This is a genomic window from Altererythrobacter sp. CAU 1778, from assembly GCF_054482795.1.
In genome coordinates this window covers 89351-144637 of the sequence record NZ_JBTLRP010000001.1, presented here as the reverse complement: position 1 = coordinate 144637, position 55287 = coordinate 89351, and the positions used below count along the sequence as shown (strand labels likewise).

Annotated in this window: 37 protein-coding genes and 1 pseudogene; 27 read left to right on the top strand and 11 right to left on the bottom strand. The window is 64.9% G+C overall.

All coding sequences use genetic code 11. The features are described 5' to 3' along the window. The 9 genes and pseudogenes from ACXYN8_RS00660 to ACXYN8_RS00620 all read left to right on the top strand — a co-directional run. Positions 1–234: pseudogene (locus ACXYN8_RS00660) on the top strand (hypothetical protein); the annotation flags it as partial. Further along, entirely contained in the window at positions 231–608 is a 378-nt protein-coding gene (gene fliO, locus ACXYN8_RS00655; protein ID WP_458887338.1) for a flagellar biosynthetic protein FliO, read from the top strand. The pseudogene ACXYN8_RS00660 and the gene fliO, both read left to right, overlap by 4 nt. Then, a complete protein-coding gene (locus tag ACXYN8_RS00650) occupies positions 605–1519 on the top strand; it encodes a FliM/FliN family flagellar motor switch protein (RefSeq protein ID WP_458887337.1) in 915 nt (304 codons plus the stop codon). The genes fliO and ACXYN8_RS00650 overlap by 4 nt, the downstream gene beginning before the upstream one ends. After that, complete coding sequence (gene sctR, locus ACXYN8_RS00645) at positions 1519–2217, top strand: type III secretion system export apparatus subunit SctR (RefSeq protein WP_458887336.1); 699 nt, start codon at positions 1519–1521, stop codon at positions 2215–2217. The genes ACXYN8_RS00650 and sctR overlap by 1 nt, the downstream gene beginning before the upstream one ends. A 7-nt stretch (positions 2218–2224) precedes the next feature. After that, positions 2225–2485, top strand: a complete 261-nt coding sequence (gene sctS / locus ACXYN8_RS00640; protein ID WP_458887335.1) for a type III secretion system export apparatus subunit SctS — start codon at positions 2225–2227, stop codon at positions 2483–2485. Continuing rightward, positions 2482–3303: a type III secretion system export apparatus subunit SctT gene (gene sctT / locus ACXYN8_RS00635; RefSeq protein ID WP_458887334.1), complete on the top strand. Its 822-nt coding sequence runs from the start codon at positions 2482–2484 to the stop codon at positions 3301–3303. Before sctS ends, sctT begins: the two co-directional genes overlap by 4 nt. Next, positions 3300–3656 carry a LuxR C-terminal-related transcriptional regulator gene (locus ACXYN8_RS00630; RefSeq protein ID WP_458887333.1) on the top strand — a complete coding sequence of 119 codons (357 nt, stop codon included), beginning with the start codon at positions 3300–3302 and terminating at the stop codon, positions 3654–3656. The genes sctT and ACXYN8_RS00630 overlap by 4 nt, the downstream gene beginning before the upstream one ends. Positions 3657–3748: 92 nt before the next feature. Then, positions 3749–5026 (top strand): DNA/RNA non-specific endonuclease, encoded by a 1278-nt coding sequence (locus tag ACXYN8_RS00625; protein ID WP_458887332.1) that lies wholly within the window; start codon positions 3749–3751, stop codon positions 5024–5026. Beyond that, on the top strand, positions 5027–5335 hold the full coding sequence (locus ACXYN8_RS00620; RefSeq protein ID WP_458887331.1) for an immunity protein YezG family protein: 309 nt from the start codon (positions 5027–5029) through the stop codon (positions 5333–5335). It begins immediately after the preceding gene. A 15-nt stretch (positions 5336–5350) separates the two neighbouring features. On the opposite strand, the gene ACXYN8_RS00615 is transcribed toward ACXYN8_RS00620, so the two are convergent. Next, the gene (locus tag ACXYN8_RS00615; RefSeq protein ID WP_458887330.1) at positions 5351–5893 is read right to left on the bottom strand and encodes an acyloxyacyl hydrolase; all 543 of its coding nucleotides are present in this window, start codon (positions 5891–5893) and stop codon (positions 5351–5353) included. A gap of 129 nt (positions 5894–6022) precedes the next feature. Here ACXYN8_RS00615 and ACXYN8_RS00610 point away from each other — a divergent pair, with 129 nt between their 5' ends. From ACXYN8_RS00610 to ACXYN8_RS00590, 5 genes are all read left to right on the top strand, one after another. Next, on the top strand, positions 6023–7435 hold the full coding sequence (locus ACXYN8_RS00610) for an MATE family efflux transporter (protein WP_458887329.1): 1413 nt from the start codon (positions 6023–6025) through the stop codon (positions 7433–7435). A gap of 147 nt (positions 7436–7582) precedes the next feature. Then, on the top strand, positions 7583–7870 hold the full coding sequence (gene groES / locus ACXYN8_RS00605) for a co-chaperone GroES (RefSeq protein ID WP_458887328.1): 288 nt from the start codon (positions 7583–7585) through the stop codon (positions 7868–7870). A 71-nt stretch (positions 7871–7941) separates the two neighbouring features. Further along, on the top strand, positions 7942–9588 hold the full coding sequence (gene groL, locus ACXYN8_RS00600) for a chaperonin GroEL (RefSeq protein ID WP_458887327.1): 1647 nt from the start codon (positions 7942–7944) through the stop codon (positions 9586–9588). 184 nt (positions 9589–9772) lie between these two features. Then, complete coding sequence (locus ACXYN8_RS00595) at positions 9773–10360, top strand: biliverdin-producing heme oxygenase (protein WP_458887326.1); 588 nt, start codon at positions 9773–9775, stop codon at positions 10358–10360. Then, on the top strand, positions 10357–12924 hold the full coding sequence (locus tag ACXYN8_RS00590; protein WP_458887325.1) for an HWE histidine kinase domain-containing protein: 2568 nt from the start codon (positions 10357–10359) through the stop codon (positions 12922–12924). Before ACXYN8_RS00595 ends, ACXYN8_RS00590 begins: the two co-directional genes overlap by 4 nt. Here ACXYN8_RS00590 and ACXYN8_RS00585 read toward each other — a convergent pair. Further along, positions 12921–15149 (bottom strand): DUF305 domain-containing protein, encoded by a 2229-nt coding sequence (locus ACXYN8_RS00585; protein ID WP_458887324.1) that lies wholly within the window; start codon positions 15147–15149, stop codon positions 12921–12923. The genes ACXYN8_RS00590 and ACXYN8_RS00585 overlap by 4 nt on opposite strands. A 173-nt stretch (positions 15150–15322) precedes the next feature. On the opposite strand from ACXYN8_RS00585, the gene ACXYN8_RS00580 reads away from it, so the two are divergent. Continuing rightward, entirely contained in the window at positions 15323–15730 is a 408-nt protein-coding gene (locus ACXYN8_RS00580; protein ID WP_458887323.1) for a baeRF12 domain-containing protein, read from the top strand. Between the two features lie 133 nt (positions 15731–15863). Then, positions 15864–16913, top strand: coding sequence for a serine hydrolase (locus ACXYN8_RS00575; protein ID WP_458887322.1), 1050 nt, complete (start codon positions 15864–15866; stop codon positions 16911–16913). Here ACXYN8_RS00575 and ACXYN8_RS00570 read toward each other — a convergent pair. Next, the gene (locus tag ACXYN8_RS00570; protein ID WP_458887321.1) at positions 16877–17284 is read right to left on the bottom strand and encodes a hypothetical protein; all 408 of its coding nucleotides are present in this window, start codon (positions 17282–17284) and stop codon (positions 16877–16879) included. The two genes, ACXYN8_RS00575 and ACXYN8_RS00570, sit on opposite strands and share 37 nt — an antisense overlap. 299 nt (positions 17285–17583) lie before the next feature. On the opposite strand from ACXYN8_RS00570, the gene polA reads away from it, so the two are divergent. Genes polA through ACXYN8_RS00555 form a run of 3 tightly spaced genes read left to right on the top strand, consistent with a single transcriptional unit; the run spans position 17584 to position 22857 of the window. After that, on the top strand, positions 17584–20460 hold the full coding sequence (gene polA, locus ACXYN8_RS00565; RefSeq protein WP_458887320.1) for a DNA polymerase I: 2877 nt from the start codon (positions 17584–17586) through the stop codon (positions 20458–20460). Then, positions 20447–21730, top strand: a complete 1284-nt coding sequence (locus ACXYN8_RS00560) for a sensor histidine kinase (protein ID WP_458887319.1) — start codon at positions 20447–20449, stop codon at positions 21728–21730. Before polA ends, ACXYN8_RS00560 begins: the two co-directional genes overlap by 14 nt. A 47-nt stretch (positions 21731–21777) precedes the next feature. Next, complete coding sequence (locus ACXYN8_RS00555; protein ID WP_458887318.1) at positions 21778–22857, top strand: mechanosensitive ion channel family protein; 1080 nt, start codon at positions 21778–21780, stop codon at positions 22855–22857. 17 nt (positions 22858–22874) lie between these two features. On the opposite strand, the gene ACXYN8_RS00550 is transcribed toward ACXYN8_RS00555, so the two are convergent. Beyond that, positions 22875–25238 carry a CDC48 family AAA ATPase gene (locus ACXYN8_RS00550; RefSeq protein ID WP_458887317.1) on the bottom strand — a complete coding sequence of 788 codons (2364 nt, stop codon included), beginning with the start codon at positions 25236–25238 and terminating at the stop codon, positions 22875–22877. 261 nt (positions 25239–25499) lie between these two features. Further along, positions 25500–25922 (bottom strand): hypothetical protein, encoded by a 423-nt coding sequence (locus tag ACXYN8_RS00545; protein WP_458887316.1) that lies wholly within the window; start codon positions 25920–25922, stop codon positions 25500–25502. Between the two features lie 96 nt (positions 25923–26018). On the opposite strand from ACXYN8_RS00545, the gene ACXYN8_RS00540 reads away from it, so the two are divergent. The 5 genes from ACXYN8_RS00540 to ACXYN8_RS00520 are packed head-to-tail and all read left to right on the top strand — an operon-like array spanning position 26019 to position 30165. Further along, a complete protein-coding gene (locus ACXYN8_RS00540; protein WP_458887315.1) occupies positions 26019–26741 on the top strand; it encodes a CoA transferase subunit A in 723 nt (240 codons plus the stop codon). Then, a complete protein-coding gene (locus ACXYN8_RS00535; protein ID WP_458887314.1) occupies positions 26738–27661 on the top strand; it encodes a 5'-nucleotidase, lipoprotein e(P4) family in 924 nt (307 codons plus the stop codon). Before ACXYN8_RS00540 ends, ACXYN8_RS00535 begins: the two co-directional genes overlap by 4 nt. Before the next feature lies 1 nt (position 27662). Further along, a complete protein-coding gene (locus ACXYN8_RS00530) occupies positions 27663–28328 on the top strand; it encodes a CoA transferase subunit B (protein ID WP_458887313.1) in 666 nt (221 codons plus the stop codon). Beyond that, entirely contained in the window at positions 28325–29011 is a 687-nt protein-coding gene (locus ACXYN8_RS00525; protein ID WP_458887312.1) for a glutathione S-transferase family protein, read from the top strand. Before ACXYN8_RS00530 ends, ACXYN8_RS00525 begins: the two co-directional genes overlap by 4 nt. Next, complete coding sequence (locus ACXYN8_RS00520; protein WP_458887311.1) at positions 29008–30165, top strand: CaiB/BaiF CoA transferase family protein; 1158 nt, start codon at positions 29008–29010, stop codon at positions 30163–30165. The genes ACXYN8_RS00525 and ACXYN8_RS00520 overlap by 4 nt, the downstream gene beginning before the upstream one ends. A 3-nt stretch (positions 30166–30168) precedes the next feature. Here the strand turns inward: ACXYN8_RS00520 and metK are convergent, their stop codons facing one another. The 6 genes from metK to hisS form a co-directional block, all read right to left on the bottom strand. Continuing rightward, positions 30169–31377 carry a methionine adenosyltransferase gene (gene metK, locus ACXYN8_RS00515; RefSeq protein ID WP_458887310.1) on the bottom strand — a complete coding sequence of 403 codons (1209 nt, stop codon included), beginning with the start codon at positions 31375–31377 and terminating at the stop codon, positions 30169–30171. Positions 31378–31415: 38 nt separating this feature from the next. After that, on the bottom strand, positions 31416–33017 hold the full coding sequence (gene lnt / locus ACXYN8_RS00510; protein ID WP_458887309.1) for an apolipoprotein N-acyltransferase: 1602 nt from the start codon (positions 33015–33017) through the stop codon (positions 31416–31418). Positions 33018–33042: 25 nt separating this feature from the next. Next, entirely contained in the window at positions 33043–33714 is a 672-nt protein-coding gene (locus ACXYN8_RS00505; RefSeq protein WP_458887308.1) for a DUF4167 domain-containing protein, read from the bottom strand. A 252-nt stretch (positions 33715–33966) separates the two neighbouring features. Further along, positions 33967–34791 carry a peptide chain release factor N(5)-glutamine methyltransferase gene (prmC, locus tag ACXYN8_RS00500; RefSeq protein WP_458887307.1) on the bottom strand — a complete coding sequence of 275 codons (825 nt, stop codon included), beginning with the start codon at positions 34789–34791 and terminating at the stop codon, positions 33967–33969. After that, positions 34788–35855 carry a peptide chain release factor 1 gene (gene prfA / locus ACXYN8_RS00495; RefSeq protein WP_458887306.1) on the bottom strand — a complete coding sequence of 356 codons (1068 nt, stop codon included), beginning with the start codon at positions 35853–35855 and terminating at the stop codon, positions 34788–34790. Before prfA ends, prmC begins: the two co-directional genes overlap by 4 nt. Further along, positions 35852–37243, bottom strand: a complete 1392-nt coding sequence (hisS, locus tag ACXYN8_RS00490; protein WP_458887305.1) for a histidine--tRNA ligase — start codon at positions 37241–37243, stop codon at positions 35852–35854. Before hisS ends, prfA begins: the two co-directional genes overlap by 4 nt. 96 nt (positions 37244–37339) lie before the next feature. On the opposite strand from hisS, the gene ACXYN8_RS00485 reads away from it, so the two are divergent. The 3 genes from ACXYN8_RS00485 to ACXYN8_RS00475 form a co-directional block, all read left to right on the top strand. Continuing rightward, the gene (locus ACXYN8_RS00485; RefSeq protein ID WP_458887304.1) at positions 37340–39286 is read left to right on the top strand and encodes a M61 family metallopeptidase; all 1947 of its coding nucleotides are present in this window, start codon (positions 37340–37342) and stop codon (positions 39284–39286) included. Between the two features lie 147 nt (positions 39287–39433). After that, a complete protein-coding gene (gene ppa, locus ACXYN8_RS00480) occupies positions 39434–39964 on the top strand; it encodes an inorganic diphosphatase (RefSeq protein ID WP_458887303.1) in 531 nt (176 codons plus the stop codon). Between the two features lie 386 nt (positions 39965–40350). Then, positions 40351–55287: Ig-like domain-containing protein (locus ACXYN8_RS00475; protein ID WP_458887302.1), on the top strand; the 14937-nt coding region annotated here is incomplete at its 3' end.

Genomic DNA, 55287 nt, shown 5'->3' with positions numbered 1-55287 from the left:
CGCGCCCTGTGGGCGCGCGGCGAGGTGGGTGAGATCGTGCCGGAGGAACTGTTCGATGCGATCGCGGAAGTCATATTGTGGGCGAAACGTGCGCGCGATGGCCACGCGCCGATGCTTTGCGATCTGCAACGCGAGCGCGAAGAAAATGGCGACGCCCGGAATGCGGCCAGCCGCGCCCAGACCAACGCACCCAACCAACAAGGGCTCCAACACGAAAGGATATCCGCCGCATGAGCGCCGGAACCGTCTTATCGTCCATCTTCGCTATCATACTGTCACTCGCTTTCGTGCTGGCCCTCGCATTCGGCGCGATCTGGCTCTTGCGAAAGTTTCAGGACGGCAGCTTTGGCAAGATCAGGCCGGGCGAGGGGGGGCGCACGCTGCGTTTCGAGCGGGCGCTCCCCATCGGTCCGCGCGAGCGGCTGGTGATCGTCGAACTGGACGGCGAACACCTCCTGCTCGGCGTTACTGCCAGCACTATCACGCAGTTGCGAAGCTGGCCGAAGGACGAGGCAACATCCTTTGATCAGACGGAGGATGCGCCAGCGGCGCCCCCCGAATCCCGCCAGCGGTTCCGCCTGCCCATGGCGCGGAGCGAGCCTTCGTGACGGCGGCGCAGGCCGGTATCGCAAGCGCCCTGCCGGACATCGCACCGGAACAGGCCGGTTTCGCCCACGCCGTCGCGCGGGTCTTGCGCGATCACGGCCTAGAGGTCGCGATCCGTTCGGTGCAGGGATCGGAAGGCGGTTGGTACCTCGGACCGAATTTCGCCTTCCGACCTGCACGGGCAAATGCCGCACCGGTCGGGGCCGACGGCCAAAGGCTGCAACAGGCGCTCGAAGCTCACAGAGAATTGCTCGATATGGTGGAGGCGGCCACCGGACTTGCGGTCGAGTTTAACGACTACGGTGCTTTGGAGGAGGACTGTGCAGCGACGGTTCTGTCCCGCTCCGATGAGCTCGCCGGCGAACTAGTCGCGCTGGTCTCTTGTCCGTGCGCTCCCTTCGCGAGGGCGAAGTCGCCCTTGTCGCTCGAATGCATCGCGGCGCAGCTTTCCATGGAAGACGCGGCGAATACCGGCCCCGGCGACATCGTGATTCTCTCGGCAGGACCATGGCCGTTGCGGCAGTCGTCGGGCGACGCGGGCGCCGCGCGCCTGGGCTTCGATCCATTGAGCGGGCGGGTAGCGCCTTTCCCACAACCAAATTCAACAGCAGCCGGAGAGCATTCGATGGCCGAACGCCAAGGAAATGAAAGTTTCACCGTGCCGGTCGGGATATCCCTGCCCGATACGGTGGTATCGGCGGCAGATCTCGACACACTGGCGCAGGGCGGGACGATCGAACTCGGCGCGGTCAGCGAAGGTCTGAATGTGACGCTCTCCGTCGGAGGGCGCACGCTGGGGCGCGGCGAGCTGATCAGGCTGGGCGACAGGTTCGCCGTGCTGATCGAAGATCCGGCCGAGACGGGCAGCACCCAGACTCCGAGCGACGATCCGCATATCGAGGACGACGTCTGATGGAACTCGGTTCGTTTACGCCCGGCTCGGCGTTATTCACCGTCATCATCATCGCGCTGGCCCCGTTCTTCGCCGTGATGGTCACCAGCTTCACGAAGATCGTGGTTGTGCTCTCCATAGTCCGCAATGCGCTTGGACTTCAGCAGACGCCGCCGAACGTCGTGCTGAACGGCCTTGCGCTGATCCTGACGGTATACGTGATGTATCCCACCTTGCAGGATATGTCGGCGGCAGCGGGGATCGGAGACGGAGCGGTGGCGACGATGCCGGGCGACACGCCGGAATTGCCGCCGGAGATTTCCGATACGGGCGAAATCCTGACAACCGCGGATCGGGTCAAGGAGCCGCTGCGCGATTTCTTGGTGAGGAACAGCGATGCCGGCGACCGGGCGTTCTTCCTCGCCACGCAGCGCCGTATCAGCGGGCCAGACCGGGCCAGCGCGCTAAGCGACACCGATTTCGTCATCGTCGTGCCCGCCTTCGCCGTGCGCGAGCTCAAGATCGCCTTCCAGATCGGCTTCCTGATATTCTTGCCTTTCCTGATCATTGATCTCGTCATCTCCAACATATTGCTGGCGCTGGGCATGATGATGCTCAGCCCAGTCACCATATCCCTGCCGTTCAAGATATTACTGTTCGTGCTGATCGACGGCTGGGTGAAATTGAGCCACGGGCTCGTCCTGTCGTACGCGATGTAGCGCCCCGATGGATCCGACCGACATCACGATTGAGGCGCTGTGGCTTGTGCTGCTGCTCTCGGCACCGCCGATCATCGCGGCCTCGCTGGTCGGCTTGCTGGTCGCGGTGATCCAGGCGGCGACGCAGATTCAGGAACAGACTCTCCAGTTCACGCTCAAGTTCTTCGCCATCGTGCTGACGCTGTTCATCACGGCCTCGCTCGTCGCGGGCAGCCTCTATGCCTTCGGCGACCAGATCTTCTCCAACTTTCCGCGGATGGTCGGATGACCGTGGCCGCGGCTATCGGGGATTCGCTCGTCTCGGCAGCGCCCTGGACGGAGCAGGCCCTGCTGGTCGGCGCGGCATCGGCGCGCTTCGCCTTTGCTTTCCTGATGATGCCGCTGTTTTCGCCGCAGCTGGTGCCGCCGCTGGTGCGGAACTCGCTGATCGTGACCTTCGGGCTCGTCGCGCTGTCCTTGCCGGTGGGGTTCCAGCCCGATGTGCTGAGCGCCGGGGACTGGCTGTGGCTGCTGGCGCGCGAGGCAGCGGCGGGCGCGATCATCGGGTTGTTCTACGCCACCTTCCTCTGGGCAATGGCGTCTGCCGGGGAGATCATCGACAGCAAGACCGGAGCGACCATCGCCCAGATCGTCGATCCGCTGAGCGGCAATACGCAGTCGCTGTCCGCCACGCTGCTTGGCCGCTTCGCGCAGGTCACATTCGTGTCGGCAGGGGGTCTGACGCTCCTGGTGGGCACGGTGATGGTGAGCTACGCCGTATGGCCGATGGGGCCGGGCGGCGTAGCGCTGGACATGCGGGCCGTCACACTGTTCGAAGGGGAATTCGGGCGGTTCTTCATGATCGCCTTCGTGCTTGCCACCCCGGCGCTGCTGGTGCTCTACGTTATCGACCTCGGCCTCGGCCTGCTCAATCGTTTCGCGCAGAACTTCAACGTCTTCATGCTTTCCCTCCCGATCAAGAGCCTTGCTGCGCTGTTCATCGTGGTGTTGATCCTACCGCTGCTCGGCCGCATGGTGATCACCGATCTGACGTCGCGCGATGCAGTTTCGCAGGGTATGCTGGAACGTGTGGGCGAGCCCGGATGACCGACCCCGCACCATCGGACGACGCAGATCTGGCTGTACTCATCGCGCGGATGCGCGAAATGGCTGCGAGAGACCCGGCACGGCAGCGTCAGGTCACCGTTGGCGAATTCCTGGTCGATGGCGCGCGGGTGCCACTGTCCTTCGTCGAGAGCCTCCAGCAACTCACGCGCATGGAAGCCGCCGCCTTCCGCTTCGCCGGCTGGGGCCGATCCAATGCCGATATCGCGACGTTGCTTGCGATCAGCGAGGGCACGGCGCGAACGCATCTCAACAGCACGGTCCGCAAGCTGGATCTGGACGGCATGCGCGAGCTGGTGGCGCTGGGCGGGCTGCTGTTCCACTCGCTGGATTGAGCCGCGGCAAAGAGCGCGGCCTATACGTTCTGCAGATACCGGTCATTACGGCGGAGGCTTAGCGTGCCTGCCGAAGCATCCGGAGAACGCCCGTGATCGAAGGCTCGACGTCAAGCTCGCCAGTTCGCCAGTCCCCGGCTGCGACCGAGCGATCCTATACGACGCCTGCCGCGACGGCTTCCACATTACTCGCCCGCCACCGCGCGGGCGGATTCGATGCATCGGGCCTGCAGCGCGATGCCGCTTTGCTGCGCGCGCAACTGCCTGGACAGGCGCAGGCGGTTGAGGCGCAGATCGCCGCCAGGCTTACGCCGAGGGAGGCAGGCGAATACGCCCGTGCGTGGGATACGGCACAGGTCTGCACCGTCCCCGCCGGCCTTGTCCCGCAGCAGGCGCCGGCGAACGATCCGGGTGGCCCCTCCACTGCGACAGTGGTCGCCGATCTGACGCAGATGACGCTCGATCTGGTGGGGATCGTCGAGCCAACGCCGTTCGCGGACGGGAGCAATGCTCTGATCTCGCTTGGCCGCATGGGCGGTGCCCTGTGGAACCGCGAGTGGGGAGAGGCCGGCGGACACCTGCTCAACGGCACGCTTTCTGCGGCCGGCGTCATTCCCTATCTCGGCGATGCGGCAAAGGCGGGCAAGATCGGCAAATGGGCGCAGACCGTGGCCGATGCCGTGACGATGGCCGCCCGCAACCCGGCCGCCCGTGGCGCGCTGGAGGCACCGTTGCGCGAAATTCGCGATCTCCTGGACAAGATCCCTCAAGGCGCGATCGATGCGATGCCGGGCAGTGCGCGCGAATCGCTCGAGCGGATGAGGACGCAGCTCGACGAATTCTTCGATCCACCCCCCGCCCCGCGCGCCATCGACACGCGCCCACAGATCCAGATCGACGGCGGCAGTCCCGGCAACTGGTCGCGCGAGCTCAATGCGCCGAACCTCCGCGCCAATGCCGACTACCAGGTCAATGGTTACACCTATCGCACCAATGCAGACGGCCAGGTCGAAGCCGTCTCTGGCCGGCTCGATCTTTCGACGGCAGAACGCAATGGCTACCAGCAACGCGTCGCAGGCAGGGACGACAGGCTGGAGAGCGATCAAGGCGGTCATTTGATCGCCAGCATATTCAGCGGGCCAGGCGAGCGCGTAAATCTGGTACCGATGGATGGAAACCTGAACATGGGCCGATGGCGGTCCATGGAAGATACAATGGCCGCTGCGCTGCGCGAAGGTCGCAGCGTTGATGTGAACATCACTGTCCGCTATCCGGAAGGCAGTGCCCGACCCAACGCATTCCGTGTCGAATATACGATCGACGGGAACACGCAGGTCGAAACATTTCGCAATCGGCCCGGAGGCAATTGAGTGAACCAGACCGCGCTTTACCAGACGCTAGCGCAGGCGCTGATGGTAACTTGCCCCGATGGCTTCGAGGAAGCCCGCATCGATGCGGAAATTGATTCCGACTGGTCGAAGAAAGCCTACAGCTGCAAGGTCGATGGCGAATGGTCGCAGGGCCGCTCAATTCCGGCAGAAACCGATTTCGATGTCGACGATGCGCTCTACGAACTGCGCGACCTCATGCAGCAAGATGGCAGGGCTGCCTGGACCAGCTGCCGGTTCACGCTGAAGCCCGACGGCACCTTCAATCTCGACGTTACATATCCGGATTGACGCCGCGGGCAGGGGCTAGAGGCCGTAGGTCAGCCGTACGCCCATCATGTCGATGCCGGGGTTCTGTTCGCTGTTGAACAGCTGCGCGTGGCTGATGTGGACCCAGCTCGCCTCGATATCGAGCCGCTCGGTCAGCTTCGTGCCGATAGCGATTTCGGGCTCGAACAGCACGCGGCTGCCGAGATCGGTGCGGGTCCGCGTCTCCGGATCGAAGCGCTCGCTCGGTCCGTCGTGGACCACCACGCCAAGGCCGGGCCGGACGTAGAAGCGCTCGCTGCCGATTTTCCAGCTGAGCCCGCCCCCGGCAAAGCTGGTGTCGCCCGCCGTGTTGATCGAGGCGAGAACGTAAGGCTGCGGTTTGCCGAGGAAGTTCAGCGCCTCCTGCTTCTCCCATCGATAGCCGAGCTCGATGTCCGCCCCCGCCTCCTCGACAGCGAAGGTGAAGGGCGTTTCCACTTCGTGAAAATAAGCTCCGGCAAAAACTTCCTGCGCCTGTGCCGGCGCAGCAAGCGTCAGCGCGCCGAGCGTGGCGGCAATGGCGAGCGTGGTTCTTGTCATCTGGCGGACCCCTGTTGCTATGCCCGCGCCTTGGCTGTTGCCAGCTTGCCGCAAGCTTAAGAGAAAATCCGGCGACGTCCGGCTCGGCGCTGTCCCGCCACCACCCTCGCCACTATCCGGGGCGGCTTTATGACGCAGACAGACGCCTTTCCGAAGCCCGGCGCGCATCCATGGAGGACCGAGATACGGGCCACCTTCGCGCTCGCCTGGCCGCTGGCGTTGGCGAATCTTCTGCAAATGCTGGTCTTCGCGCTCGACGTCATCTTCATCGCGCGGCTGGGGGAGCGTCCGCTGGCAGCCAGTTCGCTCGCAATGGCGCTGTTCGGCACCGCCATGTGGATGTTTATCGGCGCGACCGGGATGGTCTCTGCTCTGATCGCGGCGGCGCTGGGCGAAGGGCGCGGTGTGGTCCGCAAGGTCCGCCGGGCAACGCGCATGGCGCTGTGGCTTTCAGTGCTGTGCGGGCTGCTGGTGATGGTGATGTGCTGGTTCGGAGAATCGATCCTGCTTGCGACCGGGCAGGAAACGGACATCGCCGCAATGGCCGGGCGATATCTCCGGATCCTGATGTGGGCGACCATTCCCGCCATCGCTGCCAATGTGTTGCGCAGCTATGTCTCGTCGCTCGGCCGCCCTTACATCGCCACGCTCGTCCTCACCATGCAGATCGGGGTGGCGGCGGCGACCAACTACATCTTCATCTTCGGCAAGCTTGGTGTCCCGGCCATGGGCATCGAGGGCGCGGCGATCGCCAGTGTCATCACCGCGGTCTTCACCCTGTTCGCCTACGTCGCGCTGATCGCGCGCTATCCCGACCTGTCGCGCTATCGCATCTTCGGGCGGCTGTGGGTGTTCGACCCCGTTGCCTTTCGCACGCTTGCCGTGACCGGCGCGCCCGTTGCGCTGACCATTCTGGCGGAAGCCGGTCTGTTTAATTCCGCCGCCTTGATGATGGGGCTGTTCGGCACCTCGCAGCTCGCCGGACACACACTCGCCCTCCAGATCGCCGCGCTTGCCTTCCAGGTCCCGTTCGGCGTGGGACAGGCGGCGACCATCCGCGTGGGCTATTTTTTCGGCGCGCGCGACCGTGAAGGGATGGGTCGTGCAGGGTGGACCGGGATTGCCATGGGCGTCGGCTTCATGGCGCTGACCGCCAGCATCATGGTGTTCGCCCCGCACGCGGTGCTGCGGATCTATATCGACCCTTTCGCGCCGGAGAACGCCGCAATGGTGGCCTATGCCATCCCGTTCCTGCTGGTTGCCGCAGCGTTCCAGCTGTTCGACGGTTTGCAGGCGGTGGCGGCGGGCGCATTGCGCGGATTGCAGGACACCCGCACGCCGATGTTCATTGCGATCGTCAGCTTCTGGGTGCCGGGCCTGGGTGCGATGTGGTGGCTGGGACTCAACACGCCGCTGGAGGGCATCGGGCTGTGGATCGGGCTGCTGGTCGCGCTGGTCTGCGTGGCCTTCGCGCTGACGTGGCGGTGGCAGCGGCGCGATGCGCTGGGCCTGACGACAAGGCTGCCGGCTCAGCCCGCCTGACCGCGCCAACGCCCCGGCGGAAGCGAAAGATTTTTCGCCGCCGCCCCGTTGACTCCGTCAGGGCGCAACCCCAAATGCGGCGCGCTGGCACTCTCCCATCGGGAGTGCCAACGACGTTTCAATCTCTCAACCGAAAGAGGTCCAACTATGGCATTCCGTCCGTTGCACGACCGCGTTCTGGTCCGTCGCATCGAAGCCGACGAAAAGACCGCCGGCGGCATCATCATTCCCGACAGCGCCAAGGAAAAGCCGAGCGAAGGCGAAATCGTCGCCGTGGGCACCGGCTCGAAGGCCGAAGACGGCACCGTCACCCCGCTCGACGTCAAGGCAGGCGACAAGGTCCTGTTCGGCAAGTGGTCGGGCACCGAGGTGAAGGTCGACGGCGAAGACCTGCTCATCATGAAGGAAAGCGACCTGCTGGGCGTGATCGACTGATCCACGCTTCCAATCCGCACAAGACCCCGGCTTTCGCCGGGGATCGATAGAACTTCTCAGGAGAAAACATCATGGCAGCCAAGGACGTAAAGTTCGGCCGCGACGCGCGCGAGCGCATCCTCAAGGGCGTCGACACGCTCGCCAATGCCGTCAAGGTCACGCTCGGCCCCAAGGGCCGCAACGTCGTGATCGACAAGAGCTTCGGTGCCCCGCGCATCACCAAGGACGGCGTCACCGTCGCCAAGGAAATCGAGCTCAAGGACAAGTACGAGAACATGGGCGCGCAGATGCTGCGCGAAGTCGCATCGAAGGCGAACGACGCCGCCGGTGACGGCACCACCACTGCGACCGTGCTGGCTCAGGCCATCGTTCGCGAAGGCATGAAGTCGGTCGCTGCAGGCATCAACCCGATGGACCTGAAGCGCGGCATCGACATCGCCGTGACCCGCGTGGTCGAGAACCTGAAGTCGCGTTCGAAGGACGTGTCCGGTTCGCAGGAAATCGCCCAGGTCGGCATCATTTCCGCCAATGGCGACCGTGAAGTCGGCGAGAAGATCGCCGAAGCCATGGAAAAGGTCGGCAAGGAAGGCGTGATCACCGTGGAAGAGGCCAAGGGCCTCGAATTCGAACTCGATGTCGTCGAAGGCATGCAGTTCGACCGCGGCTACCTGTCGCCCTACTTCGTCACCAACCCCGACAAGATGACCGTGGAACTGGAAAATCCCTATATCCTGATCCACGAGAAGAAGCTGTCGAACCTGCAGTCCATGCTGCCGATCCTCGAAGCCGTGGTGCAGAGCGGTCGTCCGCTGCTGATCATCGCTGAAGACATCGAAGGCGAAGCGCTGGCGACCCTGGTGGTCAACAAGCTGCGCGGCGGCCTGAAGGTCGCAGCCGTGAAGGCTCCGGGCTTCGGCGATCGTCGCAAGGCAATGCTGCAGGACATCTCGATCCTGACGCAGGGCGAGATGATTTCCGAAGACCTCGGCATCAAGCTCGAGAACGTCACTGTCGGAATGCTCGGTGAAGCCAAGAAGATCACCATCGACAAGGACAACACGACCATCGTCGATGGCGCAGGCGCCCAGGAAGACATCAAGGCACGGGTCGAACAGATCCGCGCCCAGATCGAAACCACCAGCAGCGACTACGACAAGGAAAAGCTGCAGGAACGGCTCGCGAAGCTGGCCGGCGGCGTGGCCGTGATCAAGGTCGGCGGTGCTTCGGAAGTCGAAGTGAAGGAACGCAAGGACCGCGTCGACGACGCTCTCCACGCAACCCGCGCTGCTGTCGAAGAAGGCATCGTTCCGGGCGGCGGTACTGCGCTGCTCTACGCCACCAAGGCTCTCGAAGGGCTGAAGGGCGAGAACGACGACCAGACGCGCGGCATCGACATTATCCGCCAGGCGATCATGGCGCCGGTGCGCCAGATCGCGCAGAACGCCGGCTTCGACGGTGCGGTGGTTTCGGGCAACCTGCTGCGTGAAGACAACGAAGCGCAGGGCTTCAACGCGGCCACCGACGTGTACGAAGACCTGGCTGCTGCCGGCGTCATCGACCCGACTAAGGTCGTGCGCACCGCGCTTCAAGATGCGGCCTCGGTCGCCGGTCTGTTGATCACCACCGAAGCGGCGATCAGCGAAATGCCGGAAGACAAGCCGGCTGCGCCGATGCCCGACATGGGCGGCATGGGCGGTATGGGCGGCATGGGCTTCTAAGCCAGCCACCCTGCGCCATTGCGCTGAAACATCAGGCCCGGCAGGAGCGATCCTGCCGGGCCTTTTGCTTACCGTCCGAGGGCGGAGAAATATTTGAAACTTCCGGCACTTTCGCCGAAAGTGCGCGTTATTCCCAATTGCGCTTTTTCTTGGAAGGGGTCTCTTGCGCGCATCCGGTTCCAGCATGGCTGCCACGGCAGGACGCCGCCCCGCGCGAGCAGGGCGTTCGGCCGCCCCGGACATCCGCATGGAACTGCGCCGCAGTACCGCACAGGAACATCTCGCGACCGAGGAAGCTTTCGCCGTCTTCGATCTGTCGCAGGTCAGACATTACAGCCTGTTCCTGCAGGCCCATGCCATGGCCCACCGCGCGATCGAGCCCAGTTTTCGTGGCCGCGGTTTCGCTGGCTGGGCGTCACGTACCGACCTGATTGCAGCCGATCTGACCGCCCTTCAGGCGCCGCGGTCCGCCGCCGCTGTCGAGCCATTGGCGTTCGACAACGACGCCGAGGTCTGGGGCGCGCAATATGTCATCGAGGGCTCGCGCCTCGGCGGGGTGGTGCTCGATCGGCAGGTGCCTGCCGATCTGCCGCGTGCCTATCTCTCTTCCCAGGGCGAAGCGGCCCGCGAATGGCGGCGCTTCTGCGATGCCCTGACCGTCGAGGCCGCTGACCAATCCGCCGACTTCGTGGAACAGGCGCTTGTCGGTGCCCGCAAAAGCTTCGCCGCGTTCCGCGCGACTGCCGAACTCCTGACGCCGAGAATCCCGTGAACGAAACACTCCCCATCGATGCCAAGATTACGCTGACCAATTGCGATCGCGAGCCGATCCAGACGCCAGGCGGCATTCAGCCACTCGGCTTCCTGCTGGCGATGAGCGCCGACTGGCTGATCCAGCGCGCCGCCAATACGGAGAAGTATCTCGGCAAGCAGCCGCACGACCTGCTCGGCACCTCGCTCGGCAACGTGTTCTGCGCGGACGCGATCACGACGCTTCGTGCCCATATCGCCATGCTGCGCGGCACAGACGCGGTCGAGCGCATCCTTGGCCTCGCGCTGAATGAGGAGGGCGAAAAGTTCGACGTCGCGGTGCATTTCTCAGGCAATTCGGTAATCATCGAATGCGAGCCTGCGACCGACGATCAGCTCGAAGCGTCCGCCGCCACCCGGACGGCGCTGGCGCGGCTGAGCCAGTGCAAGGATTCCGACGCCCTGCTGAGCGAAGCGGCGCGCCAGTTCCGCGGCCTTCTGGGCTACAGCCGGGTGATGATCTACCGCTTCGCCGGCGACGAAAGCGGCGAAGTGGTGGCGCAATCGGTCGCGCGCGGGACCGACAGCTTCCTCGGCCTGCATTTCCCGGCCACCGATATTCCGCAGCAGGCACGCAAGCTTTACGTCCGCAACACCTTCCGCATCATCGCCGACGCCCATGCCGATCCGGTGCCGATCGAACCGGTGGGAGAGATGCCGCCGCTCGATCTGTCGATGGCGCTCTACCGGGCGGTGTCGCCGGTCCACCTCGAATACCTTCGCAACATGGGCGTGGTCAGTTCGCTGTCGGTCTCGATCATCGTCGAAGGGCGGTTCTGGGGCCTCATCGCGTGTCACCATGACCGGCCGAAGGTCCCGAGCTTTGCGGAACGCAGCGCGGCGGAGCTGTTCGGCCAGATCTTCTCGCTCCAGCTCGAGAGCAAGCTGCGCGCCGAGGTGTCCGAATACGAAGACGCGGCGCAGCACGTCTCCAACCGCTTGATGAGTGCGGCGGCGCAGGACGAAAGCCGTCTGACCGACGCCGAATGGCTGCATGACCTGATGCCCAGCGCCATCCGCTGCGACGGCGTGGGCGTTTATGTCGACGACAGCGTCTCCCTCGACGGGCTGACGCCGGGGCACGACAATTTCTGCGAGCTGATCCGCGCGCTCAATCGCGCCGATGCACAGACGATCCACCACGGCGACCGCATTTCTGCCTTCGCGCCCAATATCGATCCGGAAAGTTCGCCGGTCGCCGGCTTTCTCGCCATCCCGATCTCGCGCCGTCCGCGCGACTACATGGTGCTGTTCCGCAAGGAGCAGATCGAGACGGTGCGCTGGGCCGGGCAGCAGGCCAAGCACGTCGAACAGACGCCCGACGGGCTCAAGCTAAGCCCACGCAACAGCTTCGACGAGTGGCGCGAAATCGTCAGCGGCCGGAGCGAACCTTTTACCCGTGCCGAAGTCCGCGTTGCCGAAAGGTTGCGAACCACGCTGCTCGAAGTGGTCCTGCGCCTGACCGAAGCGGCAAGCGAGGAACGGCGCCGCGCGGGCGAACAACAGAAGCTGCTGATCGCGGAACTGAACCACCGCGTCCGCAATATCCTGGCGCTGATCCGCGCGCTGATGAGCCAGTCGCGACGCGAGGGCGGATCGATTGCCGAAGTCATCGACACGCTCGAAAAGCGGGTCAAGGCGCTCGCCAGCGCGCACGACATGCTCACGGCCAAGAACTGGTCCCCGGCGAGCCTGCGCGGCCTGCTGGAAACAGAGGTCGAAGCCTATATCGGGCCCAATGTGAAGGCGGGCGGCGACCGCATGAGCATGGACGGTCCCGACGTTGCGATTGCACCCGAAGCCATCCCGATAATGGCGCTGGTGATCCATGAAATGGCGACCAATGCCGCCAAGTACGGTGCGCTGAGCGACAGTGGCACGCTCGAACTGGCATGGCATATGTCGGAGATCGGCGATCTGGTGTTCGACTGGCGCGAGCGTGGCGGCCCCGCCGTCCAGCGCCCCACGCGCCAGGGTTTCGGCACCACCGTAATCAACAATTCGATCCCGCACGAACTCGGCGGCGAAGCGGAAATCCATTACCGCACTAGCGGGGTGGAAGCGCGCTTCACCATTCCTGCGCGCCATGTCGCCTTTGCGGAGGCCGCACCGGAAACGCCTGTCGCCAGACCCGAAGCCGCGGTTGCGCCGGAAGCGGCTTCGCTCGACGGAATGCACATGCTGCTGGTCGAGGACAGCATGCTGATCGCCTTCGACGCGGAGGACAAGATTCGCGACATGGGGGCTGGCGAAGTCACGCTCGCAGCGAGCGTCTCAGCGGCTTGCGAGGCGATCAAGGAAGGCGGCATCCAGATCGCGATGCTGGACTTCAACCTCGGCAAGGAAACGAGTTCCCCGATCGCACGCGAGTGCACCGACCGGGGCATCCCGTTCTTCTTCGCCACCGGCTATGGCGGCGACGAAGCCATTCCATCGGAGTTTGCCGGCGTCCCCGTGGTCGTGAAGCCTTACACTTCCGACCAGATCGAGGACGCCATTCTCAAGTTGCTCGGAAAGGGAGGCTAGCCTCCCTTCCGGCTCGCTTCGGCGCGGGCGACGACTTCGGCGGGCCAGGTGACCTGCGTCTGCGTCTGCGGGTTGAACAGATTGCCCTGATACTGCGCCGCCTCGGCAGCGGCGATCTCGTCCGCGGTCAGAAACTCGCTCGGCTCCAGTGCCAGCACGTCCAGCCCGCGCGCGATCTCGGTCGCGTAGATGCGGCCGTTGTACCAGTAAGCGCTCCAGTACCCGCCCAGCACCATCTGGTCGGCGTCGACCGGCCCACGGTCGAAATAGGCGATTTCGTGAATGTTGGCCGGGTCGGTGAAGTCGATCACGCTGATCCCGCCCTGATACCACGCCTGCACGAAGATATCGCGTCCCGGCACCGGGATGATCGAGCCGTTGTGCGCGACGCAGTTCTCCTTGTCGCTCTGCGGTGCAGGCAGCTTGAAGGTGCCGTTGGCAACCAGCTTGCGTCCCTCGATCGCATAGAAGGCGTCGGCGCCCCAGTTCATCGGATCGCCCGCCTGGCAGCGCGGACGACCGCCGCCACCCCATTCGTCGGTGAACAGCACCTTGGTGCCGTCATTGTTGAAAGTGGCCGAGTGCCAGTAGGCGAATCCCTTGTCCGTAACGTCGTCGATCCGGACCGGCTTTCGCGGGTTCGAGATGTCGAGGATGATGCCATTGCCCGAACACGCGCCCGCCGCCAGCTTCTTCGCGGGGAAGACGGTGATGTCGTGGCACATGTCGGTCCGGTAGGTGTCCTGCGTCCCTTCACCGTGGTCGCCGCCACGCCACAAGCCCGCGATCTGGCCTTCCGCCGCGAACACGCGGGGGCGATCGACGATGCGCGCGGCCGCCGGGTTCTTCACCGGGATTTCGATCACGTCGATGCTGAACAACGCGGTCTCGTCACCCGCAGTGTCGAAGCAGCCCGCCAGTTCCTCGTTGTCGCGCACGTAGGACGTGCCGGAATTGTAGAGCACGATGCTGCGTTCGTCCGCGCTGACGATGGAGTGCGTGTGGCTGCCGCGGCAGGTCTGGACGATGCCGACCTGTTTGGGCTGCGTGATGTCGGAGATGTCGAAGATGCGAATGCCGCGGAAGCGGTCCTCGCTCACCTTCCCCTCCACGCCCTGAAGTCCGCAATCGATGCGCGCGCGGCTGTCCTGCACGCTCATCACTAGCAGGTTGCCGACGATCGAGACGTCGCCCTGCCCGCCGGGGCAGACGGTCGAGCTGACGAGGGCAGGCACGCCATCCTCCCCCAGCCGGTACGCGTTGAAGCCGTGGTAGTTGCCGGTGACGAGAATATCGCCGGAAAACGCCATGTCGGTCTGGGCGAAGGACAGCAGCGAGCCGCGCTCCCCGAACTGCGGTTTAGCCTCTTCCTCCTCCGCGTCTTCGGCCTCGGCGGCGGGCGACTTCGGGGCCTCGGCTTCCTCGTCCTCGTCCTTCTTCGTCTTGAGCGGTTGCAGGCCACCGGGATTTTCCGGATCGAAGAACCCGTCCGGCTTGGGCATGGCCGTGACCAGCCGCATGTTGCTGATCGCCTGCCCCGCATCGCGGAAGCCCGCCGCCAGCGTCGCGCGCGGATCGGACGAGAGACCGGCGAGGAGCGTGTTCATCCGCTCGATCTCGGCCTTTTGTTCGGTCACGACGTCGTTGGTGAATTCGAACATCACCGGGTCGTAGGCCGTGCCCGGATTGCGGTGCAGTTCGTCCACCATGTCGAGCGCGCCCTGATGGTGCGCGATCATCATTTGCAGGAACATCCGGTCGAACGCCGTTCCACTGGCCGCTGCCAGTGCAGCCATCTGCTCCGGGCTCGCCATGCCCTTCATCATGGTGTGCGCCCCGTGCGCCCCGTGCGACATCGGCATGGTCAGCGGTTCGGAGCGCGCCTCGAGCCATTCGCGCATGAACTTCATCTCGTCCGCCTGGCTCGCCTCGATCCGGCCGCCAGCCTTCACCACGTCCTCGTTATTGGTGCGCGAGGCTATCAGCGCCGCCATCTCCACGGCCTGGCTGTGGTGAGTGATCATGTGCTGCATGAATGCGGCATCGGCCGGGGCGTAGGACGTATCTGCGAGCCTCGTCGCCTGTTCGGCGGTCAGCACCTTGCTGGGCTGGCCCGGAGCGCCCGGTTGCACGATAGGTGCGCCCTGCGCCAGGGCTGCGGGTGCGGCCCCTGCCAGCAGCGCGGCCAGCGCGGCGCGCGCGAAAAATCTCGTCGAAGTCCCCATGGAAGAAGCGTCCCTGTCGTGTCGTTTCGTTGACGCCATTCGCCAGCAATGTCGCTTCGCCGTCAAGTGCCGTTGGTCGATGCCCATGCGTCGCTCGTCCCGCACTTCGCGCGGTCTCGAAACAAGCGCGTGATCCGTGCGTTGAGCGGGCAGAACCACAAGAGAGGAGACCGATGGAACTTCCCCACCAGACCACTGTCGCTGTCGTCGACGGCCACAACTTCGCCCTTTTCGAGAACGCCGGATCGTCCGCAGAGCCGCGCCTCAAGCCGCTCGAACGGGTCGATGTCGACGGTACCAATTTCAGCGCAGGCGTGCGCCATCAGGATGAGGTCGGCCAGAAGCTGGGCCGAACCGACCTGGACGAACTCGCACACGCCGCCGCCGCTGCGGAATGGCTCAACAAGGCCGCCATCGGTGGCAAGATCAGCAAGCTGTTCGTGGTGGCCGATCCCAAGTCGCTGGGCGAGATGCGCCGCCACTATCACACCAAGCTGCATGATGCGCTGGTCGGCGAACTCGATCGTACCATGACGTCAGAACCCCCTGAGCAGATCGCGAAGGTTATCGCCTCGGCATAGGAATCCGCCGCCCGCGCGCAATCGTGCGGGCGGCTGACATCGCAAACGAACCGGTCCGTCGTAATTTTGTTGCGATGACCGGAACAAATGTCATTAAGCTTTTGCAAATGCAGCTTGGTGTAATTTGCGAAACATGTCGAAAAATATGATCAATCGCGCGATTGTGGGCCTGGCTACCGGGCTCGCACTTCTTGCCACGCCCGCACTTGCTGAAACCGGCGCCGAACAGCGCCAGAATTTCGAGGCGAGTTTTGACACTGTGCTCGGCACGGAAGTCCGTGCGCCGCAAGTGTATCGTGCGGATTACGACAGCAATTTCGAACGCCTGATCGCGGGCCTTGCCGATGGCTCCAAGGGCCGGATCGGCGTGGCGGCGATGGACCTCACCACCGGACAGAGCATATCGATTCTGGGCGATCAACGCTTTCCGATGGCCAGCACGAGCAAGATCGCGATTGCCGCGACCTTTCTAGAGGGTGTGGATCAGGGCCGCTGGAGCCTGACGAGCGAATTCCCCCTCATGGTGCCGCAAAGCTCGTCGGCGTTCTCCACCCGTGTCGCCCCGGTTAAACCCGGAGCCTATCTTTCGGCCAGCACGCTGCTCGACATAATGATCACGCGGAGCAACAATCAGGCGACCGACGCCTTGCTGAAGGTCGTCGGGGGTCCGCAGGCGGTCAACGACTGGGCGCGCCGCGCGGGCATTACCGACTTCACCCTGTCGCGCGATATCGCCACTCTGGTGCGCGACGATGGAGAAATCGACCCGGCCCGGCAGATCGATCTGCGCGACAGCGCGACGCCCCAGGCAATGGTGCAGATGCTCGCCGGATTGCATGAGGGCAAATGGCTCAGCCGTTCGAGCCGCAATCTCATCATCAACACGATGGAACGCACGCGCACCGGCAAGCGCCGCATCCGCGGACTGATGCCCGCCGACGTGACCGTTGCGAACAAGACCGGCTCGTTGAACAACACGTCGAGCGACATCGGCTTCATCACCGGCCCGGACGGTCACACGATCGCGGTGGCGATCTACGTGACCGGGCAGGGCGCGCGGCCCAATCGCGAATCGCGCATCGCGAGCATCGCGCGCGGACTTTACGACGGTTACCAGACGCAGATCCGGCACATGGCCAATGCGCGCTATTCGCGACCGGGAACGGTCGGCTCCGCGAACTGACGTTGGTGCCGGGCTGAACGCTGGCCCAGCTTCGTCTTTTCAGGACAAACAAAAAGGGCGGCACCCGAAGGTACCGCCCTTTTCGTTGTTTCGCGAAAGCGAAGATCAGTCAGCCTGAGCTTCTGCTTCGGTTTCGTTTTCGACGTCAGCTTCGACTTCAGCAGCAGCTTCGTCGGTTGCAGCAGCAGCGTCAGCAGCAGCAGCGTCAACGGCTTCGCCGGTTTCGACAGCAGCGCCTTCAACGGCTTCGCCAGCGGCGTCAGCGTTTGCAGCGGCGTCGGCCATGGCCGAATCAGCGGTAGCTTCAGCGGCGTCCTGGGTGCCTTCCGAGCAAGCGGCGAGCGACAGAGCCGAAACGGCAGCGGCAGCAAGAATGATCTTACGCATAATATGATGTTCCTTTGAACAGCGAGTAATCCGTCCGGACACTCGCCCGGAGGACAAGGCCGGATCCGCACGGGGCGGCTCCAGCGATGTGAGATGGCAAATAGAGGCAGGAATGTGGCAGCGCAAGGCGAAAAGTGGCGGTCCGTCCCCACAATCGCCTCAAGTGCCGGTATTTGCGGCAATCTTTCCGCAATGAGGCAATTGCGGCGTCTGGCTGATTGCCGGCGTGCGTGGCGTCGAATCCGGCTGACCCGCCCCCAATCCGCTGCTAGATGCGGCGGATATGGCCGACATCGATACCAAGAAGAAGCAGCACCTCTACCTCGTCGACGGTTCTGCCTACATCTTCCGCGCCTATCACCGGCTGCCGCCGTTGACGAACCCCGAAGGCACACCGGTGGGCGCGGTATATGGCTATACCACCATGCTGTGGAAGCTGGCCGACGATCTCGACAAGGCCGATGGCCCGACGCACCTCGCAGTCGTGCTCGACAAGTCGAGCCAGTCGTTCCGCAACGAACTGTATTCCGAATACAAGGCCCACCGCCCCGACCCACCCGAAGATCTGGTCCCTCAGTTTCCGCTGATCCGCGACGCCACCCGCGCCTTCTCTCTGCCGATGATCGAGGAGCCTGACGTCGAGGCGGACGACATGATCGCCAGCTACGCCAAGGCCGCCATCCGCAAGGGCTGGGACGTCACCATAGTCTCCTCCGACAAGGATCTGATGCAGCTCATCGGGCAATGCGCCGACGAGGATCTGGAACCGGGCGTGACCACCGGCGGCTGCATCGACATGCTCGACACCATGAAGGATGCGCGCATCGGGCGCGATGAAGTCGTCGAGAAATTCGGCGTACCGCCCGAACTTCTTGGCGATGTCCTGGCGCTGATGGGCGACAGCGTCGACAATATTCCCGGCATTTACGGCATCGGCCCCAAGACGGCGAGCAAGCTGATCTCGGACAATGGCTCGCTCACGGCCGCGCTCGACGCAGCGCCGGAGATGAAGACGAGCAAGCTGAAGGAACGCCTGCTGGAGGGCCGCGAGATGGCCGAACTCAGCCGCGTGCTGGTGACTTTGAAAGAGGACTGCCCGCTCCCCATCGCGCTCGACGACATGGTGCTCGACGGCATTCCGCCCGAGCCGCTGGCCGGGTTCCTCGAGTCGCACGGTTTTCACTCGCTGCTCAAGCGACTGGGCGCAGGCGCCGGCAGCCCCAATCGGGCGACCAATCTCAATCCCGTCAAGCAGACGCAGGCGAGCGCCGAGGCTGCAGGCAATCGCCAGCTACTGCCCGAAATGCCAGCCGTCGATCGTTCGGCCTACGAATGCGTGCAGACCATGGAGCGTCTGCGTCACTGGATCGACCGCGCCTTCGCTGCGCGGATGGTTGCCGTAGATACCGAGACCAGCAGCCTCGACGCCATGCGGGCAGAACTATCGGGCATCAGCCTCGCGCTCGGCCCCAATGACGCATGCTACATTCCGCTGGGCCACGGCGGCAGCGACATGTTCGCCGAAACGCCGGAGCAGGTCGACCGCAGTGCCGCCGCGGATGCGCTGCGCCCGCTGCTCGAAAGCGATGCCGTCCTGAAGGTCGGCCACAACATCAAGTACGACATCAATATCCTCGCGCGGTGCGCCAATATCCACCTCGCCCCGGTGGACGACACGATGATCGTCAGCTTCGATCTCGACGCGGGCCGTCAGCTCGAAGGCATCGGCGGCGGGCACGGCATGGACGAATTGTCGCAGCGCCACCTTTCGCACACCACGCTGACCTTCAAGGACATCTGCGGCAGCGGCAAGAAACAGATCCCGTTCGGCGAAGTGCCGCTCGACAAGGCGACCGAATACGCCGCGGAGGACGCCGACGTCACCTGGCGCCTGCACAAGCACCTTCACCCGCGTCTGGCGCTGGAAGGCGGGACCAAGGTTTACGAGCGCGTCGATCGCCCGCTGATCCCTGTCGTCGCCGCGATGGAGCGCAACGGCATCAAGGTCGACCGTGCTGCCCTCGCCCGCCTGTCCGAGCAATTTGCCGAAACCACCACGCGCATCGAGAAGGAAATTCACGCGCTTGCGGGCAGTGAATTCACCATCGGGAGCCCAAAACAGCTCGGCGACGTCCTGTTCGACACGCTCGGTTACAAGGGCGGCAAGAAGGGCAAGAGCGGCCAGTATTCGACCGACCAGTCGATCCTCGAACGCCTTGCGGGCGAAGGCGCGCCGATTGCCAACAAGGTGCTGGAATGGCGCCAGCTGACCAAGCTGCGGACCACTTACACCGACGCGCTGCAGGCCGCGATCAATCCCGACACAGGCCGCGTCCATACCAGCTACAGCCTCGTCGGCGCACAGACCGGCCGCCTGTCATCGACCGACCCCAACCTGCAGAACATCCCCATCCGCACGGAAATCGGCCGCGAAATCCGCAAGGCCTTCGTGCCGGAGGACGGCAATGTCCTGCTCGCCGCCGACTACAGCCAGATCGAGCTGCGCCTCGCCGCGCACATGGCCGATGTGCCGCAGCTGAAGGAAGCTTTCGCCAGCGGCGAAGACATCCATTCGCGCACCGCGACGGAGATGTTCGGCACGGTCGACCGCGACACCCGCGCGCGGGCCAAGACGGTGAACTTCGCCATTCTCTACGGTATCAGCCGCTGGGGCCTCGCCGGACGTCTCGGCATCGAGGCGGACGAGGCGCAGGATATCATCGACACCTATTTCAAGCGTTTCCCGGGCATCCAGCAATATATCGTCCGCACGATGGAGCAGGTGCGCGAGCGCGGCTATTCGGAAACGCTGTTCGGTCGCAAGACGTGGTTTCCGCGCATCACCTCCAAGAACCCGAACGAGCGCGCGGGCAGCGAACGCGCCGCCATCAATGCGCCGATCCAGGGGACCAGCGCCGACATCATCAAGCGGGCGATGGTGCGCATGATGCCTGCGCTGGAAGACGCGGGCCTCGGACGCGTGCGGATGCTGTTGCAGGTCCACGACGAACTCGTGTTCGAACTGCCCGAAGGCGATGTCGCTGCCGCCAGCCCGGTGATCGAGCGCGTGATGGCGGAGGCTGCCCTTCCCGCGGTCAAGCTCGACGTGCCGCTCGGCATCGAGATCGGCCATGGTAGCAGCTGGGATGCCGCGCATTAGCGTCTGGCGAAACCTCTCGCGGTTCGTGCCGCTGGTGCTGATCGCCGCTGTGCTGATCGGCGCGGTGCTGCTGATCATGCGAACGGTCGAGCACGAGCGCAACGAACGCCAGCAGGTCGAAGCGACCAACCTTATGCTGGCCGAGCTGCGCAATCTGGGCCGTGCGGTGATCAATGCCGAAACCGGCCAGCGCGGCTACTTCATCACGCTCGACCGCCGCTATCTGGAACCTTACCTCATCGGCAAGGAGCAGTTCGAGCCGACGCTGCGCCGCCTGCGCGAAGTGCACGGCCAGACAATGACGGCGCGGCAGGCCGAGCTGCTCGACGAGATCGAAACCGCGGGCCGTCGCAAGTTCTCCGAGATGGAAGACAACGTCGCGCTTATCAGTGACGGCAAGATCATCGACGCCCAGACGCAGATATTGAGCAATGACGGGCAGCGCAGCATGGCGCAGTTGCGCACGACAATGGCCGAAATGGAGCGTATCGAGCTCGCCATCCTGAAGGATGCCGCAGCCGAAACCGCCGCTGCCGAAGCCCGCGTCCTGCCCCTGCTTGCGCTGCTTCTCGCCATGCTGCTCGCCGCGATCGCGTTCGGCTACTTCCAGATTCGGCGCACCGCGCGGGCAGAGGCAGAGGCCGCGAACACCCGCCAGCTTTCCGAAGCGCGCGATCGCGCCGACCTGCTGGCGCGCGAACTCAATCACCGGGTCAAGAACCTGTTCGCCGTGATCCTCGCCATCGTTCAGCTGAGCGGTCGCGGCAATCCGCAAGCGCAGCCTGTGGTCACGAGCATTTCCGACCGGATCAAGGCGCTGCTGAAGGCGCATGAAGTGACGCAGGGCTCCGACGGGGCCGAGCACGCCGACCTTCGCAGCCTGATCGAAACCACCATCGCGCCCTACCGCGGCACGGACTGCACCGCCGAACTGTCCGGGCCGCAGGTGACGCTCAGCGCGCGGCAGGCCACCCCGCTCGGTCTGGCGCTGCACGAAATGACGACCAACGCCGTCAAGTACGGCGCCTGGTCGAACAACGGCGAGATCGCGATCGCCTGGCGGGTAAGTTCGGCCCGCGATGGAGAGGCGCTGGCGCTGACCTGGCGCGAACTCGTGGATGGCGGCGTCGCCCAGCCCGCAGGCAGCGGGTTCGGCAGCCGGCTGATGGACACCTCCGCGCGCCAGCTCAGCGGCACGGTGGAGCGCAGCTTCACGGACGAAGGCGTCGAAATCGTCATCTCCTTCCCGCTCGATCCGGGCGCGGTCTGACCGACGGGCCGCTTGAAGGCGGACCGGACGCACGATAGGGCGCGCCAATGTCGGAACGCTACAATCCCGCCAACTGGAGCCTCGACTGGGAAGAGGTAACGGTCGCCGCCGTGGCAGTCGTCCTCGCCGTGATCGCGGCCTGGCTGCTGCACCGCCTGCTCTTCGCGCTCATTCACCGGGTCACCCGATCAACCGAGACGCAGGTCGACGAGATCATCATCAGGCAGGTCAGGAAGCCTGCGAAATGGGCTTTCATCGCCATCGGAGTGACATTGGTCGCGCAGAGCGTGCCGGAGCTGAAAAGCGCGTGGGAGCCGCTCGCCCAGTTCGTGCGCCCGGCCCTGCTGGGCTGGATCGCCTACACACTGGTGAAGGCCTTCACCGCCGCGATGGAAATCCGGCTGGAGGCGTCGGACGACCCGGTCGCCGTGCGCAGCCGCCGCACGCGCATCTCCGTGCTGTCGCGTACCGCGACCATTGCCATCGTAATCATTACCATCGGGCTCATGCTGCTGGGCATTCCGGCCGTGCGCGATATCGGCACGACGCTGCTCGCTTCCGCGGGTCTTGCCGCACTGGCGGTCGGCGCAGCCGCGCAACCCGCGCTCAAATCGCTGATCGCCGGCCTGCAGGTGGCGATCACGGAGCCGTTCCGCATCGGCGACCTCGTCAAGGTCGATGGCGAGGCAGGCCGGATCGAGGAGGTGCGGATGAGCTTCGTCACCGTGCGCACCTGGGACGAGCGGGTGATCGTCGTGCCGACCAGCCGATTCCTCGACCAGAGTTTCGAGAACTGGTCGCGCAAGAGCGAGAAGCTGACTGGACCGGTGATGCTTCACCTCGACCCGGCGGCCGACATCCGGCCGATCCGCGCGGAGTTCGAACGATACACCAAGGCGCACGAACTCTACGATGGACGCAATCTCGCGCTCGTGATGACCGAGACCTGGCCCGAAAGCATCGAGCTGCGCCTGTCGATGAGCGCCGACACCATCGGCGACCTCTTCGCGCTGCGCTGCGACGTGCGCGAACACATGCTGGCCTGGCTGCGCGACGAAATGCCCGACGCGCTGATACGTCACCGGCTGGAAGTGCCGCACGGTCACCCCAAGGCAGGAGAGCCCTGAGGCGGCAGCGCCCGGCGCTACTCGATACCGCCGGGCACTTCCTGCGTCCCCTCGTCCGGGGCGCTGCCGTGCTTCCTGTCCCGCGTGGGTTCGAGCATGCCTTCGTGCAGGAAGCCGATGGGATTGACCTGCGCCGCCCGCTTCTTCAGCTCGCCGCGCATCTTCTTGTATTCTTCTTCCATCTGCGCGGTGACAGTGGCGCGCGAATCCTTCAGCGCCTCGTCGAAATCGGTCTTCGTGACCAGATCGACGTCGCCGCCCACGCGCCGCAGGGCATTGAGACCTGCGCGGCGAACGACGTCCTCCAGATCGGCACCTGTGAAGCGGTCGGTCTTGGCAGCGACCGCCGCCAGATCGACATCGCCGGCCAGCGGCATCTGGCTGGCATGGATTTTCAGGATGTGTTCGCGGCCCGGCTTATCGGGGGTGCCGACGTAGACGAGTTCGTCGAAACGGCCGGGGCGTAGTAGCGCCGGGTCCACCAGCGCGGGACGGTTGGTCGCACCGATGACCACGATCGACTGCATTTCCTCCAGCCCGTCCATTTCGGCGAGGATCGTGTTGACCACCCGCGCAGTCACCTGCGGTTCGTTGCCGCTGCTGCCGCGCGCCGGGACGAGGCTGTCGATCTCGTCGATGAACACAACGCACGGCGCAACCTGCCTTGCGCGGGAAAACAGCTTGGCGATCTGCTGTTCGCTTTCACCGTACCACTTGCTCAGCAGGTCCGAGCTTTTCATGGAGATGAAGTTCGCTTCGGCTTCCTTCGCCACGGCCTTCGCCAGCAGGGTCTTGCCCGTGCCCGGGGGGCCATACAGCAGGAAACCCTTGGCCGGACGGATGCCGAGGCGGCGGAAGGCTTCCGGGTTCTTCATCGGCAGCTCCACGCCTTCGCGCAGCTTTTCCTGCGCGTCGCCGAGGCCGCCGATATCGTCCCACCCGACCTTGGGCGCCTGCACCATCACCTCGCGCATGGCGGAAGGCTGGACGCGCTTGAGCGCTTCCATGAAATCCTCTCGCGTGACGCAGAGTTCGTCGAGCACTTCCGGCGGGATCGTCCGCTCGTCGAGGTCAAGCTTCGGCATTATCCGCCGCACCGCCTCGATCGCGGCCTCGCGGGTCAGCGCGGCAAGGTCGGCGCCGACGAAGCCGTGCGTGGTGCGTGCGAGTTCCGCGAGATCCACCCGGTCGCCCAACGGCATCCCGCGCGTGTGGATGGCCAGGATTTCGCGCCGGCCGCTTTCGTCCGGTACGCCGATGATGATTTCGCGATCGAAGCGACCCGGACGCCGCAGCGCCTCGTCGATCGCATCGGGGCGGTTGGTCGCGGCGATGACGACGAGGTTCGTGCGCGAATCGAGCCCGTCCATCAGCGTCAGCAGCTGGGCGACCAGCCGCTTCTCAGCCTCGCCCGGCGTGCTGTCGCGCTTGGGCGCGATGGAATCGATCTCGTCGATGAAGATGATCGAAGGGGCCGAGCGGCTCGCCTCCTCGAACACTTCGCGCAGCCGCTTCTCGCTCTCACCATAGCCGGAGCCCATGATTTCCGGGCCGTTGATGGTGAAGAAGTTGGCATCGCTTTCGTTGGCGACGGCCTGCGCCAGCCGCGTCTTGCCGGTCCCCGGCGGGCCGTGCAGCAGCACGCCCTTGGGCGGATCGACGCCAAGGCGCGTGAACAGTTCGGGATAGCGCAGGGGCAGCTCAACCATCTCGCGCAGGGCGTCGATGGTTTCCTGCATCCCGCCGACGTCGTCGTAATTCACGACAGCGCGAGCATCTCGCGGTTCCTCGAACTCGGCGCGCAGTTCGACTTCCGTGTCCTCGTCGATGTGGACGACGCCCTTGGGGCTGGTCGACACGACGGTGAGCCTAATCTGGGTCAGCGCGTAAGCGGGCTGGTTGAACATCCGCGCCACTTCGGGCGGCATGTTCTGCACCGGCTGCTGGCCGGTCGTTGCGACAAGATCGCCTGCGAGCAACGGCTTGCGGAAGAAATTGCGCTTCAACGCCTGCGGCGGGCCTTGCAGGCGCATCTCGCGCTGGGCGGGTGCGAAGACGACGCGCTTGGCGGGCTGCGATTCGACTGCGCGGACCTGCACGTGCTCGCCCGATCCGGCTTCCGCATTGCCTCGCTGGAGGCCGTCGAGGCGAATGACGTCGAGCGCCTGGTCTTCTTCGTAAGCCGGAACAGCCATGGCGACCGTGGTGCGCTTGCCGGTGATCTCCACCGTGTCGCCTTCGGTTATGCCGAGCGCCTGAAAGGCCGAGCGCGGCATCCGCGCGATCCCGCGGCCGCTTTCCTCACCCTTGGCCGCCGCGACCTGCAGGCGGACGCTGGTGCCCTCGCCCTGATCCGCCGGTTTTGCCGCTGCGTCTGCCATGCCTTCTCCTGTCCTCGGAACACCGAATTGCCAAGGGCAAGCTAGGAAGCCCCCCGCCGGTTTGCAAACGGGCAGCCCCGGGAATCGTGCCAGCCGAGCATCGTGGCAACGGGCAAAGAAAAAGCCCGGCCGTTGCCGGCCGGGCTGGAAAGTTTTGGGAGAGGATGCCTGAAAGGCCCGCCCTATGTGCAGTTGCAGCATTTATTGTGCAAGTGCGAAAAGGTCGGGTCAGATTGCAAAAAACGCAACCGGCTGAAATCGTTAGCGTTCCCGCGGCTGCGGTTCCGTGATGAGTCGCGCACAGCCGCGATGGGGCTGCAATTCGAGTTCCGCTCCGCGCTCCAGCACCGCCGTATGAGAAAACGGCAGCCCCGACATATCGTCCTCGCACGCGCCTTCGCGAACCGTCAGGCGGAATCGCGACTCGGGCGCACCGGGGTCGAGCTGGCCGGAAAAGCTTGCTCCGCCCGAGACTTGCTCGCGCGAAACCCGGAACGACCGGCCATCGAGTTCCTCCGGCGATTTAAGTTCCATCGTCACACCCTTGCTGGTCAGCGTCAGGAATGGCTCGTTGAAATGCGCAACGTAGTCGCGCTGTGCTTGCGCGGTCACGGTCGCACAGCCGGCGAGTGGCAGCAGCGCCAGCACAAGGCAGTCGCGATGGCTCAGGAGGCGTTTCGACATGGCCACGTCATACACCATCGCGCCGACGGGTGACAGACGCGCGGCGAGACGATAGGGCTTGCCCGATATCGCAGATGCGAACGACCCGGAGGATTGATGCAGAAACTCTACCCCGATGCCGCCGCCGCTCTCGACGGATTGCTCGAAGATGGCCTGCTGATCGCCTGTGGCGGCTTCGGCTTGTGCGGCATTCCGGAACGCCTGCTCGACGCGGTGCGCGATTCGGGGGTCAAGGACCTGACCTTCGCCAGCAACAATGCCGGAATCGACAACGAAGGCATCGGCAAGCTGCTGCGGACGAGGCAGGTCAGCAAGATGATCTCCTCCTACGTGGGTGAGAACAAGGAGTTCGAACGGCAGTTTCTGGCGGGCGAGCTCGAGGTCGAATTCTGCCCCCAGGGTACGCTGGCGGAACGGATGCGCGCGGGCGGCGCGGGCATTCCCGGCTTCTATACCAAGACCGGCGTCGGCACCCAGGTGGCCGAAGGCAAGGAAGTGAAGCGCTTCGTGGGCCGTGACGGACAGGAAGAGGACTTCATTCTCGAACGCGGCATCTTTGCCGACCTTGCGCTGGTCAAGGCGTGGAAGGCGGACGAGACCGGCAATATCGTCTTCCGCAAGACCGCGCGCAATTTTAACGTGCCAGCCGCGACCTGCGGCAAGGTCTGCGTGGTCGAGGTTGAGGAGGTCGTGCCCGCGGGCAGCCTCGATCCCGACAGCATCCATCTGCCTGGCGTCTATGTCCAGCGCATGATCGTGGGCGCGCCCTACGACAAGAAGATAGAGTTCGTGACGACCCGCTCGCGGGAAACGGCATGATGCGCGCGTCTGCCACGCTCTGCGCGGCCGCGCTGCTGGCCGGCTGCGTCATGGTAAACGATTACGGCGACCCGCCTGCACCGGCGATCGCCTCGTCCGCCGCCCTCACCGGAGACAGCGCCGCGCCCGATACCATGCGCTGGCTCTACGGCAGCGGCGAAGCGGCAGCGGCCTCGGTCCAGACATGGCGGCAGCTGGCGGATTATACGGTCGCGGTTTCGCGCCAGCGCAAGGTGCCGCAATCGGTGCCGCTGGGCTTGCCGGAAGCCGCGGGCGGCATCGCCACCCCGTCCTGCGTAGACGAGGACGGCAGGACAAAACCTTTCGCCGCGGTGTTCGACGTCGACGAGACCGTGCTGCTCAACACCGGTTACGAATATTGGCAGGCCTATTCCGCATCTTCCTATGACAGCGCGAAATGGCGCGAGTGGGAACAAGGCGGCGCGGGCATCGCCCAGCCCGTTCCCGGTGCGGTCACAGGCCTTAGGCGGCTGCGCGAAGCGGGCATCGCGGTCATCTTCAACACCAACCGCAATTCCGACAGTGCCGCGCCGACTGCTGCCGCGATAGAGGCCGCCGGGCTCGGTCCGGCTGTTCACAAGGAAAATCTCTTCCTGCGCGGCGACGATGACATGGGCAGCCGCAAGGATGGCCGCCGCGCCACCATCGCGAGCAAATATTGCGTCATCGCGCTGGCGGGGGACAACCTTGGCGACTTCGCCGACGTGTTCAATGCCGACGAAGATGCCGTGCAGCAGCGCCGGGCCATGGCCGCGCGCGGCGCCTATGCGCAGCTGTGGGGCAACGGCTGGTTCCTTCTGCCGAACCCGGTCTACGGCGCGTGGCAGAAGGGAAGCGTTAACGAGGTCTTCCCGCCAGAAACGCGCTGGACCCCCGCAACCTCAGACCAAGGCGAGTGAGATGAGCGAAACCGATACAAAGCAGGGCTGGACCCGCGACGAAATGGCCGCCCGCGCCGCGCGCGAGCTGGAGGACGGCTTCTACGTCAACCTCGGCATCGGCATCCCGACGCTGGTCGCCAATCACATTCCCGACGACATGTTCGTCACGCTGCAGAGCGAGAACGGGATGCTCGGCATCGGGCCGTTCCCCTATGCGGGCGAGGAAGACCCGGACCTGATCAACGCGGGCAAGCAGACCATCAGCGAACTGCCGCACAGCGCCTATTTCGACAGCGCCTTCAGCTTCGGCATGATCCGCGGCGGGCACATCGACCTGACCGTGCTGGGCGCGATGGAAGTCAGCCAGGGCGGCGACATCGCGAACTGGATGATCCCCGGCAAGATGATCAAGGGCATGGGCGGCGCGATGGACCTCGTCGCCGGGGTCAAGAAGATCATCGTCGTGATGGACCACTGCGCGAGGGACGGCAGCCCGAAATTCATCCCCGATTGCACCCTGCCGCTGACCGGCACCGATGTCGTAGACATGATCATCACCGATCTCGCCGTGTTCCAGCGGCCCGACCATGACAGCCCGTTCCGGCTGGTCGAACTTGCCCCCGGCGTCAGCGCAGATGATGTCGCGGCGAAGACCACCGCGCATTACGAGGTTGCCCTGTCTTGAGCGGGTACACCCTCGTCACGGCCAACCGGAACTATTCCAGCTGGTCGCTGCGCCCCTGGGTGCTGATGAAGGCGCTCTCCATTCCGTTCAGCGACCGGATCGAGCCCTTTACCAAACCGGTCAACTGGGACGAGTTCCGCGCTTTTTCGCCCACCGGCCAAGTCCCGGTACTGATCGACGGCGAGCGCACGGTGTGGGATTCCCTCGGCATCGCGCTGTATCTGGCGGAACGGCACGAGGGCGTGTGGCCTGCTGACGAGGCGGCGCGCGCTTTCGCGCAATGCGCCGTCGCTGAAATGCACGGCGGCTTCTCCGCGCTCCGCAACGATTGCACCATGAACGTTGGCGTGCGCGTAACGCCGGGGGAACACAGCCCGGCCTTGGCTCGCGATGTCACCCGCATCCGCGAACTATTCGAGCAGGGGCTGGAGCAGTTCGGCGGACCGTGGCTGGCAGGTAAACAGTTCACTGCGCTCGATGCCTTCTACGCGCCGGTCGCCTATCGCATCCGCACTTACGGCCTCGATGTCGGCAAGGGGCAGGCCTGGGTGGACCATATTCTCGCACACCCGGCCATGCAGCAGTGGGAAGAGGAGGCGCTGGCCGAAAGCTGGCGCGAAGCCTCCCATGAAGAAGAGCTCGCCGCTTGCGGCCGCATCACGGCGGACTATCGCACCCGATGATCGCGTGGCTGGACGAGCCACGCAATTCCCGCGCTCCGCTTGCCGGTTTGAAGGTGTTGGAACTTGCCCGTGTGCTGGCAGGCCCCTGGGCCGGGCAAACGCTGGCCGACCTCGGTGCCGACGTGATCAAGGTCGAGAGCCCGGACGGCGACGGCACAAGGCTGTGGGGTCCGCCGTTTTTCACGCGGGAGGATGCTGCCGGAGAAACCGTGCGCGAGGCTGCCTATTTCCACGGCTGCAATCGCGGCAAGCGCGGGATGGTCGCCGACTTCAACGAAGCAGGCGACCTTGCTGCCGTGCGCGAACTGGCGCGCGAGGCGGACGTGGTAATCGAGAACTTCAAGCCCGGCACGCTGGCACGCTTCGGCCTCGACCACGCCAATCTCTCAGCGGACAACCTCGCTCTCGTCACCTGTTCGATCAGCGGCTTCGGCCAGACCGGCCCGCGCCGCGACGAGCCGGGTTACGACTTCGTGGTGCAGGCGATGAGCGGGTTCATGGCACTGACCGGCGAACCCGACGGCGCGCCGATGAAGCACGGCATGTCGATCAGCGACCTGTTCTGCGGCTTATACGCGACCATCGCGATCCAGTCCGCGCTGGCAATGCGGATCTGCACGGGGACCGGACAGCACATCGACATGTCGCTGTTCGATTGCTCGGTCGCGCTGCTCGCCCATCAGGCGCAGAGTTTCTACGCCAATGGCGAAAATCCGCCGCGCATGGGCAACTCTCACGCGCAGGTAAGCGCCTACGGAGTCTTTCCGACGAAGGACGGGCCGGTGGTGCTCGCACCCGCCAACGACGGCTTGTTCCGCAAGTTGCTGATCGTGCTCGAACGGCCCGATCTTCTCGAAGACTCCCGCTTCGCCACCAATGAAGGCCGGATAGCCCACCGCGCGGTAATCGACGGGATCATTGCCGGGGAAACCGTCAGCTGGGCGCGCGAAGCTCTGCTCGCCGCCTGTGCCGACGCCGGCATCCCGGCAGGCCCGATCCACCAAGTGGAAGAGGCGCTTGCCGATCCGCAGACACTGGCACGGGGGCTACAGGTGGAGGTCGGCGGAATGCGCTCGCTCCGCAGCCCGATCGTCTTTTCCGATGCCGAACTGGCGCTCGACCTCCCGCCACCACTGCTTGGCGGCGACGACTGACGATCAGCCGAGAGCGGCCTTGAGGTCGTCCACCAGATCGGTGCGTTCCCACGGGAAGTGATCGCCCTTCGCGTTGCGACCGAAGTGGCCGTAGGCAGCGCTGGCACGGTAGATCGGCTTGTTGAGGCCGAGATGCGTGCGAATGCCGCGCGGGGTCAGCCCGCCGAGCTTGTCGATGCTGCGAATGGCGTTCTCCAGCGCGTCGTCCGCGACGGTGCCGGTGCCATGCGTGTCGACATAGAGCGACAGCGGCGCGGACACACCGATGGCGTAGCTGAGCTGGATGGTGCAGCGCGTGGCAAGACCCGCCGCGACGATGTTCTTGGCCAGGTAGCGGCTGATATATGCCGCGCTGCGATCGACCTTCGTGGGATCCTTGCCGCTGAACGCGCCGCCGCCGTGCGGGGCCGCGCCGCCATAGGTGTCGACGATGATCTTGCGACCCGTCAGCCCGGCGTCACCGTCTGGCCCGCCGATCACGAAGCTGCCCGTCGGGTTGATGTGCCAGGCGGTTTCGTCCGACAGGAAGCCGTCTGGAAGAATGTCGGCGACCACGCCCTTGACGTAGCTCTTGAGCGTCGCCTCTTCCTCGCCCTTGTCGTAGCCTTCGGCGTGCTGGGTGGAAACCACCACGGCAGTGCAGGCTACTGGCTTGCCGTTGCGATAGCGCAGCGTCACCTGGCTCTTGGCGTCGGGTTCGAGGAACGGCGCAGCGCCCGATTTGCGGTCCTGTGCCATGCGGTGCAGGATCTTGTGGCTGTAATCGAGCGGGGCGGGCATCAGATCGTCGGTTTCGTCGCAGGCGAAACCGAACATGATGCCCTGGTCGCCCGCGCCTTCGTCCTTGTTGCCGCTGGCATCGACGCCCTGCGCGATGTGCGCGCTCTGGCCGTGCAGATGGTTCTCGAAGGTCAGCGTTTCCCAGTGGAAGCCGTCCTGCTCGTAACCGATTTCGCGCACGGTGTCGCGGACGACCTGTTCGATCTCTTCGAGTGCGCCATCGACCCAGTCACCGTTCTCGAACACGCCCTTGCAACGGATCTCACCGGCGAGCACCACGCGCTGCGTCGTCGTCAGCGTTTCGCAGGCGACGCGCGCTTCGGGATCCTTGGAGAGGAACAGGTCGACCACGGCGTCGGAAATCTGGTCGGAGACCTTGTCCGGGTGGCCCTCGGACACGCTTTCGGAAGTGAACAGGTAATCGGAACGCATATCAATCCTTCCCGCTGGCGGGTTCTATAGGTGCAATTTCAGGAAATTGTCGTGTGCTTTGCGCGGCGCATAGCAATGAGCGCCAGCAGGATAAAGAGCCCCGCCCAGCCGAGCGGCAGAAAGTTGCCGAGGCGGGCGAACAAGGTCGGCGCGGCCGCTGGCGGAATGCGGCCTTCCATGATTCCTGCGCGATGCATCGGCAGATAGTCGCGCACCACGCCGCGCGCGTCGATGACTGCGCTGATACCGGTCGTGGTGGCGCGCAGCACCGGCAAGCCTTCCTCCACCGCGCGCATACGCGCCTGCGCGAGATGCTGCGGCGGGCCGAACGCGCCGAACCAGCCATCGTTCGACGGGTTGAAGATGAAGTCCGGGCGATCGCCTGCATCAGCGACCTGACCAGAAAAGATGATCTCGTAACAAATCTGTACGCCGGTGCGCCGCCCTTCGCCAAGGTCAAGCGTCGCCGCGCCGGGGCCGGGCCAGAAGTCGATCGCACCCGGCACCAGCCGCGACAGGCCGAGCGGCTCCAGCACCGGGCGCAGCGGCAGATACTCGCCGTAGGGAACGAGATGCGCCTTCGCGTAACTGCCGACGAGATCGCCCTGCCCGGTGATCGCCGTAACCGTGTTGCGCGCACCTGCCGCGCGACCATTCTCGATCTCCAGATCGACTGCGCCGGTGAGCAGGGTGGAGTTGTTGCCGATCAGCTGCCCGATGCGGCGACGGGCGTAGAGCGGGTCGCCGCGCGCGGTCATCTGCGTGTAGTAACGCTGCGGATAGCCTTCGCGCAGGTAATCCGGCACGCCGGATTCCGGCCACAGCACAAGGCGCTCCCGCCCTTCGGCTACGGACTTGCCGGAACGGGTGAGTTCGGCGGTGCGGATGAAATTGCTCTCGAACATCGCGGGATCGTTGAGCACTTCCTGCCGGATGTCGGGCTGGACGAGGAGGAAGTCCTGCACGCCCTCCTCAGCCGATCCGATCGGCGGGGCGAGCATGGCCAGCGTCACTGCGGCCGCTCCGGCACCGGCGAACAACCAGCGGCGCTCGTGCGCCATCATCCAGAGCGCGCCCGACAGCAGCACCGCGACACCCGACAGTGCGTAGGTGCCCATCCACGGCGCGATCAAGGCGAGGCCGGGACGCCCGAAATCGCCGAGCAGCACCATGCCGAAGGGGTTCCACGAATAGCCAGTGAAGACCCACGAGCGCAGCCATTCGGCGACGATCCAGCAGCCGGCGAAAGCAAGCACCAGCGACCAGCGCCGTTCGCCGCGTGCCAACGCCGCAGCGCCAGCGGCTGCTATGGCCGGATATACCGCGAGATAGATAGCCAGCAGGGGCACCGCCGCCCAGCCGAGGATAGCGGGCATGTTCGCCTGATAGGTGAAGGCAGTCGCAATCCAGTTGTTGCCGAGCGTGAAATGCGCCCAGCCGAATATCCAGCCAAGCGCGAAGGCGTGGCGCCAGCCCGTCGAAGCGGACAGCAAGGCAACGAAGCCTGCCATCGCCAGCAGCGCAATCGGCCACAGGCCGAGCGGCTGGAAACCCGTCGCGGACAGCAGACCGAGCAGGAGGGCAGCGAGGCGCGGGTGCGCCCGGCCAGTGTCAGTCAGGCGATGAAGCACAGCCGCCATTGTCGCGGAAACCCCGCGCGGGGGCTTATTCGGCCGCCTCTAGTGCGCCTTCGCCGCTATCTTCGACCTTGGGCTTGCGCGGAGCACGGCGGCGGGGCTTGGGACTGCTTCCCTCGTCACCTTCGCTCGCGATCGAGGGCGGAAGCGCCGACGGGTCGAGACCGTTGCCGCCCGAATCCTCGCCGCCATCGTCCTTCCGTACGCGGGGTTTGCGTGCCCGCGGCTTGCGCGTTTCGCGAACGAAGGGGTTTTCGCCATCTTCGTCGTTGTCGTCGCTGTCGGAGCCGCGATTGTCGTCGCCGTCGTCGTCGTTGTTCTGGCGGCGATTGCGCGATTTCTTGGGCGCGCGCTGCTGCTGCGGCTGGTGCTGCTGCTGATCGTCGTCGTAACCGTCGTCGTCATCGTCGGACTGGTTGCGATCATCGTCACGCTTGCCCTGCGTTTCTTCCTTGCGGGCCTTGTTGTCGGCAAGAACGCGGAAATAGTGGTCGGCAAACTGCAAGTAATATTCCGCCTGCACGCGGTCGCCGTTGAGCTGCGCGTCATGCGCGAGCTTCTTGTACTTGTCGAGCATCTGCGGGGCATTGCCACGAGCGCGGCTGTCGATCCGGTTGGACTGATTGCCGCCGCCCTGCTGGCGATTGTTGCTGTTGTTCCCGCGGCCGCGCCGACGGTTGTTGCCACGATTGTTGTTCAAGGGAATGGATTTCCTCTTTACGCGCCCTGCGGACCGATTGCCCGTTTCCGCACTGGTCGCCCTGACCCCTCATTCACGCACGCACCAACCAATGGTGCGGCGTTAACCCGTATCTGCCGATTTCCCTAGCTTGGGGCCGTGTGGCCGGAAGTCTCATGCAAATGTCGGATCAGGCCGTCGCGGGAGGGGAACAAAGCCGCCTGCCGTGGGCCTGCAACCTGAGTTAATAAGCTTTTCGGGACTTGCCAACCCCTATTGCAAGATAAGTGTCCGGGCGCGTCCCCCCAGGTCGCGGCGCAATTCGCTGCGGAAACCGGCGGCCTCGGCGATCTGCCCGACTGCAATTGCCTGCTCCGCACCGATCTCCAGCACGGCGATGCCACCATCGCTCAGCAGCGCGCGCAGCTGCGGGATCAGCACCCGGTAATCGTCCAATCCCTCCGGCCCGGCGAACAGGGCATCCGCCGGTTCGAAGTCGCGGACGTCGGGATCGAGCTCGGCAGCGTCCTCCACGTAAGGCGGATTGGCGATAATCAGATCGAATTTGCCGAGGTCGTGCGCCCAGTCCGGCTCGGTCCAGTCGCGCGGGAGGAACCGGGCCCGCGCGCCGATCAGCCCCAGCGTCTGTGCGTTATCCTGCGCGACGGCGAGCGCCGCCTCGCTGGCATCGACGCCGATGCCGGTCGCGTCGCCGAGTTCGAGCAGGCAGGTTACCAGCAGGGCACCCGACCCGGTTCCGCAATCGAGCACGCGCCGGGCCTGCGGAGCGACTTCCAGCGCCGCTTCGACGACGCTCTCGCTATCGCCGCGCGGGATCAGGACGTCGGGCGTCACGCGGAAGGTGCGCCCGTAAAATTCCTGCCGCCCAAGAATGTGCGCCACCGGCTCGCGCACCGCGCGGCGTTCGACAAGTTCCGCAAATACAGCTGGCACGTCAGCATCCATGTGCCGCAGCAACAGGTCGGAACGGGCCACGCCCAACGCGTGCGCCATCAGTAGCTCGGCATCGAGCCGCGAAGTGTCGCTGGTGTCCGACAGGCGCTGCGCCGTGGCGCGGACGGCTTCGGCCACCCTCACCCGTCGAGCGCGGCGAGGCGCTTGGCCTCGTCCTCGGCGATCAGCGCGTCGATCATCTCGCTAAGTCCGGTGCCTGCCAGCACCTCCTCCAGCTTGTGCAGCGTCAGACCGATGCGGTGGTCGGTGACGCGCCCCTGCGGGAAGTTGTATGTGCGGATGCGTTCGGAACGGTCGCCGCTGCCGACCATCGCGCGGCGAGCTTCGGCCTCGGCGCCGTGCACTTCCTCGCGGCGCTTTTCATACAGTCGCGCGCGCAGCACCTGCATCGCCTTGTCGCGATTGCGGTGCTGGCTGCGCTCGTCCTGCATGGCGACGACGATGCCGGTCGGTACGTGCGTTATGCGGACAGCGGAATCGGTGGTGTTGACGTGCTGCCCGCCCGCCCCGCTGGACCGGTAGATGTCGATCTTGAGGTCGTTCTGATCGATGCTGACATCGACCTCGGTCGGTTCGGGCAAGACGGCCACGGTGGCGGCGCTGGTATGAATTCGCCCGCCGCTTTCGGTCACGGGCACGCGCTGCACGCGGTGGACGCCGCTTTCGAACTTCATCTTGGCGAACACGCCCGTGCCGGTCACGTTGGCGACGATTTCCTTGAAGCCGCCGACCTCGCTGGCGTTCATGCTGACCGGTTCCACCTTCCAGCCCTGCTCGCCCGCGTATTTCTCGTACATGCGGTAGAGGTCGCCCGCGAACAGCGCCGCCTCGTCTCCCCCGGTGCCGGCGCGGATTTCGAGCATCGCAGGGCGCGCATCGGCCGAATCGCGCGGCAGCATGGAAATGGCGAGCGCACGCTCCTTTTCCGGCAGGGCGGCACGCAGGGCGGAAAGTTCCTCCTCTGCCATGGCCTTCATCTCAGGGTCGGCAAGCATATCCTCCAGCCCGTCGATCTCTTCGCGCATGGTCTGCACCTCGCCCGCGGTCCTTGCGACCGGTTCAAGCTCTGCATAGTCGCGGCTGGCGGCGACGAATTCCTCGCCTTCCAGCGTCCCGCTCGCCATCCGCGCTTCGAGCTCGGCGAAGCGGTGGGCGATCTGGTTCAGGCGTTCGGTAGGGATGCTCACTCGGAATCCGTGCCGCTGTCTTGGGGTTCGGTGTTGAAACCGTGCGGCAGGTCGTCGGGCCAGGCATCCATGTCGGGCACCTCGATACCCATCGCCTCGTTTTCGCGCAGCCAGTTCGCGTTCTGCGCCTTGCGGACGATATCGCCGACGTCATTAGGCGCGACTTCGGCCTGCTCGCCGTCGTGCAGGTCGCGCACGGTGACAACACCCTTTGCCAGCTCGTCCTCGCCGATCATCACGGCTAGGAGCGCGCCCTGTTCGTTGGCGCGCGCCATTCGCTTCTTCAGCTTGCCGCTCGCAAGGATGTCGACATTGCTCCAATCCTCGCGCAGCGTCCGGGCGAGCTTGTAAGCGACGTCCATCGCGCCATCCGCCATCGGCAGGATCGCGACGTCGAAGGTCGATCCGGGGACGCGGTCGTCGACCAGCATGGCCAGCCGCTCGATCCCTGCGGCCCAGCCGACCGCCGGCGTCGCCGCACCGCCAAGGCTTTCCATCAGGCCGTCGTAGCGCCCGCCACCGAGAATGGTGCTCTGGCTGCCGAGTTTGCCTGCCGCCTCGCTGCCCTCGTCGGGGATAAATTCGAAGGCGGTGTGACGATAATAGTCGAGCCCGCGCACAAGGCTTTCGGCGCGCTGCCATTTGACCCCCGCGGCGTCGAGACCGCTGGTCACCGCATCGAAGAAGGCGCGCGCCTCGTCCGAAAGGTAGGCGTCGATCTTCGGCGCGTCGGCCACGAAGGCGCGGTCGCGGCGGTCCTTGCTGTCGAGAATGCGGAGCGGGTTCTTCTCCAGCCTCTCCTGCGAATCCTCGGACAGTTCGCCTTTTACCGCACGGAAGTATTCGACCAGCGCCGCGCGCCACGCCTCGCGGCTGTCCCCGTCGCCAAGGGTATTGAGATGCAGCGTCACGCCGTCGATCCCAAGCTCCTTCAGCAATTGGTCGGCCAACGCCAGCAGTTCCACATCCGCCTGCGGCTCGGCCGCGCCGATGATCTCCGCGTCGAGCTGGTGGAACTGGCGATAGCGGCCCTTCTGCGGACGTTCGTAGCGGAACAGCGGTCCGTGGGTGGCCAGCTTCACCGGCGCGTGCTGCTGCCAGCCGTTGGAGAGATAGGCGCGCGCGATCCCGGCCGTGAATTCGGGACGCAGGGTCAGCGAATCCCCGCCGCGGTCCTCGAACGAGTACATTTCCTTGGATACGACATCGGTCGTCTCGCCGATGGCGCGGCTGAACACTTCGGTCTTTTCGAACACGGGCATTTCCACCCGGCGGAAGCGGTAGAATTTCCGCACCCGCTCGAACGTGTCGACGACGTGCGCGAAAGCCTCCGCTTCGGGTCCGAAAATGTCCTGCGTGCCGCGAATGGCCTGGGGTGTCTTGCTCATATCGCGCGCGCATCTAGCGCGTTCGGTGGAGAGGGGAAAGCCGCTCGTCGAACGCTCGCTTGCCTTCGCACCGGCTCGCCCGCATGGATTGCGCCCATGAAAACAACAGTCGCGTCGCTCGCACTCGCCTCCGCCCTCCTCTTTTCCACGCCGGCAAGCGCCCAGTCCCGGCCCGAAGGCAACAGCGCTCCGGTCGCACCGCAGCTCGCTGACGGTACGCCCCTGCCGCAGGACACGCCGTGGCCCGGCGGCACTATCGCGCTGAATATCGACGCAACCGACACCCCTCGGGGCGTCTATGCGGTGACGCAGACGATCCCGGTGGTGCCGGGCACGCGGCAGCTGGAACTGCTCTTTCCGGAATGGCTGCCCGGCAATCACGCCGCGCGCGGGCCGATCAATCTGCTTTCCAGCATCCGCTTCTTCGCAGGGGGCCAACCGCTGGAATGGCGGCGCGACACGCTGGACGTCTATCGCTTCGTGGTTATCGTGCCCGACGGCGTGACCGAAGTGACTGCGAACTTCCTCCACACCTCCCCCGTAACGGGCAGCGAAGGGCGCGTCACCATGACGCAGGAAATGCTCAACCTGCAGTGGGAAAAGATGAGTCTTTATCCCGCCGGGCATTACACCCGCCGGATCGAGGTGAAGCCGACGGTAAAAGTCCCGGCCGGCTGGCAGGTCTTCACCGCGCTCGACGGGCAAGTCCGTGCCGGCGATACGGTCAGCTGGCGGGAAGTCGACTACGAAACGCTGGTCGATTCGCCGATCTTCGCGGGCAAATACGCCCGCCAGTGGTCGCTTGACGACAACGTGAAGCTCGACGCCGTGGCCGACGCGCCCAAGTATCTGGAGCTGGAGCCCGAGAACCTCGCCCGCTTCGAACGGCTGGTGGACGAGGCGGACGCGCTGTTCGGCGCGCGCCATTTCGACCATTACGACATCCTGCTGGCGATGACCGACCGCATGGGCGGCATCGGACTGGAGCATCACCGGTCGGCGGAGAACCAGTACGAACCCACCGCCCTCACTGACTGGGAGGCGATGGACTGGGACCACAATGTCGTCAGTCACGAACTGGTGCACAGCTGGAACGGCAAGTTCCGCCGCCCCGAAGGCTTGTGGACCCCCGACTATCGCACCCCGATGCAGGACGACCTGCTGTGGGTCTACGAAGGACAGACGCAGTTCTGGGGCTGGATCCTCGCGGCGCGTAGCGGCTTGCAAAGCAAGGAAACGATCCTTGGCACCATCGCCAATGCAGTGGCGATCTATTCCGAAGGGCAGCCCGGCCGCGCGTGGCGCAGCGTGCAGGATACGACATACGATCCGATCATCAGCTCGCGCCGGCCGCTGCCCTACAGCTCGCTCCAGCGCAGCGAGGATTATTACGTCGAAGGCGCGCTGACCTGGTTGGAGGCCGACCAGATCATTCGCGACGGGACGAAGGGCCGCCGCGGGCTCGACGACTTCGCGCGCGCCTTCTTCGGCAAGACCGATGGCGACTGGGGCGTCTCGACCTATGATTTCGACGAAGTCGTCGAGACGCTGAACGGCGTCTTCGCTTACGACTGGGCAGGCTTTCTCGACACCCGCCTGCGCCAGCCAAACCAGCCCGCCCCGGTGCGCGGGCTGGAGATGGCGGGATACCAGCTGGTCTGGAAGGACGAGCCCAATTCCTACGCCGACGGGCGAATGAAGAATTCCAAGGGCCTCGATCTCTACTATTCGCTCGGCATGAACCTCGATTCAGGCGGCAAGGTCACCGCCACCTTGTGGGACGGGCCGGCCTTTGACGCGGGCATTGTCAACGGGGCGGTCGTCGTCGCGGTCAATGGCGAGGAATACAGCGCCAGCGTGATCAAGGATGCGGTGACGGCCGCGAAGGACACCAGCGAGCCGATCGAACTGCTCGTGAAACGCGGCGAGCGTTACGACACCATCGCGCTCGATTACCATGGCGGCCTGCGCTATCCCTGGATCGAGCCAGTCGGCACCGGGCGCAAGGGCCTAGATCGCCTTCTCGCGGCCCGGGCGCAATAGCTCGACTTCGCCATTGGCATACGACAATAGTCCCATCGCGCTTGCGACCTGCCGCCGGCGCGGTTAGGGGCCGCCGGACAACTCCTGGGAGAGGGCCGGAACCACCAGAGCCGGCCCGTAACAGCCAGCCGCAAACAAGGACGCTTCATGCGCATCGACCTGATCCCGACGGGCGACAATCCGCCCGAGAGCCTCAACGTCATCATCGAGGTGCCGACCGGCGGCGAACCGGTGAAGTACGAATTCGACAAGGAAAGCGGCGCGCTGTTCGTCGACCGCATCCTGCATACGCCGATGCGCTATCCGGCGAACTACGGGTTCGTGCCGCACACGCTGTCGCCCGATGGCGACCCGCTCGACGCGCTGGTCATCGCGCGCTCGCCTTTCATTGCGGGCTGCGTGGTCCGCGCACGCCCCATCGGCGTGCTAAATCTCGAAGACGAGCATGGCGGCGACGAAAAGCTGATCTGCGTGCCGGTCGACACGACGTTCCCGTATTACTCGGACGTTGGCGAGACCAAGGATCTGCCGAGCATCATCTTCCAGCAGATCGAGCATTTCTTCACCCACTACAAGGATCTCGAAGCGGAGAAATGGGTCCGAATCGGGCAGTGGGGCGATGCCGCCGAAGCGCGCCGGATCGTGGTCGAAAGCATCGAGCGCTGCAAAAACGCCTGAACGCCCGATTTTCGTCGGCCGCTTTTGAGCGGTGCCGGATGACCCCGTTCTCGGTCAAAGGTTAACGTCCCGGCGCGTCCGTTAGCGGCTGCGTGAGGTTGCGTGCCGAGCAAGCAGATCGGCATTCTACGTAGCTGTAAGCCGCTCGCAGATATGGTAATTCTGCCACTATGCGACACGATTCGTCGCCCACAGCCTTCGTTTCGTCGAGAAACGGCAAAAATTAAGCAATCCTACTGTGGTGTTAACGCTTTCCGCATTAGAGTGTGCCACTGGGGTACATGCCGGAGTTAATCCTGCCGAAAGGCAGCAAATGCAACGGCTGAACCAAACAGGTGGGGTGGGCGCTTCATAATTGTCCGCCATACCCGGAGGGCTAGGGCATAATGGATCGCACATCTCCCGCACGGGACAATTCGGACAACAATCGCAGCGCGGAGCTGACCCGCAAGGGCGCCTCCGGCCGTTACTTGCTGGCGCTCGAACCGCGCATGATGTTCGACGGTGCCGCGGTTGCGACCGTAGCCGAAGTGGCGGTCAACGCCGTCGCGCACGCCGATGCCGCGGTCGATTTCACATTGCCCGATCCGGGTCATGCCGCCCCGGCCCTTGCCTATCGTTCCGCCTTCGAAAGCGACCTGTTCCAGCACAGCCAGATGGCGCCCGGCACCCGGCCTGTTGCCATGGCCGGCTTCCTCAGCCGTGACGGACTGGCTCCGCTCTCCGCACCCGACAAAAGCGATCCGGCATCGCGCTTCCTGACTTTCCCCGGCGAAAGCATGGACCGCGTCCGGATCGATCCGGCCACCGGCGACCTGATCGAAGGTCAGACCGCGCTCGACACCACGAATCCGTCCAGCGCCAGCAGCACGCAGGATCTGGCGCCCGAACGTATCGCAGTCGACACGCTTGACGGCGGCGCGGCGATCGCGGGCACCGGCAACACTTTCATCTTCATCGACAGCAGCGTCGAAGGATACGAAGCGCTGGCGGAGGCCTGGGCCGATCAGGGCAAGGTCGTCATCATCGACAGCACGCAGGACGGGATGGACCAGATCCTGGCCGCGCTTGCCGGTCAGACCGAGATCGAGGCGATTCACTTCGTCAGCCACGGTGCGTCCAACACCTTCGTCATGGGCACGACGTGGTTCATGACCGACACGGTCACCGGCGAACTGGCGCAGAGCCTCGCCCTGATCGGATCGAAGATGTCTGCGGACGGCGACATCCTGATCTACGGCTGCGATGTCAGCGACAGCGCCCAGGGCCAGCAGTTCATCGACGCCTTCGCCGCCGTGACCAGCGCGGACGTCGCCGCATCGGACGACGGCACCGGCCACATCATCCTGGGCGGTGACTGGGATCTGGAAGTCCGCACCGGCACGATCGAGGCGACGACGCTTATCTCGACCGAATATGCCGGTCTTCTCCAGTTGACCAACAGCGGCGGCTGGCTCGATCTGGGCAACCAGACCTACCGCGCGGTGATCGACGGCGTGACGGTGACGATGCAGTTCGTCGACGGTGGCGGCGATTTCAACACCTTCGTCACCGCGGCGCCTTTCCGCTTCAACACGACGCGCGAAACGGTGAACAACGCGGCGACCGGCCTCGGCTTCATCTGGAACAATTCCGCCACCGCTGGTCAGGTCATCGTGACCTTCAGCGAAGCGATCGCCAATCCCATCCTCAACGTCGGCGCGCTTGGTGGCGTGTCGGGCGGAAACACCAACAGTTCGGTCTGGACGGTCGCCAGCGGTCAGACGCTCACCGAAGTTCGCGGGGAAGACCAGTTCGATACCACCACGAACAGTTTCCAGCGCCGGATCGTGACGCAGGGCAGCCTGCCAGCGACCGACCAGTTCCACCGTTCGGGCGCGGTGCAGGTCAATGGCACCGTCACCTCCGTGACGTTCAACGTCACGCGGGCCGGCGCACAAGGCGTGGGCGACGGCGTGGAACTGGGCTGGTCGCTCGACGATTCGCCCCCCTCTGTCGCGCTGACGCAGGACAATCTGATCACCAATGGTTCGTTCGAGAATGGCAATTCGCCGTGGACGTCGAACGGCCCGCTGGAGATCACGAACAACGAAGCTGGCTACGGCATCCCGCAGACGACCGACGGTGACTTCTTCATCGAAGTGGAAGGCGGAACCGGCGCGTCCTACATCCAGCAGACGATCACCACGGTCGCCGGGCGCGACTACGTCATCGAACTCGATGCCGTTACCCGCAACAATGCCAATATCGGTGATCGCTTCGAAATCCTCGTGAACGGCGTGTCGATCGGCACCTTCACGACAGGCGCGCAGTGGAACGCGTTCGGCGCGACCTTCACCGCCGATTCCGCCAACAGCACGATCCGCATCCAGAGCCTGGGGTCCCTGTCCGGCATCTCCGCAGGCGCGGCGGATACCGCCGGATTGATCGTCGACAATGTGCAGGTCTACCAGCAGGATCGCTACAACACCTATGTTCCGGGATCCGGCCTGCTCGAATTTATCGAAGCGGGCTCGGTGCTGAACGGCGATGCGACAGACGTCCTCAGCGGAACGACGATTACGCTGACCAATCCGCAGGCGGGCGACCGCCTTCTGGTCAACGGCTCCACCGCCACCAGCGGTACCGTGAACGGCATCGCCTATACCAACACCGGCACGCAGATCATCTTCACCGGCTCGGCGACGGAAGACGCCTACAAGGCCGCGCTGAACACGGTTCGTTACGAAAACACGCTGGCTGCTCCCAGCACCGTGCAGCGCGTGGTGTCCGTGACTTCGCGCGACAGCACGGATGGGCGGGCGATCAATTCGTCCAACACCGCGTTTTCCTACATCGACGTGAAGGTCGGCAACGTGCCGCCGCAGGTCGATCTGAACGGCGACGATCCCAATTCCTTCGTGAATGGCGTGGGCTGGACTCACAACACTGCCAATTCGCCGGCGGCGGAAATCACCGGTCCGACGGTCATCGCGTCTGGCGGCAACGAAACCCCCGGCCCCGGCCTTACCTACAACCTCAACAACTCGGTCGCCGTGATCGGCGGCGTGACGAGCGAGACCTATTCGGAAGCTCGCGCCGAGGGCGAGTACCTTCAGTACACCTTCACGACGGCAGCCGGGATTTCTCCCGGCGCGCTGCTGACGGCGTTCTACAGCGCCGACTGGGGCAATTTCCCGGGCGGCGCACCCGCACCCGGCTTCCAGATCGCGATCGAGGTTTCGTCCGACGGCTTCGCGACGTCCAATATCCTCGTACGTGATTACCAGGCGAGCGTGGCAGGCGGCGGAGCCTACGAAGGGCGCTTCAACGATATTCCCGACGGGTATCAGCTGAACCCCAACACCACCTACACCGTACGCGTATATTTCTACGCGGTGAGCAGCGGCACCAGCCTGGTGTGGGACGACTTCCAGGTCTTCGTAGATAACGAGACCTTGAACTACACGACCGCCTTCACCGAAGACGGCGCGCCGGTTTCCATTGCCGACGTCGACGCGTTCACCACCGATTTCGACAACGCGAACCTGCAATCCGCCTCGATCACGCTGACGAACGCGCAGGCTGGCGACCAGTTGCTGGTCAACGGTTCTGCGGCAGCCACCGGCACCCTCGCGGGCGGCATCACCTATACCATCAGCGGCAACACGGTGTCGCTGTCGGGCAATGCCACGCAGGCCGACTACACGGCAGCCATTCAGGCGATCCAATTCAACAACACGTCGCAGAACCCCAGCGACGTGGACCGGGTCATCAATGTCACCGTGAATGACGGGCTGGCGACATCGCGCACCGCGACGACGATCATCGACGTCATCCCCGTGAACGATGCACCCGTCGCCATTGCGCCTGCCGCGGACACCGCGGTCGATGCCGAAATCTACAGCTATAACGCCGCAGCCCTGTTTACCGATGTCGACGGCGGCGCGCCGACATATAGCGCGACCGGCCTTCCCGCCGGGCTGACCATCAATCCGACCACCGGCGTCATTTCCGGAACGCTGGACAATTCCGCCAGCCAGGTGAACGGCGGCGTTTACAACATCGTCATCACCGCCAACGACGGGCGGGGCGGCACGACCAGCACAACGCTGCCGCTGACGGTCACCAACCCGGCTCCGACTGCGACCAATGACAGCGCGACCACCGCGGAAGACACCGCAGCGACCATTCCGGTCCTCGCCAACGATACCGATCCCGATGGCGATGCGCTGACCGTAACCGCGGCCTCGGCGGGCAATGGCACCGTCACGATCAATGCCGATGGCTCGCTGACCTATACGCCGAACGCGAATTTCTTCGGCAGCGATACGATCACCTACACCATCAGCGATGGCGAAGGCGGTACGTCTACCGCGCTGGTCGCGGTCGCCGTTACGTCGGTCAACGATGTGCCGGTGGCAACGCCCGTCGGCGCGCAGACCGCCATCGACGGCCAGGTCGTCAATATCAGCGTCGCAACCCAGTTCAGCGATGCCGACGGCGATGCGCTGACCTACTCGGCCACGGGCCTGCCCGCCGGTCTGACCATCGATCCGGCCACCGGTGTCATTTCCGGTACGATCGACAATTCCGCCAGCCAGGTGAACGGCGGCAGCTACTCGGTCGTCATCACCGCCAGCGACGGCAATGGCGGCACCGCGACGCTGACCATCCCGGTGACGGTCACCAACCCGACGCCCACGGCGAACAACGACACGGCGAGCACGAACGAGGATACGCCGGTCACGATTCCGGTGCTGGCGAACGACACCGATCCGGACGGCGACACTCTGACCGTCGTCGCGGCCTCGGCCGGGAATGGCACGGTCACGATCAATGCCGATGGGTCGGTCACCTACACGCCGAACGCGAACTTCAACGGCACGGATACCATCACCTACACCATCAGCGATGGCGAAGGCGGTACCTCCACCGCGACGGTCACGGTCACCGTCGCGCCGGTCAACGATACGCCGACATCGGTCGGCTCGCTGCCCGCGCAAAGCTCGCTCGATGCGACGACGATCGCCCCGATCGACACTTCGGGCGCGTTCGCCGATCCGGAAGGCGACACGCTGACCTACACGGTCGCGGGTCTGCCCGCCGGCCTCACTATCGATGCCAATACCGGCATCATCAGCGGTACGCTGGACAATTCCGCGAGCCAGGGCGGCGCCTTGGGCGACGGGGTTTACACCGTCACCGTCACCGCGACCGATCCCGGCGGCCTCACCGCCACGCAGACCTTCACCTACACCGTCGACAACCCCGTGCCGGTGGCCGTGAACGACACGGCGACCACGGCGGAAGATACCCCCGTTACCGTCAACGTGCTGGCGAACGACAGCGATCCGGATCTCGACGCGCTGACGCTCGTCTCCGTCGTGGCCTCGGTCGGTCAGGCGACCGTCGTGGGCAACCAGCTGATCTATACGCCGCCTGCAAACTTCAACGGCACGGCTACCGTCACCTACACCATCAGCGATGGCGAAGGCGGCACGGCAACGGCCACGGCCACCATCACCGTTACGCCGGTCAACGACAATCCGGTGGCCGATCCGATCCCGACGCAGAACGTCAGCGATGCCGCCCCGGTTGCGCTGGCAACGGGCGGATTCTTCAGCGACGTCGACGGCGACGACCTGACCTTCTCCGCCGCGGGCCTGCCCGCCGGGCTGACGATCGACCCGGCCACCGGCCTGATCACCGGAACGATCGACAATTCCGCCAGCCAGGTGAACGGCGGCGTCTACACCGTGACGATCACGGCGGACGACGGCAACGGCGGAACGGTGACGCAGACCGTCACATTCAATGTCGCCAATCCGGCACCGACAGCGAATAACGACAGCGCCAGCACCACTGAAGACACCCCCGTGGTCATCCCGGTGCTCGCCAACGATACCGATCCCGACGGCGATACGCTGACCGTCACCGACGCCTCCGCGGCCAACGGCACGGTCGTGATCAATGCCGATGGCACGATCACCTACGCGCCGAACGCCAATTTCTTCGGCACGGATACGATCACCTACCAGATCAGCGACGGCGAAGGCGGCTTCAGCACCGCCGTGGTCACCGTCACCGTGGGCGAAGTGAACGACCCGCCGGTTGCGACGGGCGTCATCGCCGACCAGGCGAACGGCGATTCGGACGTCATTAGCCTGCCGGTGGGCGCAGCCTTCTTCGATGCCGATGGCGACACGCTGACCTACACGGCCATCGGTCTGCCTGCCGGGTTGACGATCGACCCGGCCACGGGCGTCATCTCGGGTACGATCGACAATTCCGCGAGCCAGGTGAATGGGGGTGCCTACACCGTCACCGTCACCGCGACCGACGGACGCGGCGGCACCGACAGCCTGACCTTCGACTGGCAGGTCGACAATATCGCCCCGCTGGCAGCGAACGATACCATCACCATTGCCGAGGATACGCCGACCAACATCGCCGTCCTCGCGAACGACGTCGATCCGGACGGCGACGACCTGACCGTCACGTCCGCATTCGCGGGCCACGGCACGGTCACGATCAATGCCGACGGAACGATCGACTACGTGCCGGATGCCAATTTCAACGGCACCGACACCATCGTCTACACCATCAGTGACGGCGAAGGCGGCAGCTCGACTGCGACGGTCGACATCACCATCACGCCGGTCAACGATGCACCGACGACCACGGGCATCCCCAACCAGAACGGGGACGATGGGGAAGCGGTCACCATCCCCACGGCCGGATCCTTCACGGACGTCGATGGCGACGACCTGACTTTTACCGCGGTCGGCCTGCCCCCGGCACTGACGATCGACCCGGATACCGGCGTGATCAGCGGCGTTCTGGGCAGCGACACTTCGGTGAACGGGCCCTACACCGTCACTGTCACCGCGACCGATCCGAGCGGCGAATCCGTCAGCACGACCTTCATCTACACGGTTCAGAACGTACCGCCCGTGGCAGTCAACGACACGGCGACGACGGCGGAAGATACCCCGGTCACCGTGGCCGTGCTCACCAACGACAGCGATCCGGACAACGACCCGCTGACGATCACCTCGGCCAGCGCGACCGGCGGGACCGTGGTGATCAACGCAGACGGTACGCTGACCTTCACGCCTGCGGCCAACTTCAATGGCGAAGCGCTGGTTACCTACACCATCTCCGATGGCCAGGGCGGCATCGCCACTGCGACGCTGACGGTCGACGTCACACCGGTAAACGATGCTCCGGTTTCGGAACCGATCGGCAACATCGTCAATGAAGATGCGCAGGCGGTTTCCGTCGACACGGGCGACTTCTTCTCCGACATCGATGGCGACACGCTGACCTTCACCGCCACCGGCCTTCCCGCCGGTCTGACCATCGATCCGGCCACCGGCCTGATCACCGGCACCATCGACAATCAGGCATCGCAAGGCGGTCCTGCTGGCGACGGGCAGTATTCGGTCACCATCACGGCAGACGACGGCAATGGCGGAACTGTCAGCCAGACCATCATCTGGGCAGTCACCAACCCGGCCCCCACCGCGGTCAACGATACGGCGACCACGGCGGAAGACACGGCCATCGATATCGATGTGCTGGCAAACGATACCGATCCCGACGGCGATACGCTGGTCGTCACCAGCGCAACGGCAGCCAACGGCACCGTCACGATCAACCCGGATGGCACGATCAATTACGTGCCCGACGCCAATTTCAGCGGCACCGACACGATCGTCTACGAGATGAGCGACGGCAATGGCGGTGTCTCGACCGCCAGCGTCACCGTGACCGTCACGGCGGTGAACGATGCGCCGGTCGCGCGCGACGACACGGCCACCACCAATGAAGACACGCCGGTCACCATCGGCGTGCTTGCCAACGACACCGATGTCGATGGCGACCCGCTGACCGTTACCGCCGCCACGTCGCCGGACGGCACGGTCACGATCAATGCCGACGGCACGATCGTGTTCACGCCCAATGCCAATTTCAATGGCACGACCAGCATCACCTACACGATCAGCGACGGCAATGGCGGCACCGCGACGGCGACGGTCGCCGTCACCGTCGTTCCGGTCAACGATCCGCCGGTAGCGAACCCGGATGCGGCGACGACGGCGGAAGATACGCCGGTCACGATCGCACCGCTGGTAAACGATACCGATGTGGACGGCGATCCACTGACCGTCACCAGCGCCATCGCGGCCAATGGAACGGTCACGATCAACGCCGACGGCACGGTGATCTACACGCCGGACGCCGACTTCAACGGCACCGACACCATCACTTACACCATCAGCGACGGCAACGGCGGCACCTCCACGTCGACCATCACGATCGACGTCACGCCGGTGAACGACGCGCCGGTCACGACCGGAATTGCCGCGCAGACCAGCGTCGACGCGGCCGTCGTGTCGCTCGACGTGTCGGGTTCGTTCTCGGATGTCGATGGCGACACGCTGACCTACGCGGCCACCGGCCTGCCGGCCGGCCTCACCATAGACCCGGCCACCGGCATCATCAGCGGCACGATCGACAATTCCGCAAGCCAGCTGGCGGGCGGCGTCTATTCCGTGACGGTCACGGCGGTTGACGGCAATGGCGGAACAGTCAGCACGACCTTCACCTACACGGTCACCAACCCGGCCCCCACGGCGAACAACGACACGGCCACCACGAATGAAGATACGCCGGTCGTCGTTCCGGTGCTCGGCAACGACACGGATCCCGATGGCGATGCGCTGACGGTGATTTCGGCCACGGCGCCCAACGGCAGCGTGGTGATCAACGCCGACGGGACGATCACCTACACACCGAATCCGAACTTCAACGGCACCGATACGATCACCTATCAGATCAGCGACGGCGAAGGCGGCACCTCGACAGCCATCGTCACCGTCACGGTCGATCCGGTGAATGATGCTCCGGTCGTCGATTCCGCTCCGCCCGCCATCGCCAATCTCGATGGCGAAGCGGTCAGCTACGACTTGTCCGGCACCTTCGCCGATGTCGATGGCGACACGCTGACCTACAGCGCCACCGGCCTGCCCGCAGGCGTGACCATCGATCCGGTCACCGGCATCATCAGCGGCACGATCGACAATTCCGCGAGCCAGGTCGGCACCGGCCTCTACACCGTCGTCCTGACGGCGAGCGACGCCAATGGCGGCACGGTTTCCACCACCTTCGTCTGGTCGGTCACCAATCCGGCGCCGACGGCGAACGATGACACCGCCTCCACCAACGAAGATACGCCGGTCGTTGTCGACGTGCTCCTCAACGACAACGATCCCGATGGCGATGCGCTGACCGTCATTTCCGCCAGCGCGTCGAACGGCACCGTCGTTATCAACGCGGACGGGACGATCACCTACACGCCCGATGCCAACTATTTCGGCACGGACTCGATCACCTACACCATAAGCGACGGCGAAGGCGGCACGTCGACGGCGACGGTCACCGTTACCATTGCGTCGGTCAACGATGCGCCGGTGGTGGACACCGCGATTCCGTCGCAGACGACCACGGACAGCGCGACGGTCAGCTACGATGTCTCGGGCAATTTCTCCGACGTCGATGGCGATACGCTGAGCTACGCCGCGACGAACCTGCCCGCGGGGCTCACGATCGATCCGGCAACGGGCGTCATCAGCGGCACCATCGCCGCCGACGCGAGCCAGACGAACGGCGGCGTCTATCCGGTCACCGTGACCGTTTCGGACGGCAATGGCGGCACCGTCACGACCACCTTCAACATCACCGTCACCAATCCGCCGCCGGTGGCTGCGAACGACACGGCAACCGTGCTGGAAGACGGCGCGGTGGTCATCCCCGTGCTCGACAACGACAGCGATCCCGATGGCGATGCGCTGACTGTGATCTCGGCCAGTGCCGCCAACGGCACGGTCACGATCAACGCCGACGGGACGATCACCTATACGCCGAACGCCGACTTCAACGGCAGCGACACGATCACGTACCAGATCAGCGACGGAGAAGGCGGGTTCGACACCGCAACTGTCGCAGTCACAGTGACGCCGGTGAACGATGCTCCGGTCGCCGCACCGCTGACCAACCAGTCGGACAGCGATGCCGATGTGGTCTCCGTACCCGTCGCAAGCGCGTTCACGGACATCGACGGCGACACGCTGAGCTATACCGCCACCGGGCTTCCCGCCGGTCTCACCATCGACCCGGTCACTGGCGTCATCAGCGGCACCATCGCGTCCGATGCCAGCGTCACCAATGGCGGCGTCTACAGCGTCACCGTGACGGCCAGCGACGGCAATGGCGGCACGGCGTCGACCACCTTCACCTGGACGGTCGACAACCCCGCCCCCACCGCGAACAACGATGTCGCGACGACGGCGGAAGACACGCCCGTCCTCATCGACGTGCTGCTGAACGACACCGATCCGGACAATGACGCGCTGACGGTGACGTCCGCCACCGCGGCCAATGGCTCTGTCGTGTTCAATCCGGACGGCTCGATCACGTACATTCCGAACGCGGACTTCAACGGCACCGACACGATCACCTACACGATCAGCGATGGACAGGGCGGCACCGACACGGCCACCGTTACCGTCACCGTTACGCCGGTGAACGATGCGCCGGTCGCAGCGACCATTCCCGATCGCTTCGCCAACGACAGCCAGACCGTCAGCGCCGATGTTTCGCCCTATTTCAGCGACGTCGACGGCGACACGCTGACCTTCAGCGCCGTCGGCCTGCCGACCGGCCTGACCATCGATCCTGTTACCGGCATCATCAGCGGCACGATCGACCCGGCCGCGAGCGCCACCAACGGCGGCGTCTACACCGTCACCGTGACGGTGAGCGACGGAAATGGCGGCGTGGTGTCGACCGATTTCACTTGGACGGTGGCCAATATCGGCCCGGTTGCGACCGACGATGCCGCGTCCACCAACGAAGACACGCCGGTCAATATCGACGTGCTGAACAACGATACCGACCCCGATCTCGACCCGCTTTCGGTCGTCTCCGCCACGTCGGCGGAGGGCACCGTGGTGATCGAGGCCGACGGTACGCTGACCTTCACGCCCAATGCCAATTTTAACGGCACGGCCACGATCGACTACACCATCACCGACAACAACGGCGGGTTCGCCAGCGGAACGGTGACGGTCACGGTCTTCCCGGTCAACGACGCGCCGGTTGCGGGCACTGTGCCCGCGCAGGCCGACAATGATTCCAATGTCGTCTCGCTCGATACTTCGGGCGTGTTCAGCGATATCGATGGCGATACGCTGACCTATTCGGCCATCGGCCTGCCCCCGGGCCTCACCATCGACCCGGTCACCGGCGTGATCAGCGGCACGATCGATGCGGACGCCAGCCAGACCAATGGCGGTGTCTACACGGTCACCGTCACGGCGGACGACGGCAATGGCGGCACGGTCCCCACGACCTTCACCTGGACCGTCGCCAACCCGGCGCCGATAGCGACCAACGACCTGGCGACCACGCCGGAAGATACGCCGGTCGTCATTTCGGTCCTCGCCAATGACAACGATCCCGATGGCGATCCGCTGACGGTTACTGCAGCCAGCGCAACCAGCGGCACCGTCGTTATCAATGCCGATGGTTCGATAACCTACACGCCAGCCGGGAATTTCAACGGCACGGATACGATCACCTACACGATCAGCGACGGCAATGGCGGCTTCGACACCGCCACGGTCACGGTCACGGTCACATCGGTGAACGATGCACCCGTCGCCGGCACGATCGCCGATCAGGTATCGAGCGATTCGGACGCCGTTTCCATCCCGACAGCCGCGGTCTTCAGCGACGTCGATGGCGATACGCTCAGCTACAGCGCGGCGGGCCTGCCTGCGGGCCTGACCATCGATCCCGCCACGGGCATCATCAGCGGCACCATTGCAGCCGATGCCAGCCAGACGGGCGGCGGTGTCTACACCGTCACCGTCACCGCCGACGACGGCAATGGCGGCACGGTGTCGACGACGTTTACCTACACCGTCACCAACCCCGCCCCGGTCGCGGCAAACGACAGCGCCTCCACGACAGAGGATACGCCGGTCGTCATCGACGTGCTGGGCAATGACAACGATCCGGACGGCGACCTGCTGACCGTGGTCTCCGCCTCCGCTCCGAACGGCACCGTCACGATCAATGCGGACGGCTCGCTGACCTACACGCCGAATGCTGACTTCAACGGCAGCGACACCGTGACCTACACCATCAGCGATGGTCAGGGCGGCTTCTCCACGGCCTTTGTCGATGTGACGGTCGCCTCGGTCAACGACGCACCGGTGGTCGATGCGCCGCTGGTCAGCCGCACCAATGCCGATGCGGACGCGGTCTCCTTCTCCGTCGCGGGCAATTTCTCCGACGTTGACGGCGATACGCTGAGCTACAGCGCCACCGGCCTGCCGGCAGGCATCACCATCGATCCGGTCACCGGCATCGTCGGCGGCACCATCGACCCGGCGGCAAGCCAGGTCGGCGGCGGCATCTACACGGTTACCGTGACTGCCAGCGACGGCAATGGCGGCACCGTGACCTCCACCTTCACCTGGACAGTCACCAACCCCGCCCCGGTCGCGGCGAACGATACGCTGACGACGGCGGAAGATACGCCTGCCACCGTGGCAGTTCTGGCGAACGACAACGACCCGGACGGCGACGCGCTGACGGTCGTTTCCGCCACCGCCGCGAACGGCACGGTGACGATCAATGCGGATGGTACGCTCAGCTATACGCCCGACGCCAATTTCAACGGCACCGACACGATCACCTACACGATCAGCGACGGCAACGGCGGCTTCGACAGCGCGACCGTAGCTGTGACGGTGACGCCGGTGAACGACGCGCCGGTCGCGAATCCGGAAACCTTCTCGGCCTCTGAAGATACGCCGCTGACGCTCAATGTCCTGGGCAACGATACCGACGTGGATGGCGATCCGCTGACCGTTACGGCCGCGACTTCGCCGAACGGCACGGTCACGATCAACCCGGACGGAACGCTGACGTTCGTCCCGGCGCCTGACTTCAACGGCACGACCACCGTCACCTACACCATCAGCGACGGCAACGGCGGCACGTCCACCGTCACCTCGACGATCGTGGTCGCTCCGGTGAACGACCCGCCGGTCGCCACGAACGACACGGCTACCACCAACGAAGACACGCCGGTCAATATCGCCGTGCTCGCCAACGACAGCGACGTCGACGGCGATCCGCTGACAGTGACTGCCGCGACTTCGCCCGATGGAACGGTGACGATCAATCCGGACGGCACGATCACCTTCGTGCCGAACCCGAACTTCAACGGCACGGCGACGATCACCTACACCATCAGCGATGGCAACGGCGGCACGGACACCGCCACGGTCGCGGTGACGGTCAATCCGGTCAACGATGTGCCGGTCGCGGCGAACGATACCGCGACCACGGCGGAAGACACGCCGGTCACCATTCCGGTGCTGGCGAACGACACCGATGCGGATGGCAATCCCCTGACCGTGGTCGGCGCGACCTCGCCCAACGGTACGGTCACGATCAATCCGGACGGCACCATCACCTTCGTGCCCAACCCGGACTTCAACGGCCCGGCGACGATTACCTACACCATCAGCGACGGCAACGGCGGCTTCGCAACCGCCACGGTCGCGGTCACCGTGACGCCGGTCAACGACCCGCCAGTTGCGCTCGACGATAGCGCGTCGATGCAGGAAGACGGCACGCTGACGGTGCCGGTGCTGGCGAACGACAGCGATGCCGATGGCGATGCGCTGACCGTCACGGGGGCTACCTCGCCGGACGGCACTGTCACCGTCAATCCGGACGGCACCATCACCTTCGTGCCGAACCCGGACTTCAACGGCACGGCGACGGTCACCTACACCATCACCGACGGCAATGGCGGCACCGATACCGCAATCCTGACCATCGCGGTCGCGCCGGTGAACGATGCCCCGGTGACGCAGCCCGACACGGCCACCACGCCCGAAGACACGCCGGTGACGATCGACGTCCTGGCCAATGACGGCGACGTCGATGGCGATCCGCTGACCGTGGTCGAGGCGACCTCGCCCGACGGTACAGTGACGATCAACCCGGACGGCACCATCACCTTCACGCCGGCGCCGGACTTCAACGGTCCGACGACGATCACCTACACCGTTTCGGACGGCAATGGCGGCTTCGTCACGCAGACCGTCACGGTGAATGTCGGCCCGGTCAACGACGCGCCCGAAGTGGTGCAGCCGCTTCCCGCCGCCAGCGGCGACGATGCCGACGTGATCACGATTCCGACCGCGTCGAGCTTCACCGACGTGGACGGCGATCCGCTGACCTTCTCGGCCGCCGGTCTGCCCGCAGGGCTGACGATCGATCCGGCGACGGGCGTCATTTCGGGAACGCTGGATAGCGGCGCCTCCATCGGCGGCCCGAACGGCGATGGCACTTATACCATCACGGTCACGGCGAGCGACGGCAACGGCGGGACGGTCAGCACCAGCTTCACCTTCACCGCCACCAATCCGCCGCCCGTCGCGGTGAACGATGCGGCGCGGGTGAACGAAGACGGCCAGGTCACCATCCCGGTCCTGGCGAACGACAGCGATCCGGATGGCGATGCACTCACCGTCATCTCCGCGAGCGCGCCCAACGGAACGGTGACGATCAATCCGGATGGCACGATCACCTACACGCCGAATCCGGATTTCAATGGCACGGACACGATCACCTACACCATCAGCGACGGCAATGGCGGCACCGCCACGGCCACCGCAGTGGTCGCGGTCACCCCGATCAACGATCCGCCGGTGGCAAATGCCGATGCCTTCACCGGCACGGAAGACACGCCGCTGGTGCTCGATGTGCTGGCGAACGACACCGACGTCGATCGCGACCCGCTGACGGTCACTGCCGCCAGCTCGCCGGACGGCACGATCACGATCAATCCGGACGGTACGCTGACATTCGTGCCGAACCCGAACTTCACCGGCACCACCACCGTCACCTATACGATCAGCGATGGCAACGGCGGCACCTCCACGGTGACCTCCACCATCACCATTGCCGCGGTCAACGACCCGCCGGTCGCCACCGACGACGTCGCCACCACGGACGAGGATACGCCGGTCACCGTGGATGTGCTGGGCAACGACAGCGATGCCGATGGCGACCCGCTGACGGTCGTCTCCGCCAGCTCGCCCGATGGCACGGTGACGATCAATCCTGACGGCACCATCACCTTCGTGCCGAATGCCAACTTCAACGGCACCACGACGGTCACCTACACGATCAGCGACGGCAACGGCGGCACCTCGACCGCGACCGTCACGATCGGGGTCACCCCGGTC

Bases quoted from the DNA above. Each gene is read 5' to 3' on its own strand.
- fliO (WP_458887338.1), top strand. From the start codon at position 231: ATGAGCGCCGGAACCGTCTTATCGTCCATCTTCGCTATCATACTGTCA.
- sctR (WP_458887336.1), top strand. From the start codon at position 1,519: ATGGAACTCGGTTCGTTTACGCCCGGCTCGGCGTTATTCACCGTCATC.
- sctS (WP_458887335.1), top strand. From the start codon at position 2,225: ATGGATCCGACCGACATCACGATTGAGGCGCTGTGGCTTGTGCTGCTG.
- sctT (WP_458887334.1), top strand. From the start codon at position 2,482: ATGACCGTGGCCGCGGCTATCGGGGATTCGCTCGTCTCGGCAGCGCCC.
- ACXYN8_RS00630 (WP_458887333.1), top strand. From the start codon at position 3,300: ATGACCGACCCCGCACCATCGGACGACGCAGATCTGGCTGTACTCATC.
- ACXYN8_RS00615 (WP_458887330.1), bottom strand. From the start codon at position 5,893: ATGACAAGAACCACGCTCGCCATTGCCGCCACGCTCGGCGCGCTGACG.
- ACXYN8_RS00610 (WP_458887329.1), top strand. From the start codon at position 6,023: ATGACGCAGACAGACGCCTTTCCGAAGCCCGGCGCGCATCCATGGAGG.
- groES (WP_458887328.1), top strand. From the start codon at position 7,583: ATGGCATTCCGTCCGTTGCACGACCGCGTTCTGGTCCGTCGCATCGAA.
- groL (WP_458887327.1), top strand. From the start codon at position 7,942: ATGGCAGCCAAGGACGTAAAGTTCGGCCGCGACGCGCGCGAGCGCATC.
- ACXYN8_RS00595 (WP_458887326.1), top strand. From the start codon at position 9,773: ATGGCTGCCACGGCAGGACGCCGCCCCGCGCGAGCAGGGCGTTCGGCC.
- ACXYN8_RS00585 (WP_458887324.1), bottom strand. From the start codon at position 15,149: ATGGGGACTTCGACGAGATTTTTCGCGCGCGCCGCGCTGGCCGCGCTG.
- ACXYN8_RS00580 (WP_458887323.1), top strand. From the start codon at position 15,323: ATGGAACTTCCCCACCAGACCACTGTCGCTGTCGTCGACGGCCACAAC.
- ACXYN8_RS00575 (WP_458887322.1), top strand. From the start codon at position 15,864: ATGTCGAAAAATATGATCAATCGCGCGATTGTGGGCCTGGCTACCGGG.
- polA (WP_458887320.1), top strand. From the start codon at position 17,584: ATGGCCGACATCGATACCAAGAAGAAGCAGCACCTCTACCTCGTCGAC.
- ACXYN8_RS00560 (WP_458887319.1), top strand. From the start codon at position 20,447: ATGCCGCGCATTAGCGTCTGGCGAAACCTCTCGCGGTTCGTGCCGCTG.
- ACXYN8_RS00555 (WP_458887318.1), top strand. From the start codon at position 21,778: ATGTCGGAACGCTACAATCCCGCCAACTGGAGCCTCGACTGGGAAGAG.
- ACXYN8_RS00550 (WP_458887317.1), bottom strand. From the start codon at position 25,238: ATGGCAGACGCAGCGGCAAAACCGGCGGATCAGGGCGAGGGCACCAGC.
- ACXYN8_RS00545 (WP_458887316.1), bottom strand. From the start codon at position 25,922: ATGTCGAAACGCCTCCTGAGCCATCGCGACTGCCTTGTGCTGGCGCTG.
- ACXYN8_RS00540 (WP_458887315.1), top strand. From the start codon at position 26,019: ATGCAGAAACTCTACCCCGATGCCGCCGCCGCTCTCGACGGATTGCTC.
- ACXYN8_RS00535 (WP_458887314.1), top strand. From the start codon at position 26,738: ATGATGCGCGCGTCTGCCACGCTCTGCGCGGCCGCGCTGCTGGCCGGC.
- ACXYN8_RS00530 (WP_458887313.1), top strand. From the start codon at position 27,663: ATGAGCGAAACCGATACAAAGCAGGGCTGGACCCGCGACGAAATGGCC.
- ACXYN8_RS00520 (WP_458887311.1), top strand. From the start codon at position 29,008: ATGATCGCGTGGCTGGACGAGCCACGCAATTCCCGCGCTCCGCTTGCC.
- metK (WP_458887310.1), bottom strand. From the start codon at position 31,377: ATGCGTTCCGATTACCTGTTCACTTCCGAAAGCGTGTCCGAGGGCCAC.
- lnt (WP_458887309.1), bottom strand. From the start codon at position 33,017: ATGGCGGCTGTGCTTCATCGCCTGACTGACACTGGCCGGGCGCACCCG.
- hisS (WP_458887305.1), bottom strand. From the start codon at position 37,243: ATGAGCAAGACACCCCAGGCCATTCGCGGCACGCAGGACATTTTCGGA.
- ACXYN8_RS00485 (WP_458887304.1), top strand. From the start codon at position 37,340: ATGAAAACAACAGTCGCGTCGCTCGCACTCGCCTCCGCCCTCCTCTTT.
- ppa (WP_458887303.1), top strand. From the start codon at position 39,434: ATGCGCATCGACCTGATCCCGACGGGCGACAATCCGCCCGAGAGCCTC.